The 57,427-nt window shown below is 63.3% G+C and carries 53 protein-coding genes (2 of these 53 only partly in view); 29 read left to right on the top strand and 24 right to left on the bottom strand.

From position 1 onward, the window contains the following. A protein-coding gene (gene gndA / locus E8M79_RS13080) for an NADP-dependent phosphogluconate dehydrogenase (RefSeq protein ID WP_137152323.1) crosses the window boundary here: on the top strand, window positions 1–1,334 show its 3' portion. 85 nt of this gene lie to the left of the window's left edge; only the last 1,334 of its 1,419 coding nucleotides appear in the window; the start codon falls outside the window, past its left edge; its stop codon occupies window positions 1,332–1,334. Between the two features lie 77 nt (window positions 1,335–1,411). Here gndA and E8M79_RS13075 read toward each other — a convergent pair whose 3' ends face one another. The 5 genes from E8M79_RS13075 to E8M79_RS13055 all read right to left on the bottom strand — a co-directional run bounded on the left by E8M79_RS13075 (window position 1,412) and on the right by E8M79_RS13055 (window position 5,464). Beyond that, window positions 1,412–1,909, bottom strand: coding sequence for a fasciclin domain-containing protein (locus E8M79_RS13075; protein ID WP_137152322.1), 498 nt, complete (start codon window positions 1,907–1,909; stop codon window positions 1,412–1,414). 135 nt (window positions 1,910–2,044) lie between these two features. Next, window positions 2,045–2,527: a GNAT family N-acetyltransferase gene (locus E8M79_RS13070; RefSeq protein ID WP_205747948.1), complete on the bottom strand. Its 483-nt coding sequence runs from the start codon at window positions 2,525–2,527 to the stop codon at window positions 2,045–2,047. Next, window positions 2,505–3,848, bottom strand: coding sequence for an MFS transporter (locus E8M79_RS13065; protein WP_137152320.1), 1,344 nt, complete (start codon window positions 3,846–3,848; stop codon window positions 2,505–2,507). The genes E8M79_RS13070 and E8M79_RS13065 overlap by 23 nt, the downstream gene beginning before the upstream one ends. Before the next feature lie 123 nt (window positions 3,849–3,971). Further along, window positions 3,972–5,210, bottom strand: coding sequence for an FAD-dependent oxidoreductase (locus tag E8M79_RS13060; protein ID WP_137152319.1), 1,239 nt, complete (start codon window positions 5,208–5,210; stop codon window positions 3,972–3,974). 8 nt (window positions 5,211–5,218) lie between these two features. Further along, on the bottom strand, window positions 5,219–5,464 hold the full coding sequence (locus tag E8M79_RS13055; protein ID WP_137152318.1) for a zinc-finger domain-containing protein: 246 nt from the start codon (window positions 5,462–5,464) through the stop codon (window positions 5,219–5,221). Window positions 5,465–5,613: 149 nt separating this feature from the next. On the opposite strand from E8M79_RS13055, the gene E8M79_RS13050 reads away from it, so the two are divergent. From E8M79_RS13050 to E8M79_RS13040, 3 genes are all read left to right on the top strand, one after another. Further along, window positions 5,614–6,384 (top strand): alpha/beta hydrolase, encoded by a 771-nt coding sequence (locus tag E8M79_RS13050; protein WP_137152317.1) that lies wholly within the window; start codon window positions 5,614–5,616, stop codon window positions 6,382–6,384. A 78-nt stretch (window positions 6,385–6,462) separates the two neighbouring features. Beyond that, window positions 6,463–7,290, top strand: a complete 828-nt coding sequence (cysE, locus tag E8M79_RS13045; protein WP_137152316.1) for a serine O-acetyltransferase — start codon at window positions 6,463–6,465, stop codon at window positions 7,288–7,290. 114 nt (window positions 7,291–7,404) lie between these two features. Continuing rightward, window positions 7,405–7,623 carry a DUF3126 family protein gene (locus E8M79_RS13040; protein ID WP_137152315.1) on the top strand — a complete coding sequence of 73 codons (219 nt, stop codon included), beginning with the start codon at window positions 7,405–7,407 and terminating at the stop codon, window positions 7,621–7,623. Window position 7,624: 1 nt separating this feature from the next. Here E8M79_RS13040 and E8M79_RS13035 read toward each other — a convergent pair whose 3' ends face one another. Beyond that, entirely contained in the window at window positions 7,625–8,302 is a 678-nt protein-coding gene (locus E8M79_RS13035; protein ID WP_137152314.1) for a hypothetical protein, read from the bottom strand. A gap of 118 nt (window positions 8,303–8,420) precedes the next feature. Between E8M79_RS13035 and E8M79_RS13030 the strand changes: the two genes are divergently transcribed. After that, window positions 8,421–8,741, top strand: a complete 321-nt coding sequence (locus tag E8M79_RS13030; RefSeq protein WP_137152313.1) for a hypothetical protein — start codon at window positions 8,421–8,423, stop codon at window positions 8,739–8,741. 119 nt (window positions 8,742–8,860) lie between these two features. On the opposite strand, the gene E8M79_RS13025 is transcribed toward E8M79_RS13030, so the two are convergent. The 4 genes from E8M79_RS13025 to E8M79_RS13010 all read right to left on the bottom strand — a co-directional run bounded on the left by E8M79_RS13025 (window position 8,861) and on the right by E8M79_RS13010 (window position 11,618). Then, complete coding sequence (locus E8M79_RS13025) at window positions 8,861–9,493, bottom strand: transglutaminase-like cysteine peptidase (protein ID WP_137152312.1); 633 nt, start codon at window positions 9,491–9,493, stop codon at window positions 8,861–8,863. A 141-nt stretch (window positions 9,494–9,634) separates the two neighbouring features. Beyond that, the gene (locus E8M79_RS13020; protein WP_137152311.1) at window positions 9,635–10,138 is read right to left on the bottom strand and encodes a hypothetical protein; all 504 of its coding nucleotides are present in this window, start codon (window positions 10,136–10,138) and stop codon (window positions 9,635–9,637) included. 64 nt (window positions 10,139–10,202) lie between these two features. Then, the gene (locus tag E8M79_RS13015; protein ID WP_137152310.1) at window positions 10,203–10,835 is read right to left on the bottom strand and encodes a PilZ domain-containing protein; all 633 of its coding nucleotides are present in this window, start codon (window positions 10,833–10,835) and stop codon (window positions 10,203–10,205) included. Between the two features lie 129 nt (window positions 10,836–10,964). Further along, on the bottom strand, window positions 10,965–11,618 hold the full coding sequence (locus E8M79_RS13010) for a PAS domain-containing protein (protein WP_137152309.1): 654 nt from the start codon (window positions 11,616–11,618) through the stop codon (window positions 10,965–10,967). Window positions 11,619–11,797: 179 nt separating this feature from the next. Between E8M79_RS13010 and E8M79_RS13005 the strand changes: the two genes are divergently transcribed. Then, window positions 11,798–12,547 (top strand): rhomboid family intramembrane serine protease, encoded by a 750-nt coding sequence (locus tag E8M79_RS13005; RefSeq protein WP_137152308.1) that lies wholly within the window; start codon window positions 11,798–11,800, stop codon window positions 12,545–12,547. On the opposite strand, the gene hisI is transcribed toward E8M79_RS13005, so the two are convergent. After that, on the bottom strand, window positions 12,535–12,987 hold the full coding sequence (gene hisI, locus E8M79_RS13000; RefSeq protein ID WP_137152307.1) for a phosphoribosyl-AMP cyclohydrolase: 453 nt from the start codon (window positions 12,985–12,987) through the stop codon (window positions 12,535–12,537). The genes E8M79_RS13005 and hisI overlap by 13 nt on opposite strands. A gap of 47 nt (window positions 12,988–13,034) precedes the next feature. After that, window positions 13,035–13,673, bottom strand: coding sequence for a GTP cyclohydrolase I FolE (gene folE, locus E8M79_RS12995; protein WP_137152306.1), 639 nt, complete (start codon window positions 13,671–13,673; stop codon window positions 13,035–13,037). Window positions 13,674–13,813: 140 nt separating this feature from the next. Here folE and E8M79_RS12990 point away from each other — a divergent pair, with 140 nt between their 5' ends. From E8M79_RS12990 to E8M79_RS12960, 7 genes are all read left to right on the top strand, one after another. Continuing rightward, entirely contained in the window at window positions 13,814–14,266 is a 453-nt protein-coding gene (locus E8M79_RS12990) for an iron-sulfur cluster assembly scaffold protein (RefSeq protein WP_137152305.1), read from the top strand. After that, complete coding sequence (gene yidD, locus E8M79_RS12985) at window positions 14,266–14,577, top strand: membrane protein insertion efficiency factor YidD (protein WP_137152304.1); 312 nt, start codon at window positions 14,266–14,268, stop codon at window positions 14,575–14,577. The genes E8M79_RS12990 and yidD overlap by 1 nt, the downstream gene beginning before the upstream one ends. 130 nt (window positions 14,578–14,707) lie before the next feature. Continuing rightward, window positions 14,708–16,687: a threonine--tRNA ligase gene (thrS, locus tag E8M79_RS12980; RefSeq protein WP_137152303.1), complete on the top strand. Its 1,980-nt coding sequence runs from the start codon at window positions 14,708–14,710 to the stop codon at window positions 16,685–16,687. Between the two features lie 4 nt (window positions 16,688–16,691). Beyond that, complete coding sequence (locus E8M79_RS12975) at window positions 16,692–16,922, top strand: hypothetical protein (protein WP_137152302.1); 231 nt, start codon at window positions 16,692–16,694, stop codon at window positions 16,920–16,922. 13 nt (window positions 16,923–16,935) lie between these two features. Continuing rightward, complete coding sequence (gene arfB, locus E8M79_RS12970; RefSeq protein ID WP_137152301.1) at window positions 16,936–17,367, top strand: alternative ribosome rescue aminoacyl-tRNA hydrolase ArfB; 432 nt, start codon at window positions 16,936–16,938, stop codon at window positions 17,365–17,367. A gap of 213 nt (window positions 17,368–17,580) precedes the next feature. Then, window positions 17,581–18,927: a UDP-glucose/GDP-mannose dehydrogenase family protein gene (locus E8M79_RS12965; RefSeq protein ID WP_137152300.1), complete on the top strand. Its 1,347-nt coding sequence runs from the start codon at window positions 17,581–17,583 to the stop codon at window positions 18,925–18,927. 126 nt (window positions 18,928–19,053) lie between these two features. After that, window positions 19,054–20,052 (top strand): NAD-dependent epimerase/dehydratase family protein, encoded by a 999-nt coding sequence (locus E8M79_RS12960; protein ID WP_137152299.1) that lies wholly within the window; start codon window positions 19,054–19,056, stop codon window positions 20,050–20,052. Between the two features lie 72 nt (window positions 20,053–20,124). Here E8M79_RS12960 and E8M79_RS12955 read toward each other — a convergent pair whose 3' ends face one another. Together E8M79_RS12955 and E8M79_RS12950 are read right to left on the bottom strand one after the other, a co-directional pair. Continuing rightward, a complete protein-coding gene (locus tag E8M79_RS12955) occupies window positions 20,125–21,921 on the bottom strand; it encodes a hypothetical protein (RefSeq protein ID WP_137152298.1) in 1,797 nt (598 codons plus the stop codon). A gap of 116 nt (window positions 21,922–22,037) precedes the next feature. Continuing rightward, on the bottom strand, window positions 22,038–23,030 hold the full coding sequence (locus tag E8M79_RS12950) for a hypothetical protein (protein WP_137152297.1): 993 nt from the start codon (window positions 23,028–23,030) through the stop codon (window positions 22,038–22,040). 195 nt (window positions 23,031–23,225) lie between these two features. On the opposite strand from E8M79_RS12950, the gene E8M79_RS12945 reads away from it, so the two are divergent. The 4 genes from E8M79_RS12945 to E8M79_RS12935 all read left to right on the top strand — a co-directional run bounded on the left by E8M79_RS12945 (window position 23,226) and on the right by E8M79_RS12935 (window position 26,329). Beyond that, window positions 23,226–23,816, top strand: a complete 591-nt coding sequence (locus E8M79_RS12945) for a nitroreductase family protein (RefSeq protein WP_137152296.1) — start codon at window positions 23,226–23,228, stop codon at window positions 23,814–23,816. Between the two features lie 80 nt (window positions 23,817–23,896). Then, window positions 23,897–24,706: a transglycosylase SLT domain-containing protein gene (locus E8M79_RS12940; RefSeq protein ID WP_137152295.1), complete on the top strand. Its 810-nt coding sequence runs from the start codon at window positions 23,897–23,899 to the stop codon at window positions 24,704–24,706. Between the two features lie 179 nt (window positions 24,707–24,885). Then, a complete protein-coding gene (locus tag E8M79_RS18395; protein WP_171015849.1) occupies window positions 24,886–25,038 on the top strand; it encodes a hypothetical protein in 153 nt (50 codons plus the stop codon). Window positions 25,039–25,123: 85 nt separating this feature from the next. Then, window positions 25,124–26,329 (top strand): DUF2336 domain-containing protein, encoded by a 1,206-nt coding sequence (locus E8M79_RS12935; RefSeq protein WP_137152294.1) that lies wholly within the window; start codon window positions 25,124–25,126, stop codon window positions 26,327–26,329. On the opposite strand, the gene E8M79_RS12930 is transcribed toward E8M79_RS12935, so the two are convergent. Next, window positions 26,326–27,102, bottom strand: coding sequence for an NAD kinase (locus tag E8M79_RS12930; RefSeq protein ID WP_137152293.1), 777 nt, complete (start codon window positions 27,100–27,102; stop codon window positions 26,326–26,328). The genes E8M79_RS12935 and E8M79_RS12930 overlap by 4 nt on opposite strands. Before the next feature lie 402 nt (window positions 27,103–27,504). On the opposite strand from E8M79_RS12930, the gene E8M79_RS12925 reads away from it, so the two are divergent. Further along, complete coding sequence (locus tag E8M79_RS12925) at window positions 27,505–28,026, top strand: transglutaminase-like cysteine peptidase (RefSeq protein WP_248304987.1); 522 nt, start codon at window positions 27,505–27,507, stop codon at window positions 28,024–28,026. Window positions 28,027–28,287: 261 nt separating this feature from the next. Beyond that, window positions 28,288–28,731: a hypothetical protein gene (locus tag E8M79_RS18390; protein WP_171015724.1), complete on the top strand. Its 444-nt coding sequence runs from the start codon at window positions 28,288–28,290 to the stop codon at window positions 28,729–28,731. A 465-nt stretch (window positions 28,732–29,196) separates the two neighbouring features. Here E8M79_RS18390 and E8M79_RS12915 read toward each other — a convergent pair whose 3' ends face one another. The 4 genes from E8M79_RS12915 to E8M79_RS12900 form a co-directional block, all read right to left on the bottom strand. Then, window positions 29,197–31,317 carry a Wzz/FepE/Etk N-terminal domain-containing protein gene (locus E8M79_RS12915; RefSeq protein WP_137152291.1) on the bottom strand — a complete coding sequence of 707 codons (2,121 nt, stop codon included), beginning with the start codon at window positions 31,315–31,317 and terminating at the stop codon, window positions 29,197–29,199. Window positions 31,318–31,394: 77 nt separating this feature from the next. Beyond that, window positions 31,395–32,195 (bottom strand): metallophosphoesterase family protein, encoded by an 801-nt coding sequence (locus E8M79_RS12910; protein WP_137152290.1) that lies wholly within the window; start codon window positions 32,193–32,195, stop codon window positions 31,395–31,397. Continuing rightward, window positions 32,195–33,592, bottom strand: coding sequence for an O-antigen ligase family protein (locus E8M79_RS12905; RefSeq protein WP_137152289.1), 1,398 nt, complete (start codon window positions 33,590–33,592; stop codon window positions 32,195–32,197). Before E8M79_RS12905 ends, E8M79_RS12910 begins: the two co-directional genes overlap by 1 nt. Before the next feature lie 3 nt (window positions 33,593–33,595). Continuing rightward, window positions 33,596–34,240 (bottom strand): hypothetical protein, encoded by a 645-nt coding sequence (locus E8M79_RS12900; protein WP_137152288.1) that lies wholly within the window; start codon window positions 34,238–34,240, stop codon window positions 33,596–33,598. A gap of 306 nt (window positions 34,241–34,546) precedes the next feature. Here E8M79_RS12900 and E8M79_RS12895 point away from each other — a divergent pair, with 306 nt between their 5' ends. From E8M79_RS12895 to E8M79_RS12870, 6 genes are all read left to right on the top strand, one after another. Beyond that, entirely contained in the window at window positions 34,547–36,298 is a 1,752-nt protein-coding gene (locus E8M79_RS12895) for a type I secretion system permease/ATPase (RefSeq protein WP_171015848.1), read from the top strand. Beyond that, entirely contained in the window at window positions 36,295–37,665 is a 1,371-nt protein-coding gene (locus E8M79_RS12890; protein WP_137152286.1) for an HlyD family type I secretion periplasmic adaptor subunit, read from the top strand. The genes E8M79_RS12895 and E8M79_RS12890 overlap by 4 nt, the downstream gene beginning before the upstream one ends. Before the next feature lie 638 nt (window positions 37,666–38,303). Beyond that, entirely contained in the window at window positions 38,304–47,372 is a 9,069-nt protein-coding gene (locus E8M79_RS12885) for an FG-GAP repeat protein (RefSeq protein ID WP_171015847.1), read from the top strand. A gap of 284 nt (window positions 47,373–47,656) precedes the next feature. After that, window positions 47,657–48,421, top strand: coding sequence for a sugar transferase (locus E8M79_RS12880; RefSeq protein WP_248304986.1), 765 nt, complete (start codon window positions 47,657–47,659; stop codon window positions 48,419–48,421). A 149-nt stretch (window positions 48,422–48,570) separates the two neighbouring features. Further along, window positions 48,571–49,518 carry a UDP-glucuronic acid decarboxylase family protein gene (locus tag E8M79_RS12875; RefSeq protein WP_137152284.1) on the top strand — a complete coding sequence of 316 codons (948 nt, stop codon included), beginning with the start codon at window positions 48,571–48,573 and terminating at the stop codon, window positions 49,516–49,518. A gap of 18 nt (window positions 49,519–49,536) precedes the next feature. Then, the gene (locus E8M79_RS12870; protein WP_137152283.1) at window positions 49,537–50,511 is read left to right on the top strand and encodes an NAD(P)-dependent oxidoreductase; all 975 of its coding nucleotides are present in this window, start codon (window positions 49,537–49,539) and stop codon (window positions 50,509–50,511) included. 15 nt (window positions 50,512–50,526) lie between these two features. On the opposite strand, the gene E8M79_RS12865 is transcribed toward E8M79_RS12870, so the two are convergent. Together E8M79_RS12865 and E8M79_RS12860 are read right to left on the bottom strand one after the other, a co-directional pair. Beyond that, window positions 50,527–51,978: an O-antigen ligase family protein gene (locus tag E8M79_RS12865; RefSeq protein ID WP_137152282.1), complete on the bottom strand. Its 1,452-nt coding sequence runs from the start codon at window positions 51,976–51,978 to the stop codon at window positions 50,527–50,529. Continuing rightward, window positions 51,975–52,790, bottom strand: a complete 816-nt coding sequence (locus E8M79_RS12860; RefSeq protein WP_171015846.1) for a glycosyltransferase — start codon at window positions 52,788–52,790, stop codon at window positions 51,975–51,977. Before E8M79_RS12860 ends, E8M79_RS12865 begins: the two co-directional genes overlap by 4 nt. 204 nt (window positions 52,791–52,994) lie before the next feature. On the opposite strand from E8M79_RS12860, the gene E8M79_RS12855 reads away from it, so the two are divergent. From E8M79_RS12855 to E8M79_RS12840, 4 genes are read left to right on the top strand one after another with little or no spacing between them, the layout of a single operon-like run. Further along, window positions 52,995–53,630: a phosphoribosyltransferase family protein gene (locus E8M79_RS12855; RefSeq protein WP_171015845.1), complete on the top strand. Its 636-nt coding sequence runs from the start codon at window positions 52,995–52,997 to the stop codon at window positions 53,628–53,630. Next, window positions 53,627–54,313 carry a haloacid dehalogenase-like hydrolase gene (locus tag E8M79_RS12850; RefSeq protein ID WP_137152279.1) on the top strand — a complete coding sequence of 229 codons (687 nt, stop codon included), beginning with the start codon at window positions 53,627–53,629 and terminating at the stop codon, window positions 54,311–54,313. Before E8M79_RS12855 ends, E8M79_RS12850 begins: the two co-directional genes overlap by 4 nt. Next, entirely contained in the window at window positions 54,310–54,831 is a 522-nt protein-coding gene (locus E8M79_RS12845; protein WP_137152278.1) for a hypothetical protein, read from the top strand. The genes E8M79_RS12850 and E8M79_RS12845 overlap by 4 nt, the downstream gene beginning before the upstream one ends. Before the next feature lie 21 nt (window positions 54,832–54,852). Continuing rightward, a complete protein-coding gene (locus tag E8M79_RS12840; protein WP_137152277.1) occupies window positions 54,853–56,088 on the top strand; it encodes an oligosaccharide flippase family protein in 1,236 nt (411 codons plus the stop codon). Here the strand turns inward: E8M79_RS12840 and E8M79_RS12835 are convergent. The 3 genes from E8M79_RS12835 to E8M79_RS12825 all read right to left on the bottom strand — a co-directional run. Then, window positions 56,078–57,058, bottom strand: coding sequence for a hypothetical protein (locus E8M79_RS12835; protein ID WP_137152276.1), 981 nt, complete (start codon window positions 57,056–57,058; stop codon window positions 56,078–56,080). The genes E8M79_RS12840 and E8M79_RS12835 overlap by 11 nt on opposite strands. Then, on the bottom strand, window positions 57,058–57,321 hold the full coding sequence (locus E8M79_RS12830) for a hypothetical protein (RefSeq protein WP_137152275.1): 264 nt from the start codon (window positions 57,319–57,321) through the stop codon (window positions 57,058–57,060). Before E8M79_RS12830 ends, E8M79_RS12835 begins: the two co-directional genes overlap by 1 nt. Window positions 57,322–57,403: 82 nt before the next feature. Beyond that, window positions 57,404–57,427 carry the 3' end of a VCBS repeat-containing protein gene (locus tag E8M79_RS12825; RefSeq protein WP_137152274.1) on the bottom strand. It continues 990 nt past the right edge of the window, so only the last 24 of its 1,014 coding nucleotides appear in the window; the start codon falls outside the window, past its right edge — the gene reads right to left on this strand; its stop codon occupies window positions 57,404–57,406.

Below are 57,427 nucleotides of genomic sequence, written 5' to 3'. Positions count from 1 at the left end.
TCGCCGTACACAACCGCACCGCGTCGCGTATTGATGACTTTGTCGTCACGGCCAAGGCACAGGGCCTGGACGGCAAGGTCATCCCCGAAGCCGACCTGGCCAAGTTCGTTCAGGCCATCAAGGCGCCGCGCTCGATCATCATCATGGTCAAGGCCGGCAAGCCGGTGGACGAAATGATCGAAGAGCTGTTGCCGCATCTGGACAAGGGCGATGCCATCATCGAATGCGGCAATTCGCTGTTCACCGATACGCAGCGCCGCTTTGACTATCTCAAGCCCAAGGGCATCGGTTATCTGGGCGTCGGCGTGTCCGGCGGCGAAGAGGGCGCTCGTCACGGTCCCTCCATCATGGTGGGCGGCTCCAAGGAGCAGTGGCACAATGCCGAGGCGGTGCTGACCGCCATTGCCGCCAAGTTCAATGGCGAGAGCTGCTGTGCCTATCTGGGCGAAGGCGGCGCTGGCCACTTCGTCAAGACCATCCACAATGGCATCGAATATGGCGACATGCAGATGATCGCCGAAGTCTATGGCGTGATGCGCGATGGCCTGGGCATGTCGCCCAAGGACTGCGCCGCCGTGTTCAAGGAATGGAACAAGGGTCCGCTCAATTCCTACCTCATCGAAATCACCGGCCATGTGCTGGACGCCGTGGATGGCGAAACCGGCAAGCCGCTGGTCGAGCTGATTCTCGACAAGGCCGGGCAGAAGGGCACGGGCGTCTGGTCCGCCATTGCCGCCCAGCAGATGGGGGTGCCGGCGACGGCCATCGAAGGCGCCGTGGCGGCCCGCTCGATCTCCTCGCGCAAGGATGAGCGCGTGGCGGCTGAAGCCATCTATGGCAAGCCCAACCGCGCCAAGACCGACGTGACCCTGGCTGAGCTCGAAAAGGCGCTGCTGGCTGGCAAGATCGTCAGCTATGCCCAGGGCTTTGCCGTGATCGCCAAGGCATCGGAAGAAAACGGCTGGGCCCTGCCGCTGGCCACCATCGCCAAGATCTGGCGCGCCGGCTGCATCATCCGCTCGCGCTTCCTCGATCAGATGAGCTCGGCCTATGCCAAGGGCGGCAATGTCAATCTGCTGGTGGTGCCCGATTTCGTCGCCATCATGAAGGACAGCCACCCCAGCCTGCGCAAGGTGGTGGCCGCTGCCGCAACCGGCGAATTCCCGATGATCTGCCTGTCGGCGGCGCTGAGCTATTTCGACAGCTATCGCCAGGCCCAGGGCACGGCCAATCTGATCCAGGGCCAGCGCGACTTCTTCGGCGCGCATGGCTTCGAGATCGTCGGCCGTGGCACCGATCTGCACGGCACCTGGCCCTCGACGCTGGGCAAGTAAGGCTGCCCCGCTTCAGCGGCGAGCGCGTTGCGACTTTGTGAAGGGGCCCGGTCAGCAAAGACCGGGCCCCTTTGGCATCACGGCAGCAGGACGGCGTCGATGACGTGGATTATGCCATTGTCGGCCTTGATGTCGGCGCTCACGACATTGGCGGCATTGGACGCTGCGACGGTCACGCCATGGTTGGCTGCACTCTTGGTCACCGCCAGCATCTTTGCGGAGTTCAGCGTCTTGACGTGGATGGCGCGGCCCGGAAGCTGGTTGGACGCCAGTTCGCGCGGCAGAACATGCAAGGTCAGGATGGCGATCAGCGCATCCTTGTTCTCAGGCTTGAGCAGGTTTTCGACTGTGCCGGCGGGCAGGGCGGCAAAGGCCTCGTCGGTGGGGGCGAACACAGTGATATTGTCCGTGCTGGCAAGGGCATCGGCCAGGCCAGCAGCCGTTGCCGCGGCCAGCAAGGTGCCAAAGGTCCCAGCGCCCTGTGCGGTTTCGACGATATTGGCGGCCTGGACGGGGGCAAGGCTGATCGGCGCAAACAGAACGGCGGCAAGGGCCACCGATTTCAAACGACGCATTTAGGTTTCCTCCGGGTTCTGGCTCGGCGCTGTGCCCAGCCTTATCCTGCTACGCCTGGCAATGGGGGCCGGTTTGGCCCTGCAGCGCTGCACACGGAAAAATGATCGACTGGGCGTGGCGCTCAGCGGGCTGCCTCACAGCGCCTGAAACATCACATAGCTGTCCACATAGCCGTGGCTGGGGTGGTTGAAGGCCTGGGGCAGGGTGCCGACGATCGTAAAGCCCATGGCCTGCCACAGGGCCACGGCCCGGGTGTTGGTCGACACCACATGGTTGAACTGCATGGCGCGGAAGCCGCGGGCGCGGGCGCGGTCCAGCGAATGGGCGCACATGGCGCGGGCGACGCCCTTGCCTTGGGCTGACGCGGCAGTCATGTAGCCGCAATTGGCGACATGGGCGCCGCCGCCGCGCTGGTTGGGCATGAGGTAATAGGTGCCCAGGATGGCGCCGTCGCTCTCGGCGACGAAGACCTCATGATTGGCGGCAAACCAATAGGCAGTGATGGCTGTGGGATCGAGATCGCGCTCGATGACATAGGTCTCGCCGGCGGCCAGCACCGGGGTGACAATGGCGAGGATGGCGGCGTGGTCGGCCTCAGTGGCGGCGCGGATCCGGATTTCGGTCATCGTCGTTCTCGTCGATGGGCGCCACGCGGACCTGGCCGGGTGGCGGGGTTTCGGGCACATGTGGGTGGTCGGCGAGGCTGGGGCGATGGCCGAGCTCAAAACGCCAGGCCGCCAAACCAAACACGATCAGCGATACCACCACGGCAATGGCGCAGGCGATGAAGGGCGCGCCGGGGAAGTAGTGCCCGGTCTCGGGCGCACTGGAATAATAGGAAAAGATCTGCGTGGCCGCGAGCGGGCCGATAATGGTGGCCAGCGAACTGGCCGCGTTGACCGCGCCCTGCAGCTCGCCCTGGCTATTGTCGGGCACCTGGCGCGACAGCACGCCGTTGATGGCGGGCGGGGCGAGGCCACTGACGGTGCCGACGGCGATGAAAAGATAGAGTTGATAGACGTCGGCCGAAAAGGCGATGCCGGCAAAGGCGGTCGCGGCAAACAGCAGGCCGATGATGCCAACCGCCGGCTCGCCGATGCCCTTGGACAGCGGTCCGGCCAGGACAGCCTGGCTGAAGGCGAAACCTATGCCAAAGGCGCCCAGCGTGCGGCCAATCGAGGACGAGGTGAAGTTGAACACTTCCACGGTGAAGTAGCTGAAGATGGTGGGCAGGGCCTGCGTCGCCAGCTGCAGGAAGAACAGCACGACCAGCAGCCACAAGACGGCAGGATATTTGCGCAGCGCCAGCACGGCGCCAAAGGGGTTGGCGCGGCGGATGTCGAACTTGCGGCGCGAGGTCTTGGGCAGGCTTTCGGGCAGGACCAGCAGACCAAACAGGAAATTGGCAAAAGCCAGGGCCGCCGCGGCGTAGAAGGGCACGCGCGGGCCGAACTCGCCCAGCTCGCCGCCGATGACGGGGCCGATGATGAAGCCCAGGCCGAAGGCCGCGCCGATCAGGCCGAAGCGGTGGGTGCGCTTATGGGGCGGGGTGATGTCGGCCATATAGGCGGTGGCGGTAGCCAGGGCCGCGCCAGCAATGCCGGCGATGACGCGACCGATGAACAGGTACCAGACCACCGGGGCGATCGACATCATCAGATAGTCAAAGGTCAGGCCAAGCAGCGACAGCAGCAGCACGGGGCGGCGCCCGAAGCGGTCAGACAGATTGCCCAGCACCGGCGAAAAGACGAACTGCATGAAGGCATAGACAAAGACCAGATAGCCACCGATCACCGCGGCATTGGCGACGCTGCCGCCCGTGAGGTCTTCGAGCAACTCGGGCAGCACCGGCACGATGATGCCCACGCCGATCATGTCGAGCAGAATGGTCACCAGGATGCAGGCGAGGGTCAGCCGTGAGCGGGTCGATGCTTGCATGCTTGGTGCTTGTGTTCTTGTCGTTGTGTGAGCCCGAGGATGTGTCGCGCAGTTGACACAGGCCTAGCCGGCAAAGCAAGGCCGAAGGGGAAATTGGCCGGATGCTGCGGCGCTTGGACGCCCTCAAACCCCTGCGGCGCCAGCGCTCTTGGGCTGTGTCGGGGGGCGGGAACTGGCGGTATCGGCGGCCTGCGCATCATGGCCATAGAGCCAGGACAGGCGATTGAGATGGCCAGTGGGGCCCTGGGCGACAATGACAGAATCGCGCGCCTTGCTCATGGGCCAGCCGAGATGGAAAATCCGGCCATTGTTGAGGCTGGTGCGGGCGACGCGGCTGACGCGGGGCTGGCGGATGGCGGCATAGCGGGCGAAGGCGGCTTCGGCATCGTCGGTGTCGAGCAGCAGGGGCGCCAGCACGGCAGCATCCTCAATGCCCATGGCCGCGCCCTGGGCCTGGAAGGGCACCATGGCATGGGCAGCGTCGCCGATCAGGCCGATATGGCCGCGATGCCAGACGGGTGTGGTGACGGTATAGAGCGGCCAGGGTGTCCAGCTGTTGCCGGCGGCGGCCAGGATGGCGGCCAGGCGCGGATTGCGGCGGGTGCCGGGCAGGGCAGGCACGCTGCCGGCCTTGTCGACGCTGGCCGGGCCGTGGACGAACAGGGCAATATTGACCTGGCCACGATGGGGCAGCGGATAGCAGACGACATGATAGTCGGGCGCGAAGAGCACAGTCACCCGGTCAAGCCCCAGTTGGGCCCGCACGGCGTCGAAGGGCAGCAGGGTGCGCCAGGCGACCCGCTCGCCAAAGCGGGCGTCGGGGCCTTCGAGCACCTGGCGGCGCGTCTGGGAATGCACGCCATCGGCGCCGATGAAGGCCTTGCCGCGGCTGGTGCGCGCTTCGCCATCGGCGGTGTCGATGGAGACCGAGACGCCGCGGGCATGGGAGACGACATCCCATTGGCGCACGCCGAACAGCACATTGATGGCGCGGTCGCGGCGGGCGGCTTGGTACAGCGTCTCGACCAGATCGGCGCGGTGCATCACCACATAGGGGGCGCCAAAGCGGCTGCGCATCGCCGGCCCCAGGGCCAGGGTGGTCAGCGGGGTGGTGGCGTCCTGGGGGAAGAGGTCGATGCCGGTGGGCTCGAGGCTGACGCCGGCCACGGCGCTGTCCAGCCCGAGTCGATCGAGCACGCGGCGGGCATTGGGGCTGATCTGCAGTCCGGCACCGAATTCGGAGATGCGCTCATTGCGCTCCAGCACGGTGACGCGGCCGCCGCGCTGCGCCAGCGCGAGCGCCAGCGTCAGACCGCTGATTCCCGCGCCGGCGATGAAGAAGGTTTGGCCGGTGTCCGGCATGGGAGGCCTTAGGCGGCAGTGGCGGTGTAAAGGGCGGACGCAGGGTTGCAGGTGCCGGCGGCCAGGCGCGAATTGAACACGTAATGCGTCGAGCAATAGGGGCAGATGATCTCGTCATCGGTGCCCATGTCGAGGAAGACGTGGGGATGATCGAAGGGCGGCAAGGCGCCGATGCACTGGAATTCCCTGGAGCCAACCTCGATGCGGCGAAGACCCTCGGTATTGTGGAAGTGTGGCGTGGTGCCGTGTGCCATCGAAAAGAACCCGGTGCGGTGTTGATTTGGCCGGACCTTAGTCCAAGGCATGGGGCAATGGAAGGCTTGCGCGGGCAATCGGCTATTGATTTGTCGCGGCATTCCCGCGCACACAGGCCCGACGACGCCGCCTGCCCATGGAGACAGCCATGCCCAATTTCCAGTCCGACGGATTGACCCTGGCCTATGAGACCGCCGGCAATGGCCCGCCGGTGCTCTGCATCCATGGCTTTGCCTCGAGCGGACAGGTGAACTGGATCGAGACCGGCTGGGTCGAGACGCTGGTGGCGGCGGGTTACACGGCCATTACGCTCGACAATCGCGGCCACGGCGCCTCGGAAAAGCCCTATGACCCGGAGCGCTACCATCCCCAGGCCATGGCCGAGGATGCCATCGGCCTGCTCGACCATCTGGGAATCGCCCGGGCGGCGCTGCTGGGCTATTCAATGGGTGCGCGCATCGCCGCCTTTGCTGCCTATGCGCATGAGGAGCGCGTTGCCTGCGCCATTTTCGGCGGCATGGGCCTCAACCTCATCAATGGGCTGAGCGATGGCAATGACATCATTGCCGGGCTGCGGGCGCCGTCGCTGGACGGGCTGACCCATCCCACGGCGCGGCAGTTCCGCATTTTTGCCGAGCATACCGGCGCCGACCGCGAAGCGCTGGCGGCCTGCATGGAAACCTCGCGTGACCCCATGGCGCGGGCCGATGTACGGCGCATCAGCGTGCCCGTGCTGGTGGCGGTGGGCGAGGCCGATGCGATGGCGGGCGCACCCGGGCCGCTGGCCGAGTTGTTGCCGCAGGGCGAGGCCTATGTGATCCCCAAGCGCGACCATATGCGGGCCACTGGCGACAGGGCGTTCAAGGCTGCGGCATTGGCGTTTCTGAGCAAGACCTTCCCCGCGCACAGCGTTTCGTGAACCAATCACGTCGTCCGACCTTTGAAATGGCGGCAATAGTGGTTATATCGTTAGCCTACGATACGTCAGAGGCCCGACATGACCACCCAGGCAAAGACCCCCGTCAAGCTGCAGTCGGTTGATCCCGTCTGGGAGGCCGTGCGTGCCGGGGCACAGCAGATCGTCAGCAATGAACCATCGCTGGCCAATCTGGCCGTCTCGGCGATCCTGAATCACGACAGTTTCGAGCAGGCGCTGGCCCATCGGCTGGGCGCGCGACTGCACCACGAGGATGTCTCGGCTGATCTGATCCGTCAGGCCTTTGCCGAGATCCTGGCGGACCATCCCGAGATTGGCGCCGTGGCGCGCGTTGACCTGGCGGCGACGCTGGAGCGCGATCCGGCTTGCCACCGCGCGGTGGAACCGTTGCTGTTCTTCAAGGGCTACCAGGCCATCCAGACGCATCGCTTTGCCCATGCCATGTTCAAGGCGGGGCGGCGCGATTTCGCGCTGTACCTTCAGAGCCGCTCCAGCCAGGTGTTTCAGGTCGACATCAATCCCGCCGTGCCGATGGGCAAGGGCATTATGCTCGATCACGGCACGGGCCTGGTGATTGGGGAGACGGCGGTGGTGGGCGATAATGTGTCCATGCTGCAGGGCGTAACCCTGGGCGGCACCGGCAAGTCCGAGCAGGACCGTCACCCCAAGATCGGCGATGGCGTGTTGATCGGGGCCGGGGCCAAGGTGCTGGGCAATATCATCGTGGGTTGCTGCTCGCGCATCGGCGCGGGGTCGGTGGTGCTCAAGGAAGTGCCGCCGCACACGACGGTGGCGGGCGTTCCGGCCAAGGTGATCGGTGAGGCGGGCTGCGCACAGCCGGCACTGGTGATGGACCAGATGGTGCTGGTGCACGACGCCAACGGCTGAGGCTGCAAGCCGGCACAGCGCGTTGTCACCGCTAAAATGGCTGATTTCAGGGGTTGTGTGGGCGCTGGCGGTGACTAGATTGCCGGCTCAACGCAAACCGCAGGACATGTGACAGTGAAACAACCCGAGATCCTCAAGCTGCAGAAGTTCCTGCAGGTGAAGTTCAACAACAAGAACATCGACGTGCGCCCGCGCGCCAAGCTCGACGACTCGGTGGAAGTGTTCATCGGTGATGAATCGATCGGGCTGATCCATGCCGACGACGAGGACGGCGACAAGTCCTACATCTTCAACATGTCGATCCTGGATATCGACCTGGACGATATCGCCTGAGCTACCAGGCGCCGATCGGCCTGAGCCAGCGCTCCATCTGGATATCGAACTGGCGCCACGATTGCAGAACCGTGGCGTCGAAAGCATAGACCGCGGCTATGCCGCTGGGCAGATAGACGGTCCGCACGCATTGGCGTGCCTGCTCGGGTTCGACCGCATCCATGCATTTGGCCACGAAGGGATTGGGCGAGATGGCATCATACCAGATGCTCTCGCCGCTATAGCCCTCGGACTGCTGCATGGGCTTGCCCACCAGGCCCGACACGCCTGACAAGGTGTCATCCCCAAACTGATGCAGATAGACGCGGTCGAGCAGGCTCGCGCTGGTGCTGGCGCGGCTGCGCGGCAGCAGGGTCACATCCACCGGCAGGGGCGTCACGCCATCGTCTGCGGTCAGCACCACCTTGAGATCGATCTGATTGGTGAAGCCATCGCGAATCTGTTCGCCATAGCGAAACCAGCGCGTGGGGATATGCAGCTCGCGTCCGGAAATGGTCTGCGCCACCGGTTCACCATCGGTCAGCGCCGGCTGGGGGAGCTTTGTGGCCTGGCCCAGCTCATCGACCAGATAGGCCGCTCCGACCGACAGCAAGCCCACCAGCACGGCAATGCCGGCCAGATTATAGGCCAGGCCTGAATGATCGTGTCGCCCCTTGGCGGGGGCCGATGGAATGCTCATGGCCAGCGTTAACCAGTATCGGAGACGGAGAGTGACACCGCAGTGGGGGGGCAATATGCTTAATGAACGGTTAATAAACACGGCGACCCACCACACAAGGGCGCCGGCAGGGGGCAGTGTGACCAAGGAATTGTTGCTGGCGGCTTTCCTCATTGGCGTGGGGCTGTGCATCGCGGGTGCGGCGACGCATCTCTATCAGTGGCGCGCAGGCCAGCAGGCCATGCTGCGCTATGATGGCAAGACCTTCCTGGGCTCGATGGGCAATCTGGCCATGAGCTTTGTGTGCGGGCCCTATATCATGCTGCAGATCGGCTGGCGGCACGAAGACAATGGCACGCTGTCGATGACCTCGGCGCTGGTGTCGGCCATCGTGGCCTTCGGCTGGGCCTTCATCACGGGCTTGTTGTTCATGGGCGCCTATGTCGCCATCCACCCGTAAGGGGCGAGCGGGCAGGCATTGAAACAAAACAGCAAGGCCGGTGTCGCGATGCGACACCGGCCTTACTCTTCAGATCCCTATCAGGGTTGGACTTGGGCGGGATCCGGAACTGGCAAGCGCTAGCGGATGGCGGCGGTGGCGACCACAGTCTGGCGGTCGTCGATCATATCCACCCACTGGCCGGCATTGGCCTGGGACTGGCGCTTGATGAATTTGTAGGGCGTGGCATTCCACAGATCGACGCTGCCGATCTGGTTGTCGAGCACCAGGTCGCCGCGATCGGTGCGGACGGTGAGCACGGCATGGCCTTCGCCATTGGGCTGCTTGACCACGGTGAGCAGCAGGGTGCTGGCGGGCCAGCCCTGGTTGATCAGCTCGCGGCGCTTTTCCAGCGCATAGTCTTCGCAATCGCCATAGCCATTGGGATAGGTCCAGAACTCGCTGACCTTGTAGAGCTGCTCATCGGTCACCGGGACCACGGCGGCATTGACCTGGGCGTTGGTGTTGAGCAACTGCTGCCAGAGGGCCTCGGTCAGCGGCACGGCGGAGATCACCTGGGCATTGGGACCGCATTCCTGCGGGCGCTGCTGGCAGAACTCGGCGTGACCGACCGGAATGCTGGCGGCGCCGTCGCGGGTCTGCACAAAGGCGACATTGGTGGTGTCGTAGGCCAGTGCTGGTGCGGTCAGCGCGCTTAGCACCATGATGGCGCCCAGCAGTGTCGCTCCCAGTCCCTTTTTGCTCGATGGCATTGTGTAATCTCCCTGATGGAGATCACGTTAGGGGCCGCGACTTGCGCCGGTCCGAAAACTGCCGCGTAGTTTTTATGCGTGTTTTATCGAGTGGATTCGGGGCTGGTTAACCATGCAGATCAGGGGCTTGGGGGAAGCAGCTCATCGGCTGATTCCAGCCTGCACCTTGGCCAGCACCGCATCGTCCTGGCCGGCGCCGCGGCGGCACTGCTTGGAGCCGATATGGATGGCATAGGCGTCGGGCAGGCGGCGGGACTGGTAGGAAAACTCCCGGGCCAGGGTCTGGCCGGGATCCATGTGCCAGTTCTGATGATGGGCGATGAGCGTGGCGCCGGCGGCATCCACCACCAGGGCGGTGACGCAGACGAAGTCATCGTCGCGCGTGTCCATATTGGTCAGTGCCTGGGTGAGGCGTAGCGTGGTGCCCACGATGGTGAGCGTGACATCCGCCCACTGGTTGCGCTTCCAGTCCCATCGCTGGTGATAGGGCGGGCAGGTGACGGTGCGGCCGCTGTCTTGGCACTGGGCAAGGGGAATGGTGCGCCAGGCATAGTCGCGCCAGTCGGCCTTGCCACCGGCCAGCGCGGGGGCAGTGGAGAGCAGGGACAAGACGGTGAAGAGCAGGGAAAGCCGGCGCAGTGTCATGACACTGTCATAGCTGCTTGCGGGCGCTTTTCTACTCACGAAGTGGAAAGGGCCGTAGGGCCCGTCAGTTCATGCGCAGGTTCTGCTGCACGACGGTGAGCATTTCCTGGGCCGAGGAAAACTCGACGGCCACGCCATCCTGGAAATGGCGCATGACGCGGGCGCGCATGCGGCCCAGCGTCACCGGGGTGCCGATCGCCGGGCGCACGTCCAGCTCGATGGCGGCGCCGGAGAGCGAAATGTCGATGATCTTGCAATTGTAGCGGCGGCCATCGTCGAGCACGACGGTGGAATGGCGGATATCGGGCACCACGCGCTCGTGGCGGCGATCCTCGGGAAGGTTGAGCACATCCTTGTTGGCCAGCCAGGTGAGCTGGGCCGCCATCTTGTCGCGCTTGCGCGGCGAGGCGGTGATGTCCATCAGGAAGCCGCCATCAATCTGGTTGATGACGGTGCCTTCAATGCGGCCGATCTGATCGAGATAGGCAATGACGCGCTCGCCGACCAGGCCGGCGGCCGGGGCAATGACAATGGCATCGCCGGGCGACATTTCGAGCACCTGGCAGGGGAATTCACGCCGATCGGCCAGCATGTAGCGGCCAAGCACCGACACGCGCACACGCTGAAACTTGCCCTCGGTGGCGCGGGTGCGCACAGGGGCTATGAACTGCGGTGAGGGGAGGTCGTCGCTCAGCATTCGCCTGACTACATGGCCCGAGGGGTAATGGGCATCACTCTAGGCAGGTCTGGTTAATGCATTGTTGTTCGCAGAAATATTTGCGCGGCAAAACCCGCGCAAATTGTCTGCTTTCAATGTCTTATGTGCTTACTGGCGTCCGCCGTCGAGCACAGCCAGATGCGCATAGCGGCGGGCGGTGCGGCCGAAGACAACGGCCGGCATGGCCATGGGCGTTGCCGAGGTGCCATAGGGCGTGTCGTTGACGATCTTGGTGGAGACTTCGCGCACCTTGTCCTCAAGGGCGATGTCGTCCGGCCAGATCAGACGCAGGCCCGAGATGCGCTGCTCCATGATGGGCTGCACGCCCAGCCAATAGGGCTCGTCGATGGCGGTCATGGCGCCGAGCAGGCGCGTATGGGTCGAGCCATTGTGACGCAATGGCATCAGAATCATCTCGAAGGTGACTTTGGTGTGGATGGCGGTGGTGCCCTGGAAGGTCACCAGCGCCACGGCGTGATCCTCGGTTACGGCGCGGATCAGCGTATCCATGGCGTCGCCATCGCGCTCATGCCAGAGGGCGGAGAAGGAGCGCCCCTTGAGCTCGCGGCAATAGCTCGAGCACAAATGCGAGCCGGCGAGGCGGAAGGAGAACTTGTCGCTCTCATCGAGTTCGAGGATGAAGGTATTGGCCAGGGCATCGCGAATCCGCGTGGGATCGATGTCCTTGCGCTCGGGCGCGCTGCGCGATCCACGAATGGAATTCCAGTAATCGTAGAGCGTCTTGGTGCTCGCCTTTTGCATGTCCTGATCCGCCAATCGAAAGTCGTGCGCCCAAGTCGCTGGACGCTCCCGCCGTGCGCCGACATTGGCAAAACCGGGCCGCAAAAGCGCCCTTAAACAAAAGTTAAGGTTAACGCGGCTGTCCCGATGTGGAAAAGAAAGCTGTAAGCCGCAGGCCACCAGCGAGTCGGAGTGAAGTGATGGTTGAACAAGGTCCCCCGCCGGCAACGGCCCAGTCCTCCGGGCGGGAGCCGGTGTTCCTGCTGCCGGGGGCGATTGCGGCGCTGGCCGGGGTGATGGTGGCGATTCACCTTGCGTCAACCTTGGTGCTTAACGCCGAGGGCATGACGCAGCTGATCTTCTGGTTCGCCTTTCTGCCGCAAAGAATCATCGAAGCGCCCAATGATCTGTCGCTGGCGATTCCGCTGATCTGGACGCCGTTCAGTCACGCCTTTCTGCATGGCAGCTGGGAGCACTTGATCTTCAACGTCGCCTGGCTGGTGATCTTCGGCACGCCGGTGGCCCGGCGCTATGGGGCAGGGCCGATGATGGCCATCTTCCTGGTGTCGGCTGCGGCTGGCGCGGCGCTGTTTGCTGCCACCACGCTCAGTTCGGGGGCCTTTCTCATCGGCGCCTCGGGCGGCATTTCCGGGCTGACGGGCGCAGCCATGCGCTTCATCTTCCAGCCAGTGATCGTGGTGCCACATCCGGAAACGGGGCAGCCGGTGGTGGCCGGGCGACGGTTGGCCAGCTTTGCCGAAGTGTGGCGCAACAGCCGGGCCCGGGGCTTCATCTTGATCTGGCTGGTGCTCAATGCGGCGGTGCCGCTGCTGCCGCTGGTGATCGGCGCGCAGGTGGATGTCGCCTGGCAGGCGCATCTGGGCGGCTTTATCGCTGGGCTGTTGATGGTGGGTCTGTTCGAGCGCCGCAGCGCCGATCAGGAGGCGTAGACGTCCTTGGGATCGAACAGGAGCGGCAGGCCGGTGTCTTGGAGACGTGCTGCCCCATCCTCGACAATCGCGCGGCGATAAAAGCAGCTCTTGCGACCAGTGTGGCAGGCAGCGCCGCGCCCGGTCTGGTTGACGGTGAGCACGATGGCGTCCTGGTCGCAGTCGACGCGCAGTTCGACCACCTCTTGCAGCTCGCCCGAGGTTTCGCCCTTTTTCCAGATCTTGCCGCGCGAACGCGACCAGTAATGGGCGATGCCGGTCTCGAGCGTCAGGGACAGGGCCTGGGCATTCATATGCGCCAGCATCAGCACATCCTTGCTGGACGCCTCGATGGTCACGACGGTCACCAACCCGGACGCGTCAAAGCGCGGCGCGAACTGGGTGCCTTCTTCAAGCTGCTCGTGACTGAGGGCGGTGGGGTCGGTGAAGGAAATGCTCATGGTGCTTTCTATCGCCGGCCCCACCGGCATGCCAGCGTGATTTGCGGTCAGCGTCGGCTGATCATGGCGAGGAACCGGTCCTGCTCCACGCGATCCTCGGCGAACACGCCGGTGAAGCGATGGGTGACGGTTGAGGCGCCATGGGCGCGGACACCGCGCATGGACATGCACATGTGTTCGGCTTCCAGCATCACCGCGACGCCGCGCGGGTTGAGATGCTCATTGATAGCATCAACGATCTGGGCGGTGAGATTTTCCTGGGTCTGCAGGCGGCGGGCAAAGACTTCGACCAGCCGGGCCAGCTTGGACAGACCCACCACGCCATCATGGGGCAGATAGGCGATATGCGCCTTGCCGACGAAGGGCACCATGTGGTGCTCGCAATGGGAGTTGAAGGGGATGTCGCGGACCAGAACGATGTCGTCATAGCCGCCGACGTCGCGGAAGGTCTTGGAGAGGACCGTGCCGGCATCCTGATCATAGCCGGCGAAGAATTCGCCATAGGCCTTGGCGACCCGGGCAGGGGTCTCGAGGAGCCCCTCGCGCGACGGATCATCGCCGGCCCAGGCGATCAGCGTGCGCACGGCCGCTTCGGCTTCGTCTTTGGACGGGCGCGCCAGTGTACTGGCAGGGGCAGGCACGGCGCCGAGGCTCGTCTGGCCAAGAGTCTTGGGGTGGGCATCCATGAGGTGGCTCCTTTGCACCAAGACAATACGCGGCCGGTGAGAAATCGGACCACACGCAGGTGGCGGCCCTGACAGATTGTCCGGGACGACCTATATAGGCAGGGTCCGTGACGGCGACAAGAAACTGAGTTGTTCGACAAATGGAACTGAGCGATCTCTATTCCCAGAAGATACTCGATCTGGCCGGCAATGCCAGTCAGCCGCCGCGCCTGGCGCATCCGGACGCTTCAGCGCGCAAGGTCAGCCGGGTCTGTGGCTCGGTGATCGAGGTGGATATCGTGCTGCGCGATGGCGTGATCGTGGACTATGGCCACGACCTGTCGGCCTGCGCTTTGGGGCAGACCTCGGCGGCGGTGGTGGCGCGGGAGATCGTGGGCACCCCCGTTGATGAGTTCCGAGCCCTGCGCGAGCGCATGCATGCCATGCTCAAGACCGAGGGCGCGCCGCCGCAGGGCAAGTGGAGCGATCTGGGCTATCTTGAGCCGGTGCGCGGCTTTCCGGCGCGGCATATGTCGACGCTGCTGGTGTTTGATGCGGTGGTGGAGGCGCTGGAAAAAGCGCAGCCGACAGAATCGCTTAGGGCGATGCGTTGATGGATCGAATCCTGGCCCTGTTCTGGCGCGTGGTTGATCTGCCGTTCAAGCTGGTCGCGGTGTTCCTGATCACGCTCTATCGCTATACGCTCTCGGCCTTCACCGGGCGCACCTGCAGGCACCTGCCGACCTGCTCAGAATACACCGGCAAGGCCATCTGGACTTTCGGCTTCTGGCCGGGCGGCTGGATGGGGCTGGCGCGCTTTGTGCGCTGTCGGCCCGGCGGCACGCATGGCTATGATCCGGTGCCCGAAAGCCTGCCTGCAGAGGGACGCTGGTATCGGCCCTGGCTCTACGGCCGCTGGTCCTGAGGGATCTCTGCTTTTGCATTGGCGGGACTGAGATTTTGGCACCCTTGGCTGGAAAAGGCCAAAATCCGTGCTAGACAGGCCGCCTTGTTGTGACAACCACAACAGCAAACCCAATTTCTGGAGACCTAAAATGTCGATCAAGGTGACGTTCCCCGATGGTGCAGCTCGCGACTATACGCGTGGCACCACCGGCACCACCGTGGTCGAAGGGATCTCCAAGAGCCTGGCCAAGAAGACGGTCGCCATGAAGTGGAACGGCGTGCTGTCGGACCTGAGTGACCCGCTCAATGAAGACGGCCGCATCGAGTTCGTGACGCGCGACTCTGGCTCCAAGGACGTGCTGGAGCTGATCCGCCATGACGCAGCACATGTGCTTGCCGAAGCGGTGCAGGAGCTGTGGCCGACCACGCAGGTGACGATCGGTCCGGTGATCGAGAACGGTTTCTACTACGACTTCAAGCGCGATGAGCCGTTCTCGGAAGAAGACTTCCCGGCCATCGAGAAGAAGATGGCCGAGATCATCGAGCGCGGCGCAGCCTTCACCAAGGAAGTCTGGTCGCGCGACCAGGCCAAGGACTTCTTTGCCGCCCGTGGCGAGAACTTCAAGGTCGAGCTGGTCGACGCCATTCCGGCCGACCAATCGCTCAAGATGTATAAGCAGGGGCAGTGGATCGATCTTTGCCGCGGCCCGCATATGCGCAGCGTCAAGGATGTCGGCCTGGCCTTCAAGCTGACCAAGGTGGCCGGCGCCTACTGGCGCGGCGACAGCAACAATCCTGTGTTGAGCCGCATCTATGGCACGGCGTTTGCGACCAGGGATGAGCTGGATGCCTATCTGCACATGGTGGAAGAGGCCGAAAAGCGCGACCATCGCAAGATCGGCCAGGAAATGGACCTCTATCATTTCCAGTCCGAGGCGCAGGGCAGCGTGTTCTGGCATCCCAAGGGCTATGTGCTGTTCAACCAGATGGAGGCCTATATCCGCCGCCGTCTGAACGGCTCGGGCTATGTCGAGGTCAAGACGCCGCAGCTGATGAGCTCGAAGTTCTGGGAACAGTCCGGCCATTGGGGCAAGTATCGCGAGAACATGTTCGTGGTGCCCGACGAGGTGCCCGGCACCGAGGATGAAGGTCCGGTGCTGAGCGGCAAGGGCGAGCTGATGGCGCTCAAGCCGATGAACTGCCCGGCGCATGTGCAGATCTTCAACCAGGGCATCAAGAGCTATCGCGACCTGCCGCTGCGTATGGCCGAGTTCGGCTGCTGCCACCGCAATGAGGCCCACGGTGCGCTGCACGGGCTGATGCGCGTGCGCCAGATGACGCAGGACGATGCGCATATCTTCTGCCGCGAAGACCAGATCCAGTCCGAGACCGAGCATTTCGTGCATCTGCTCTATTCGGTCTATGGCCATATGGGCTTTGACAATGTGGTCATCAAACTGGCCACCCGTCCGGAAAAGTTCGGCGGTACCATCGAGCGCTGGGATGCGGCCGAGAAAGCGCTGGGCGATGCCCTGCGCGCGACCGGCTATGACTTCGAGATCGCCGAGGGCGAGGGCGCCTTCTACGCGCCCAAGCTGGAGTTCCACCTCAAGGACGCCATTGGCCGGAGCTGGCAGGTGGGCACGCTGCAGCTCGACTATGTGCTGCCCGAGCGGCTCGATGCGACCTATATCGCCGAGGATGGCTCGCGCCAGTATGCGGTGATGCTGCACCGGGCGATCCTGGGATCGCTTGAGCGCTTCATCGGCATGCTGATCGAGAACTATGCCGGCAAGATGCCGATGTGGCTTGCGCCGACCCAGGTGGTGGTGGCGACCATCGTGTCGGAAGCCGATAGCTACGCTGAAAAGCTGGTGCGCCAGCTCAAGGCCGCAGGCATCCGCGCGGAGCTCGATGTGCGCAACGAGAAGATCAACTACAAGGTGCGCGAGCATTCCGTCGGCAAGGTGCCGCTGATGTTCGTGGTCGGCAAGCGCGAGGCCGAGGAGGGCACGGTATCCGTGCGTCGCCTGGGCACCGAGGGCCAGAAGGTCGAGCCGTTCATGGATGCCCTGGTGTCCCTGATGGCCGAAGCGACCCCGCCGGACCTCAAGGACAAGGCGGCCTGACGCGATGCCACAAAGACCGTCCAATCGCGAGATCAAGGCCCTGACCCATCTGGGTGAGGACAATGCGCTCGGGCCGGGCGATTTCAAGGATATCGGCGAAAAGGTGTTTGCCGGCATGCTCAAGAAGGGCTGGGTCATTCCGGCCGAGGGCATGCCCGGCAAATACCGGGCGACCATCAAGGGCCTGACGATCCACGAAGGTGAGATCATCTTCGCGGGTCGCCTGCGCAGCTGACGGGAGGGCGAGTGTGGCCGATCCCATTGTCATAACCCGCTCGATTTCCATTGATCCCTCAGAGATCGACGAGAGTTTTGTCCGCGCGGCCGGTCCGGGCGGGCAGAATGTCAACAAGGTGTCGAGCGCGGTGCAGCTGCGCTTCGACCTGGTCAATTCGCCCTCATTGCCCGAGCCGGTAAAGCGGCGGGTCGCGGCGCTGGCCGGACGGCGCCTTACCAAGGCGGGGGTGATTGTGATCACCGCCAATTCCCACCGCGACCAGCCAATGAACCGCGCCGATGCCCTGGCGCGGCTGGTGGAGCTCTTGGTGGCGGGCACCCATGTGCCCAAGTTCCGCGTGGCGACGCGGCCGACACTGGCGTCCAAGAAGCGGCGGCTGGAGGGCAAGGCCATCCGTTCGGGCGTCAAGCGCCTCCGGTCCAGTCCGGGCGATGCACAGTGATGGCCAGTCATGCGGCTTCTGCTGGGCGGTCAAAAAGTCTGTGGCTGAATGGCGTGACGGTATTGACTTGCAAAGCAGCCATGCGAGAAGCCGGGCTCATCGGGGGCAGCATTAATGATGAAGCTGCGCCATACTTGCTTGAATTGAGTTCAGGCGCGACATCGTCTTTCTGGATTGATATTCTTTGTCGCACAGCGTGAGGATGGACGAGCTATGAAGATTGCTATCGTAGGGTCCGGCTATGTCGGTCTGGTCACCGGCGTTTGTCTCGCAGACTTTGGTCACGACGTGGTGTGCATCGACAAGGATGAGCGCAAGATTGCCGCGCTCGAACAGGGCCAGATCCCGATCTATGAGCCTGGCCTTAGCGATCTGGTAGCCAGCAATGTTGCGGCGGGACGCCTGACGTTCACCACAAACCTGGCCAGCGCCGTGCCGAGTGCCGATGTGGTGTTCATCGCGGTTGGGACGCCTTCGCGCCGCGGCGATGGCCATGCCGACCTGAGCTTTGTGTATGCGGTGGCCCGCGAAGTGGCGGCCAGCGTGTCCGGCTTTACGGTGGTTGCCACCAAGTCCACTGTGCCGGTGGGGACGGGCGATGAGGTGGCTCATATCATCGCCAGCACCAATCCCAATGCCGACGTGGCCGTGGTGTCCAACCCGGAATTCCTGCGCGAAGGCGCCGCGATTGATGACTTCAAGCGGCCCGACCGCATTGTGGTGGGCATCGAGGACGAGCGCGCCCGCGCGGTGATGACCGAGGTCTATCGCCCGCTCTATCTCAACCAGGCCCCGCTGATGTTCACCAACCGCCGCACGGCGGAGCTGATCAAATATGCGGCCAATGCGTTCCTCGCCATGAAGATCACCTTCATCAACGAGATCGCCGATCTGTGCGAGGCGGCGGGCGGCAATGTGCAGGAGGTGGCGCGCGGCATTGGTCTGGACAATCGCATCGGCAGCAAGTTCCTGCATGCCGGGCCCGGTTACGGCGGCTCATGCTTCCCCAAGGACACGCTGGCCCTGGTCAAGATTGCGCAGGATTTCGGCAGCCCCATGCGGCTGGTCGAGACGACAGTCTCGATCAATGACCAGCGCAAGCGCGCGATGTCGCGCAAGGTCATTGCGGCCTGTGGCGGCGATGTGCGCGGCAAGACCATCGGCGTGCTGGGCCTGACTTTCAAGCCCAATACCGACGACATGCGCGAGGCGCCGTCGATCGACATTATCCAGGGTCTGCTCGACAAGGGCGCCAATGTCGTGGCCTATGATCCGCAGGGCATGGAGCCGGCGCGGGACATGATGGACAAGGTGAGTTTTGCCAAGGGCGCCTATGAGGTGGCCAAGGGGGCCGATGCGCTGGTGCTGATCACCGAATGGAACGAGTTCCGCTCGCTGGACCTTGATCGCCTGCGCGAGACGATGAAGACGCCAATTCTGGTCGACCTGCGCAATGTCTACAGCCATGCCGAAGCCAACAAGCATGGTTTCGCCTATTCCAGCATTGGTCGCCCGCTGGTTGAGAACGAGACGTTGAGCCTGACGGACGCCGCCGAATAGTAGGTCCGAAGCGGCGGAGGAGGGGATCGGCGTCACACGGGCCGTTGTTCATCGCGTCTAGCCAAGGGCAGGGGTGACGATCTGCCGGCCAGTGGCCAAGCAGGACGCGCAAGGGGAGGAGACGCTGTGAAGTTCTTCATCACCGGCACGGCCGGCTTCATCGGATATACACTAGCCCGGCGCCTGCTCGAGGCCGGGCATAGCGTGACCGGCTATGACGCGGTGACCGACTACTATGATGTCGCCCTCAAGCGCGCGCGGCTGACTGAACTGGCGGGCCTGGAGAACTTCAACTTCGTTGAGGCGCGCCTTGAAGATGCTGCGCTGCTGACGACTTCGCTGGGGCGCTCCGAGGCCGAGATCGTGCTGCACATGGCGGCGCAGGCCGGCGTACGCTACAGCATCGAACAGCCGCAGAGCTATATCAGCTCCAACCTGGTGGGCAGCGCCAATCTGCTTGAGGCGGTGCGGGCGCACCCGCCGCGCCACCTGCTGTTTGCCTCGACCAGCTCGGTCTATGGCGGCAATACCAAGCTGCCGTTTTCCGAGCGCGACGCGGCCGATGCGCCCATTTCGCTCTATGCGGCCACCAAGAAGGGTGGCGAGGCCATGGCGCATTCCTATGCGCATCTGTTTGGCATCCCCACCACGATGCTGCGCTTTTTTACGGTCTATGGCCCCTGGGGCCGGCCGGACATGGCGCTGTTCAAATTCGTCGCGGCCATCCTGGATGGACGCACCATCGACATCTTCGGCCAGGGCGAGATGCGCCGCGATTTCACCTTCATCGACGATCTGGTCGAGGCGGTCATCCGGCTGGTCGAGCATCCGCCAGTGGTTGGCGCGCCGGTCGAAGCGGATTCGCTGTCGCCGGTGGCGCCGTTCCGCACGGTCAATCTGGCGGGCGGGCATCCCGAACTGCTGATGGATTTCGTCCAGGCCATCGAACGTGCGCTGGGCCAGTCGGCCAATTGCAATTTCTTGCCCATGCAGGCGGGCGACCCGCGCGAGACGGCGGCCGATACCACGCTGTTGCGGGCGCTGGTGGGTGAACTGCCGCGCACGCCGATCCAGGCTGGTGTCGCCAGCTTTGTTGCCTGGTATCGCCAGTATTACCGCCGCTGACCAGTCCAGGCGCTGCTGCGCCGAGGCAAGGTGTGAATGAAGATGGGGCCGCCCGAAGGCGGCCCCTTTGTTTTACTTGGCGGTGGCGGAGATGTTCACCTTGCCGATGAGCAGGGTGGGATCCTCCTCGGCGGCCATGAAGTCCATCATGCCCAGGCCCGGGGGCTCCTTGGCCGTGAGGTCAATGGAAAGCTGCTTGGCCTTGCCGGCGACAAAGGCGCTCACTGCTGCGCCAACCTTCTGGGCCTCGGCAGCGCCCGCCAGCATGCTCACAATGGTGCCTTCGGCCAGGCCCGAATAGACAGTGCGCAGGGTTGCCGCGTCGCCCCCCTGTTCGGCGCTGGCAATGGCCAGCACCAGGTCGGACAGGCCCATGTCGTTGACGTCAAGCGTGAGGTGACTGATGGCCACGCCCATGGCAGCGGCCATGGCCTCGTTTTCATCGCTGCTGAACAGGGCTTGGGTGGCGTTGGCAATGGTGCCGGCCAGCTTGACGGTGGCCAGGTCCGCGCCGGTCACCGAGATGTCGTTGATGGCGATGGTGTTGCTGGCTTCATCCCAGCCGGCGTCGATGGTGAAACCGGCATCGATCGAGGTGATGCCCAGGGCCATCAGCATCTGCAGCTGCTCATCGGAGGTGTCGGTGGGCAGATCGAGCATGATGTGGCTGGCATTGGTGCTGACGGTTGCCGGAATGCCATTGCGATAGTCGGCCAGCGACAGGTCGAAGCTGCCGACGCTGGCAACAATGCGGGACGCTTCGGCTTCCGGATCGGGCACATCGATGGCCACATCGCTGAAGGAGAAGCCAGCAAAGGCCGGGATCAGCGCGCGGGCATTGGCGGTGAACCAGGCTTCATCCAGCGCTGCGGGCGCTGCCTCAATGGCGGCGATGGGGCCGCTGAGGTCCATGGGCTTGAAGGTGAAGTTGCCGATGCTCACTGCGCCATCTTCATTGGCGAGAATATCGATTCCGGACACCGTGATGCCGGGGTAGGTACCCGGCGACATGCCGTCCATATCCATGCTGGCAATGGTGACCTGCACCGGCTGGCCACTGTCGTCGGTGGCATCGCAGCTGAACCCATCATAGTGGACAGGCGAGGACTCAAAGGCGGTGAAGATATCGGCATACATGCGCACGATCTTGCCCATCAGCTCGGGCGAGGGCTGCTCGTCCTGGCCTTCGAGCGCGCTGGCCAAGGCCATCATCTCGACCATGGAGGTCTTGAGAGGGCGCGCCTTGAACTCGTCGGCGGTCACCGCGCCGAAGTCACAGGTGACCTCGGGGGCGGTGAAGTTGCCGCCGGCAAAATTGAGATCCTTGTAGATGGTTGCAAAGCCATTGGCATCGGCCGAGGGGACCAGGCCGTAGATGCTGAGCATGGCGGCCAGATTGACGCTGCTGGCCGAGAACTCGCCGAAGGCGCCGCTGCCCTGATCGCCTGCGTCCATGGTCATGCCGGCTACGGTGACGGCGCTGGCGATGCCGGCCGAGACGTCCGTCAGGGCAATGTCGGTGATGGTGATGCTGGCGTCGGTGGCCTTGCCCTCAAGGATAGAGTGCACATGGATGGTGATGGCCGGGATGCTGATGCTGGTGGCCGTCAGACCGGCCAGTGCAGACGCATTGTCGGCAATCTTGCCGCTGAAAATGTCGCGCAGCGTGCCTTCATCGACATTGGCACCGTCGCTGGTGATGGTGGGGATCTCTACCGTCACTTCGGGGGGCACGGTGGCTTCGGCGGTGACGGCGGGCTTGGTCTTGGTCTTCTCCGCCCAGGCCGGTGCGAGCGGCAGGGCAACGCTCACCAGGCAGGCGGTGGCGAAGACGGCGAGGCGACGTTTGGACGACGGTCGGTGCATCATGCTGGGGGCTCCCTGGGATTTTGGCGCAATCTGAGCCATCGGCCGCTGCGCTTCAATAGGCAATAGACATGGTGTCGGACAGGCGTCGGCGCCAGTGCGGCCAAGTGTCTGACCCGTCAGTAAACCGCGGTAAGCACTTCCACTTCGCGGGCAGCGCCGGATTGCACCTGGAACTCGCGGTTGAAGACCTTGTCCCCCTGCTTGGCCAGCACGAGATAGTCGCCCTCGGCCAGAACGGTGGCCGGAAATGCTCCCAGATCGGTGAAGACCGTAGTGCCATCGGCAGTCTTGACGGTCCATTCGACGTCAGCGATGGCCTCGCCACCCTCTTCGGACACCAGCTTGAAGGAGACCTGGCTGGCATGCTGGTAGAGCGTGGCATCGGTGAGCTGGCCGGGCTCGACGCGCAAGTCGGCCTTCACCACGGCGTTGACCGTGCCGAAATAGGCGATGACGTGATAGGTGCCGGAATTGAGCGTAATGATGTCATTGGGCAGCAGACCCTCGGCGACAACCTGGCGCGCAGTTTCGTCCGGTCCGCTCAGGATATCGAACTTGAGCAGGCTGGGCGGAATGGGAATGTCGCCGGTGACAGCCGAGTTGAGCCGCAGCGCGCCGGCGTCAAGCACCATGGCGAGACTGTTGGTGCCGGGAACAACCGAAAGGGCCTCGCTGGCCTGGGCGCGGCCATAGGCGACATGCACCATGTATTCGCCGGGCGGCAGCTCGACCTGGGCCGTGCCCTGGTCGGATTTGGCCACCAGCGCCAGCTCGCCGCTGGTATCGGGCGTTGTGTCAAAGATGCGCCACACCAGGCCATCGGGCACCGCTGGCCCATCGGGCACGATGCTGGCCGTCAGCGTGACGCTCTGCGGTGTCGAGACCAGCTCGGAAATGGCTTGGGTGGCTTCGCCGGTCGGGGCGGCTGGGGTATCGGCGGGTGTCGGGGCGGCTGTACGATCCGCGGGACGCGGGCGAGGCATGGGCGGCATCTCGCCGGTGGTGGCCGCAGCCTCTTGGGCGCGCGCCGGCAGGCTGACCAGCGAAAGGGCGCTTCCCAGGATCATCAGCAAGGTGAGCAGCAGGGCTAGTGTCCGTTGCAAACGCATCTGGGCTCCTGAAATCTCGCGCGGCTGAATCAGTGGATCGCCTAGCAGGCCATTTGGGAAAAGCTGTGTCACAGAGCAGGGGCGATGAAAACAGCACAGTGCCGAGATGAGGCAAATTTGTCCCTTGGACCTGCTGCCAGTGGCAAGCGCGGCGCAAATTGACTATGTGTGCCTGCGACCACGAGGATTTGTTGCATGCCCCCCATCCCAGCCCTCAGCCAGTATCTGCTCACGCGCCGTTCCGTCGGTGTCGGTTTCCTGGCCGAGCCCGGCCCCAATGCTACGCAGCTCGAGCAGATGCTGACCATGGCAACCCGCGTGCCGGATCATGGCAAGCTGGCACCCTGGCGGCTGGTGCTGATCGCCGGTGACGATCGGGCCAAGGCCGGCGCCGCCCTGGCTGCGATCGCCGCCCGCAAGACGCCTGGCCTCGACGACGTGAGCCTGGAGGTCGAGCGGCAGCGCTTCCTGCCCGCGCCGCTGGTGGTTGGTGTGCTCTCGGCGCCGCAGCCCCATCCCAAGGTGCCCGAGTTCGAGCAATTGCTGTCGGCGGGCAATGTCGCTTTCAACCTGCTCAATGCGGCGGCGGCCTTTGGCTTCGGCGCCAACTGGGTAACCCGCTGGTATGCCTTTGACGAGGCGGCGGCCAGCATGCTGGGCGCGCGGGCAGGGGAGCGCTTCGTCGGCTTCGTGCATATCGGCACCGCAACCATGGTGATGGAGGATCGGCCCCGGCCGGTGCTGGCCGATGTGGTGCGCCGCTGGCAGGCGCCAGAGGATCGCTGAGGCGCGCATGGTTAACGCGCAGTTAACTTCTGCGGGTGTTAACATGTCCCTAACCGATTCCCGAGGACCGTCATCCCGTCATGGGCGTGCAGCCGATCTCCGTCCCCCAAAGTCTGGCCTATGTGCTGACGGCCGCCGGCGACCGGAACGGCGTGGATTTCGACTATCTGCTGCAGACAGCCATGCGCGAAAGCAGTCTCAATCCAGAGGCCAAGGCCCAGACGTCATCGGCGGTTGGGCTGTTCCAGTTCCTCGAAGGCACCTGGATGCAGGTGATGAAGGAGCAGGGGCCGCGGCTGGGCTATGGCCAATATGCCGACAGCATCCGCCGCACCAGCGGCGGCGACTATGTGATTGATGATCCGGCCACCAAGGCCAAGATCCTCAAGCTGCGGGAAGACCCACAGATCGCCGCCGATCTGGCAGCAGCCTTTACCAAATCCAATGGCGACTATCTGCGCAGCCGGTTCGGGCGCATGCCCAGCGCGGGCGAGCTCTATATCGCCCATTTCCTGGGCGCGCAGGGCGCTGAGCGCATGTTCACCGCGGGCCTGCAGGATCCGGACCAGATCGCGGCAGATCTGTTTCCCCGGCAGGCCTCATCGAACCGGGCGATCTTTTACTCAAACGGGCAGCCGCGCACCATTCGCGACGTCTATCGCGTGCTGGTCTCCAAGCATGAGGCGGGCGACGCCAATGCCAATTTCGCAGCACAGCAGATCGCCGGAGGTGCACCAACGGTCGCGGCCGCGCCGCCGTTGCCGTCGCGCTTCTCGCCGGAGAACATGTCGTTCACCGGCCTGTTCAAGAATGAGCCGGAGGGCCTGCCGGCGACCACATCGGAAGGTGGCGATGGCGGCGCCTTCTTCACGCAGCTTTACGCGCGTTAGGGCGAGTTTGCGGCGCCTGGCCGCGTTCATTGTTTTGTGTGTCAGTGCATCCGGTTCGCGTCAAAGCTGCAGGCCGGGTTTAGGGTTCAGTTAATATCTGGCGCGCAGACAATGGGTGCGCCGGGCCAAACCGGCCGCAGGATAGACCAAGAAGCACTCGGCCAGAGGAGGAGACACTTATGCGACAGTCGGCATTTCATGCTCCCAACCAGATTGCCGGCTTGCCGCGCGGTTGGGTCGTTGTTGGCCTCGCCATTGTGGCCTGGGGGCTGGTGGCGCTGGCCTGGACGGGCCTGTCGCAGCTGTTTGGCCTGGTGATGGCCAGTCTCTAGTGGGCTGTCGCGGCAGGGTTTTATGGTGAACGCTTCCTTAAACCTTCCCCACTAGGGTGAACTCCGCCGATGTGCGGAGTATCCTATGGTTGCGTATCAGGAATTTGTGTCCCTTTCCCGGTCGCCCGACAGCGAGGACCGTGGCAGCGCGGCGCATCTCTCCGCTCTGGCCTATCTCAATCATGACGGTCCCGCCGACGAGCATGCAGCGCTTTATGCGGCGCTGATCGGCTTTCTCGAAGATCCTTCCGTCAAGGTGCGCGCGGCGCTGGCCTATGGCCTGCTGCATTCCCCCATGGCGCCGCGGCCGATCATGCTGGCGCTGCTGCATGACAGCGCGGTTATTGCGCGTGCGGTGCTGCAGTATTCACCCGTTCTCATCGATGCCGACCTGATCGGACTGGTGCGCACGCTTGATGTGCCGCGGCTGGTGTCGATCAGCCAGCGCAGCAAGGTCAGCGCGCGGCTGGCCGCTGCGCTGATTGCGCGCGAGAACATGGGTCTGACCCAACGCCTGCTGCGTCGGGCCGATATCGCCTTTGCCGAGGGCCAGCTGCTGGCTTTGGCCGAAATGCATGGCGAGGACGCCGTGACGCGCGGCATCCTGCTGGCGCGTAAGGACCTGCCGGCCGCCGCCCGGCTGCTCTTGGTGCAGAAGGCCACCGCCGCGCTGCGCCAGGCGCGGATCGTCAAGGGCGCGCTGGCGCCGGATCGGCTCGGGCGGCTGCTGCGCGATAGCGAGGATACCGCGCTCACCGCTATTGGCGAGCGCGAGGCGAGCAAGCCAAGCCCCAGCTATGTGTCCGACCTGGTGGCCAGCGAGCGGCTCAATACCCGCGTGCTGCTGCATGCGGTGGTGACAGGGCATGTGATGTTCTTTGCCGACTGCCTGGCCGAGTTGGCACAGACGCCGCGGCTCAAGGTCTTCACCCTGCTCGAAAGCGGCAGTCGCGCGGCGCTCAATGCGCTGCTGGCGCGCTGTGGCCTGCCCGAGGGCGTGCGCAATCTGATCGCCCGGCTGGTGATGCATGCCCGGGCGACCGATCTGGCCGATGACGCCGGCGCCCGGCACTATGTGGTGACGGCGCTGACCGAGGAACTGATTGCCGAACATGACGGGGTGATCCCCGATGCGCTGGAAGAGGCCTTCGCCTATCTCAGCGAGCAGAATATCCTTCTGGCCCGCAAGGCGGCGCGCGGCGTGATGGCGGCCTTTGCCATCGAGGCGGTCAAGCCCATGGCCCTGCCTGCCGATGCGAGCGAAGCTTTGCTGGCGTTGCCGGCCGCCTAGAAACGGAACTGTTCGCTCAACACGCGTTCTTCCAGGCTCGTGCCCGGATCGAACAGCAATGTGACGCCGTGCGAGCGATCCTCGAACACGGTCACTTCCAGCACGTTCTGGAACTCCACATTGTCGGCCACAGCGCTGACGGGGCGCTTCACCGCCTCGCGGGTGATGAATTTAACCTCCGCCCGATTGGAAAGGATCGCCCCGCGCCAGCGGCGCGGCCGGAACGGCGAAATGGGCGTCAGCGCGAGGAGCGGCGCCTCGATGGGCAGGATAGGCCCATGGGCGGACAGGTTATAGGCCGTTGAGCCCGCCGGAGTGGAGAGCAGGGCGCCGTCGCAGATGAGTTCGTCCAGCCGGACCTCGCCATCTACAACGATCTGCAGCTTGGCCGCCTGATAGGTGGAGCGGAACAGCGACACTTCATTGAGTGCCAGGGCCTGACGCGTCTGGCCGGAGCTGTCGAGCACCTGCATGGAGAGCGGGTAGATGCGCGTGCGCTGCACGGCCTCGAGGCGCTCGTCCAGGCCATCCTCGGAAAAGACGTTCATCATGAAGCCGACCGAGCCGAAGTTCATGCCATAGACCGGCACGCCCAGGCGCATGACGCGGTGCAGCGTCTGCAGCATCAGTCCGTCCCCGCCCAGGGCCACCACCACATCGGCAGTGTCGATGGGGTAATCGCCATAGCGCTGCTTGAGACGGGTTGCCGCGGCATCGGCCTCGGGCGTCCCATTGGTGACAAAGCAGATTCTGTCGGCAGTTGGGCTGGACACGGAGAACTCCCGGTGAGAACGCGCCTGCCTAGCATGCGATGCTGCACGGGGCCAGACGCCTTGTCCGATACCGTGCCCACGGCGCGGTGCAGGGCTTAACGCTGCCGGACAAGATGGGGTCGATCAGGCGCCGCCGAAGCGACCGCAGGCCTGTGCGGGGTGTAGAAAACCTGTTCGGGCAGAATTACTTAGCGAGAAAAGCGAAGAATTTGAATCGTTTTTGAGTTTGGTTTTCTGCCAAACGATTCAATCCTTTCAATGCCTTAGCCATAGTTGCGGGCTATCTCAGGCTGAGCCAGGGCGCATTTGTCGCCATTTGAATAAAATTGTATCGAATTCTCCAATTCGGCAGCAATCGGCTGCGCGCATCCTGCTGACATCACTCATCAGGGGATGGCTCAAATGTTCACCAAATTTATCGCTACTGTTGCCAGTGCGGCACTGCTGGTTGCCGCTGTTTCCACGGCGCCGGCCATGGCTGCCCGTCCGCCGCTGGGCATGCAGATCTTCTGCGTCAACCACGCCAGCAGCTGCAAGGCCGACAGCCGCAGCTCGGTCGAAATGTCGGATCGCCTGATGGGCATGCTCAGCCAGGTCAATTCCAGCGTCAACCGCAGCATGCGCTATCGTGCCGAGAGCGGTCCGATCGACAATTGGAAGATCGGCGGCTCGAGCGGGGACTGCGAAGACTATGCGCTGACCAAGCGGGCACGGCTGATCGGCAAGGGCGTGCCGGCCGGTGCGCTGCGTATCGCCACCACCTATACCCGCCGCGGCGAACCGCACGCGATCCTGGTGGTCAAGACCACTGCCGGCGACTTCGTGCTCGACAATCTGGCAGCCGAGGTCAAGACGCGCTCGAGTGCTGGCTACCGCCTGCGGTCGATTTCGACAGCAGATCCGCGTGTCTGGTCGGCTGGCTGACACTCACCGGCGTGTCATTTCAGGACAGGCTTTGCAAGGGGAGGTTTGACCTCCCCTTTTTGCATATAAGCCATGCATAACCGTGAAGTAGTTGGATTAAAAGCACTTTCCTCGTCTGTTGAGGATGTGGTGATTTACCATGTGATGTTGTTTGGTCTTGCTTGTAGAGTATAGCAGTATTAATAGTATGTTAACTTTATGCCGTCGTGTGACGGATAGTTCACACGCAGGATGGAACCAGATCAATCTTGGAGTGATCACATGAAGAAGTACATTGTCGCCGGTGCACTCGTTGCATCGCTCGTGTCTGGTTCCGCTTTGCCGGCAACCGCAGCTGTTGTTGATCTTCCTGCCTGCACGGCAGCGGCAGCTGATCCGTCGGACGCCAATGTCGTGGCTTGCCTGGCCGCCCTGGTTCTGCTGTCGCCCGGTGACCAACTCGATACCTATGGGTCGCTGCCGACGACGCTTCAGACCGCTATCGCCGATCAGCCGGGCTCGACCTTCCAGACAGGTGCAGGTCCCGCTGCCCAGCAGCCACCGGCGCCGCCCGCCGGTCCGACCGTTGTTGATACGCCCAGCTCTGGTGGTGGTGGTCCGACCCTGACGACCGATCCGACACAGACCCCCGCGCCGACCCCGACGCCCACGCCGACCCCCACGCCCACGCCTCCGGGCGGCGGTACCCCGGGCAGCCGGACCTGATCGGCTCACCATTGCAATTTGACGCCATGCGGCGGGCCCTGGCCCGCCGCTTTTTTCTTTGCGGGGGCATCGACGTATCGGGGCTGCCTGGTCTCGCGTGGCTGTCGCTGGCTTCCGGTCGCCCAGGTAGTTCCTGTGGCGGTCGTGCGCGCAGGGGCCTGGCTTGCGGTGGCCGTCGCTTTCTGGGCTGGACCTGAGCGAGCCTGCAGCATGGTCTGCGCAGACGCCGCATAGCGGCTCCCTTGGGCTGCTGTGGCCGCAACGCCGCCGATGAGCGGTTCCCGTCATTCTCCCATGCCAGGATATGGCGCTGGAGGCGCGCAGCGCCCGCGCCACTCTGGGCGCCAGGCCTGTTCGGCACCGCTTGGCGCAAGCCGAGGCGCCCGCCAAAGAAGACGGCCGGCCTGTGCGGCCGGCCGTGCGCTTCGTGGACAGATATCGGCGGCCGGGGCCGCCAATCGCGCGTCAGGTGTTGTAGGAGTAGTAGCTGCCGTACTTGCGGCCATAGCCGGAACGGGTGAGGTCCTGCTGATTGAGCACGGTGGTGATCGAGGCGTGAGCCGGCTTGGACACCGTCAGGCTCTCGACGGCGCGACGCGCCTCGCGCTGCGATGTCGAGGCCCAGCGCGTGACAAAGACGATCGCATCGACGAACTGCGCCAGATAGAGGCCGTCCACCACTGGACCGACTGGCGGCGTATCGAGCACCACCACGTCGAAGGAGGCGCGTGCGGCATCCAGCAGGCGCTGGAAGGCCTGTCCGGCCAGCAATTGGTCGGTCGGGATATCGCTGCGCCGCGAACCAACGATCATCGATGTGGCGGTCAGCGCATCGGTCAGCACAACCTGGCTGAAGTCCTTCTCGGTGGTGGTCTCGCTCAGCAGGTCGAGCAGGCTATGATCCGGCTCGAGGTTGAGATGGCGGTGAATACTGGGCTTGCGCAGGTCGCAGTCGATCAGCAGCGTGGATTGGCCGAACAGCGAATAGGAGCGGGCCAAGGCAAGGGCCAGAGTGGTCTTGCCTTCATTGGGCATGGTGGAGGTCACCATCACCACCTTGCCGCCCGAACGGGGGGAGGGGCTGACCTTCATAGAGTTCTCGACGGCGGCGCGGGTGCGGCGCACTGATTCCGCAAAGACCGATAGCGGCGATGTCACCATGAGATTGGCGATACTGTCGCGTTCGGACTTGGCGCGCTCGCGGGGGATGGTCGCGGCAACCGAGGTGCGCAGTACCGAAGCGACCTGTTCTTCGCTGGTGAAGCCGCCGATGAGGTTCTCGTAGAGCAGGGCCAACACCACGCCCAGGCCGATGGCGAAGACGGCGGCCACGGCAATGATGAGCGCCTTGTTGGGGAACGATGGCGATTGCGGCTCCAGCGCCGGCGACACGATGCGGCTGTCGGCCAGCTGCAAATCCGCCTGTGCGCCCAGTTCCTGGGCACGCGCCAGCAGGGTCTGATACTGCGTCCGCGCCAGTTCGGCGCCTTGCTGCAGTTCATAGAGCTGGGCCAGCACGTCACCCGACAGCGGGCTCTTGAGCACCTCGTCGCGCAGGTTCTGCCGCAGGCTGTTCTCCTTGTCCTGGGCCTCGCGGACGGACACCTTGAGATTGTTGACCTCGCTGGTGGCTGTTGTGCGCAGGCGCTGCTCGATATCGGTCAACTGGGCGCGCAGGCTGGCCGCGGAGGCCTCTGAGGCCGTGCTGAGCGAGCCGGCGAGCTGGCTGCGCTGGCGCTCCAGCTCGGCCAGGGCGTCCGATTGCAGGTCTGACACCAGGCTCGACCAATTGCCGTTCTGCAGGGAGCTCTGCACATCGGCGATGGTGGTGGCATCGCTGGTGCGGGCAGCGGCCAGCGCCTGCAGCTCGGCCTGCATATTGGCCAGATCGGTGCGACCGGTATCCTCGGTGATCAGGTTCATATTGGCCTGGATGAAGTCGTCAAACGAGCTCTCCGAGCGGCCGATGGCGTCGCGGGCTTGGGAAATGCGGGCCTGCAGGATGTCGCGCGAGCTCATCACGCTGTTCACCTTGGAGGCGAGCTGATCCTGGATGTAGATTTCCGTGATGGCATTGGCGAGATCGGCCGCCTTGGCGGGGTCCTCGGAGCGCACCTGCACGGAGATGAGATAGGTGAGGCCTCGGCGCTGTACGGCGGTGGCATTGCGCAGGGCGGTCAGGGTCTCGTTGAGGGCCTGCTGGCCGGTGGGCAGGGTGGGCTCGGCGACGCGCAAGAAGCTCAGCACGCGGGCGGTGAGCCCCAGCGACACGCCGAACTCCTTGTCGGTCGTCAGGTCGCGGTCGCCGATGACGCGTAGCAGCACATTGTCCGAGCGGGCCAGCTCGACCTCGCTGTCGATGCGGGCACTGTCGGCGCCGGCGGTGGTCATCTGGGTTTCGGGATTGAGCAGGTTCTTGTTGCTCGGATCGACCAGCACCAAGGCTGAAGCGGTGTAGGTGGGCGTCAGCGAGAACGCGACCAATGTCGCCAGACCAACCACAGCAATCACCGTCACCAGGATCAGGCGCAGTTGCCGGCGGAGGAGGCTGAATATTCCGCGAATGTCGAATTCAGTCTCTTCCATCTAGTCAATATCCTCAAGAATGGATCGGTATCTGCATTCAGCCCATACAATCGATCGTGGGCAACTCAATTATGCAATTAGGGTTTCGAGGCCGCGGGGCTGTCCGATGCTGTCGTCAGCAGGTGTGGCGCCTTGCCCGGTTGCAGCCGGGCAGCGGTCAAAGCCCCGGTGGCAAAGGCTCCCGTGTCCAGGCAAAGCCGGTTTGGCAGCACAACCGGCTCCGCGGCAGGCGTGTGGCCATGCACCACCATCACACCATCTATGTCCGGGGCATTGAAGAACTCGTCGCGAATCCAGAGCAAATCGCGCTCACTCTGTTCGGCCATGGGGCGGCCGCGGCGAATGCCGGCGTGGACGAAGACGATGCCGGGCAGGGCGATCCACAGCGGCAGCCGGTCCAGGAAGGTCAGATGGTCGGCGGGGATATGGCTGTCGATGATGGCCTGCAGCTGGCGCTGACCGCTCTTGTCGAAGACGCTGCCGCTCATGCCATAGGAGTAGAGCGTCTCCATGCCGCCGAAGGTCAGCCAGTCACTGCGCGGGCTGGGCGCCTGCATGAACTGCAGCATCATGGCTTCGTGATTGCCCATCAGACAATAGCGAACAAAGCCGGGCGGCGGATTGGCCATGGCGCGATCGAGCACCGCTGAAGATGAGGGGCCGCGATCGACCATGTCGCCCAGCCAGATGATCCACTTCTCGCCGGCAATGTCGGCCGCATCTGCGGCGATCATCTGTTCAAGCTGGCGCAGTTCGGTGAGGCAGCCATGGATATCGCCGATTGCGTAGATAGCGGCGGGCCAATGGTCAAAACTGAGCCCATGCGGCGCTGGGGCTGGCGTCGCGGTACCAAACAGGCTGCGGATAAAGTTGAGCATCAATAGGTTCTGCCGGCAGAACGGCTCGCAAGGGGCGCCAGGCCCGCTGCGATGATCGTGAGGAAGACAAAGGTATTGGCTTCAATCTCGAGGCTGAAATCGGCCAGTGAATGCACAGCACCTACGGTGATCACGCCGAGCGCGGCGCAGGTGGCGGTGAACGAGCCGCGGCGCGTCATCAAGCCCAGGACCAGTTGGACGGTGATCACAGCAATGGCCAGGATCAGCAGGCTGCCAAACACCAGGCCCAGCTCTGTCCAGAGCGTGAGATAGGTATTGTGGGCGCGGTCCCAGATATAGTTGATGTCGACGGCGTCGCTGTGGATGATCGGATAGGCCATTTCGAAGCTGCCGCCGCCAAAGCCGGTCCAGGGGCGCATGCCGATTAGGCGCAGGGTTTCGGCGTAGAGCGAAAAGCGGACGTCGCTGCTGGCATCGAGCCCTTCGACGCGGTCGAACAGCGACTGGCCGAACAGCACGGCGCCTATGGCCATGGCGACCAGAACCAGCGGTATGCCGACCAGCATGATGCGGCGGCGGCCCATGGCCAGCGCCGTGATGCCGATGATGACCAGCGTGGCGACGCCAGTGGCGGCTAGGCCCATGCGAGACTTGGTGGCGATGATGATGGCGACCAGGAAAATATAGCCGATGGCATAGAGCATGACCCGACTGCCAGTGCCCTGGATGCGGCCATCGTCGCGGTGCCGTTCATGCTGGCGCATCAACAGGCCGCTGATGCGGGCCATGCACAGCACGGCACCAAAGGCCAGGAAGGTGGCGAAGGAGTTGCGGTTGACGAAGGGACCGGTCGCCGAGCCGAGATAGGCCCATTTGGGCACGCCCAAAATGGTGTCCCCAGTCTGCAGCGAGATTTCGGCATAGGCAGCATAGGCCAGGATCGACAGCAGGACGACATGCAGCAGTTGCGAGCGGCGCTCGTCATTGACCGAGATCTGCAGCACCAGGAAGAACAGCAGGCCAAAGCCAACCTGACGGGTCAGCATCATCACCGTCATCTCCGGCGTCAGGCTGATCTGCGCCAGATGCAGCTGGAAACCATTGACCAAGGGCACGGTCATGGGAATGGGCAGGATCTGGACGACCAGGAACAGGCAGGTCAGCAGCGACAGCGTGCCGGCAATGGCGATATTGCCCAACGGTACGCGCAGCTTCTCGCCCTGCATGGCCAGGGCCGCCAGATAGGCGAGGGCCAGAAGCCCCAGCAGGGTGGTCCAGATGCCCCAGGGCAAGGGGCGGGCGCTGCCCAGCGGCAGGGGCGCCAATACAACGATCAGCGCGATGGCCACGAACAGGGCTGCGTTGATGCGGGACTGGCCCGTCTTGCCGCGGCTGGCCGACCGCGTGCGGCTCGACTTGATGGTGAGGTCTGTCATGGCCTATCCGATCTGCCGCCGCACATAGGACAGGAAGCGGGACTGATCGGCCGGAGGAAGGCTGTCGAGCAGGGTGGTCACCCGATCCCGAAAGTCCTCGCGGCTGACAAAATAGGCGGCGATAGTGCTGATGCCGCGGAAGCTCCTGATCATCAGGCGGATGTCATCGTCGTGGTAGGTAGCCAGGTCGGCATTCGTGCGGTCACCCTGGCGCTCCACCAGCAGCAGCCGCCATTCGGCAATCCATTCCTCATTGCGCCCGGTGAGATAGGACAGCTGCAGGCTCTGGTTGTACGCCACTTTGTCGTCCAGTGCGGCCGCAGCGGCAGCCTGCACGAAATAGGCGAACGAATTGGTGGGGCTGGCAGCCACGGCGCGCTGGGCGATGGTGCGGCAACTTGGGGCCAACTGGCTGCGGTGTTCAGGTGTCAACGCCAGCACGTCGGCCGACAGCAGGGTGGTCATGGTCTGTGCGCAGTCGAGCAGAAAGGACTTCTGTGACTGCGTGGCCAGGCCGATATCGGCGCGCCCTTCGGCGACGTCGATGATGCGACCGGGGGCGGTATTGGCCGTGGCCAGATAGAAGCGGGATTCGCCGATCACAGTGCGGGCGCCAAGAGCAATGGCGAAAACCGCCACCACTGCCATCGCCCACCCTCCCAATATCAGGCGTTGATCCTGCACCTGGCCCTACTGTGCTGTTCACTGTCACAAGTTGTAGAGTTCGGCCTGAGCGAATGCAACAAGGACTGTGCATCATTGGTTTACGGTGCCATCGACGGGGCCCGGCCCAGTCAATTCGCGCGCGATGCCGAATTTACTCTGCTGTCGAATTGACTTGAATTGTTACGGGCGACGCGCAAATCATGCGGCAATTGCAACAAAGGTATGAGACAAGTATTTACCTCGCAGGATTTGCGGTAAGTGCCTGTAAAACCTTAGAGTATGTCTTTCATGGCCAGACCCTTGCGTTCTGTGTGGGATGATCTAGCAGTCTCGTACAATCTGAAGATGTCGATCGGCCTGGTGCTGGTGTTCAGCATCTTCGTCAATCTGCTGATCCTGACATCACCCATTTATATGATGCAGGTGTATGACCGGGTTCTGGGCACCGGGCAGATCGAGACGCTGATCTATCTCAGCATCATCGCGGGGTTGGCGCTGGCGTCGCTGGGGCTGCTGGAGGGTGTGCGATCCTTCCTGCTCACCCGGCTGGGCCATATGCTGGACCTGCTGCTGCGCGATCCGGTGTTGACGCAATCGATCGTGCAGTCGCGCACGCCGCGTTTCGAGCGCCGCCGGCTGGTGGAGGATTTCGGCACGGCGCGCAACTACCTGGGCAGCCCGGCCGTGCTGCCCTTCATCGATGCGCCTTGGGTGCCCTTCTTCGTGCTCATCATTGCCACCATCCATCCCTGGCTGGGCGTTCTGGCGCTGGTGTCGGCGATCGTGCTGTTCGGGTTGGCACTGGCCAATGACTACGCGACGCGGCAGGCGATCCAGCAGTCGGGCGCCAAGGCGCAGCAGGCCAATGATTTTGCCCAGGCAGCGATCCTGAATGCCGAGGTGGTCAATGCCATGGGCATGCAGAAGGCGGTGTCGCGCCGCTACAGGCACCATGTCGAACAATCTGGCGTGCTGTCGCAGAACGCTGCCGACATCGGCGCGGTGATCAGCTCGATGTCCAAGGCCATCCGCATTGCGGTGCAGAGCGCCGCCCTGGGCCTGGGAGCACTGCTGGTCATTCGCGGCGAATTGACCTCGGGCGGCATGATCGCCTCGTCCATCGTGCTGGGTCGGGCACTGGCGCCGATCGAGCAGGTCATCGGATCCTGGAAGCAGTTTGCGGCGGCCCGGGAGGCGTACGGCAATCTGCAGCGCTTCTTCAAGGCCCTGCCGGCGCAGACCGATACCATTGCTCTGCCAGGTCTGGTTGGACGGCTGAGCGTTGAGGATGTGGCTTATCAGCTGCCCGATGCGCCGACGCCGGCCGTGCGTCGCGCCGCCTTCACCATGGAGCCAGGTACGGCGCTGGCACTGGTGGGGCCGTCGGCGTCGGGCAAGACGACGCTCTGCCGCATGCTGGTGGGGGCTATTGCGCCGTCGCGCGGCAATGTCCGGCTCGATGGCGCCGATGTGGTGACGCTCAACCCTGACGACGTCTCGCGCGTGATCGGCTACATGCCGCAAAATGTCGAGCTGTTCTCCGGTACGGTGCGCGACAATATCGCCCGGCTGGGTCAGGGCAACGACGAGGCCACTGTTGCCGCCGCCAAGGCGGCCGGTTGCCATGAGATGATCCTGCGTCTGCCCAGTGGCTATGACACCGAACTGGGGCCGCGCGGGGCCTTTCTCAGTGGCGGCCAGCGACAGCGCATCGGTCTGGCGCGAGCGCTCTATGGCTCGCCCCGGCTGGTGGTGCTGGACGAGCCCAATTCCAATCTCGATCAGGACGGGGAAACAGCATTGGTCGAAGCCATTGCCCGGGCCAAGCAGGCTGGGACCACGGTTGTGGTGGTCAGCCATCGCTCAACGCTGCTGCAGCCCATCGACAAGCTGGGCATCATGCGCGACGGCGTGCTGGAGCGCTTTGGCGACCGCGACGAGGTGCTGCGCGAAATGGCGGCCAATGCGCCGCCGCGCAAGCCCACGCTGGTCCCGGTGGGCGAGGCGCAGGCCGCGGGCACGACCGGCGGTGCATCATGACCGACGTGACCCTGCAGAAGCCCGGCATGCCGGGCCGTCCCACGCTGCCGCAGCGCCCGGCCGAGGACGTGCCCAAGGTGCGGCTGTTCGCGCTGATGCGCGGGCCAATCCTGCTGGGCGTTGTGGTGATCGGCCTGTTCTTTGGCGTGTTCGGCTTCTGGGCGGCCACGGCGCCGCTGGTCAGTGGCGCCATTGCCTCAGGTGCGGTGAGCCCGGATTCCAATCGCAAGGCCATCCAGCATCTGGAAGGCGGCATCACCCAGGAGATCTTCGTCAAGGAGAACCAGGTGGTCAAAGCCGGGCAGTTGTTGCTCACGCTCAATCCGGTGCGGGCCGAGGCCAGTTTCTCCGGGCAGCAGGTGCAGTGGTTGCGCCTGCTTGTCACGCGGGCGCGTTTGGAGGCGGAGGCCGCTGAAGCGGGTGACTGGGTGGTTCCGACCGAAGTGGTCAATGTGCAAGATGCCGGCATGCAGGGCTTCATCGCCTCGGAGCGGCGGAGCTTTGAGACGCGGCAGGCCTCGCGCGATCAACAGCAGCAGATCCTGGGCCGCCGCGTGGAGCAGTTGCAGAGCGAGATCTCCTCGGTGGAGGCCGAAAATGTCGGCTTGTCCACCCAGCAGGCCCTGATCGAGGATGAGTTGGGTGACAAGCAGAACCTGCTCGACCAGCAGCTGGTGTCGCGCTCGGAGGTCAATGCGCTGCGGCGGGAGCTGGCTCGGCTGCAGAGCGCCATTGCGGCCAATGGGGCGCGCATTGCCAAGGCCGGGCAGAGCATTGAGGAAACGCGGCTGCAAATGCTGCAGAGTCGCGAGAGCTATTTCGAGGAGGTGGCGCAGCAGGCCTCCAAGGTCAATGACTCCATCGCCCAATTGGGTGAAAGCATGGCCTCGAGCGGGGATGCGCTGCAACGCACCGAAATCCACAGCCCAGTCGACGGCACGGTGATCAATCTGCGCACGCAGACGGAGGGGGAGGTCGTCCGGCCGGGGGAGACCATCATGGAGGTTGTGCCCCGCAATGATGATCTCATCGTCGTTGCCAAGCTGGCGCCGAAATATATCGACCTGGTCGTTGTCGACCAGGCGGCACATGTCACGATCATCCCCTTTGCCGGACGCAACAGCCTGCCGCTCAATGGCAAGGTCGTGGCCGTGGCCGCCGATCTCAAGACCGACGAAGCCAGCAAGCAGAGCTATTACGAGATCCGCGTGCGCATTCCGCCCGAGGAACTGGCGCGCCACCAGGGCGTCTACCTGTCGCCCGGCATGCCGGCCGATGTGACCGTGGTGGCCGGCGAACGGACCATGCTTGACTATCTGTTTGAGCCATTCCTGCAGTCGCTCCAATCGGCCTTCGTCTACGACTGACGAGCCGGCGAGCAAGCCAGCGCGATGGGCGGTGCACGGCTGATGTGCGCCGCCCTTCTGCTTTGCGGGCCCGGCCAGGCACCGGTGTCCTGCGGCGCGAGGACGCACCCCAAGGAAGGCGTGGGCTCACGTCTTGCCAAGCGGTAGCGCGAGCCGGCCGAGGCAATGGCTCGGTGTCAGGGATGTCGCGGAGGCAGTATGATCCGACACAGTCCCGCCAAATGGCCAAATGACGGCGAAAAAATCGCCTGTAGAAATGCCTAATACTTGGGCAGATAACAGTAGCACATATAACCAATGTGATGATTTAATTGAGATTCGTCGCGCCTGATTTTGCAGCAGAGTCTAGCGGACTCCGTGGGGATGGCGTCGGATTGGTATGACTGCTCACATAAATCTCGTGACGGAACATATTTGGTATTCGTCACTAAAGTGAAATAATGCATCTGGTCCAAGTCTTTAAAAGAAAGTCGCGTTAACTCATAAATTAACGATCCGTAAACAACTCTTCTTGCGCTGTTCCATTTTGGGCCATATACCTCATGGCGGTACAAATCCGTAGTCAGGGGGAGACGAACGGTATCGGAACCTGCGCGTACCCCCCGCGACTGACCATTTCAGCTGGGGTGTTTATCGCGATGAGTAACGAAATCAGTCGTTTCGAGCAGGATTTTGAGGTTGATGCCAGCGGCTGGTCGGGCCCGGTTACCCTGATCAGCAGCGATCCTTTGGGTGGCGCATCGGGTAGTAATTATGCGACCGTCGAGCAGGGTGCCTTCACCCGCTTCGGCAGCTATTCGAGCGAGTTCGCCGGCGGCTACACCACCCGCATCGCTGTCTATATCGACGTGAACTGGATGGCTGGTGAAGGTTTTGACTATTCGGTGGCGTCCAGCACGCAGAACGCCGAGCTGCCGTCTGCCGCAGGCGGCCACCGCCGCGATTTCATCTTCCATGTCACCAAGGACGCATCGGGCGTCGTCTATGTGAATGCCTCCAACAATGCCGGTCCCGCGCCGCGCGCCGACTTGGGCGGGCTGGCCGGAACGGGCATCATCACCGTAAGTGGCTGGTACACCTTCGAGCAGACGTTCCGTGACAATGGTGACGGCACTCTGGCAGTAGACTTCAAAGTCATCGGCAGCGATCCCGCACCGGTCTTTGAAAAGACGCTGAACGAGTCCAGTGATATTCTGGATACTGTTGTCGGTGGCAATCGTTATGGTTGGTTCGTCAATAATACTGTCGATGGCGGGCTCAAGATCGACAGCGTGAGCCTGTTCGAAGCCGAAGGCTATGGCACGCCCGCCAATGATACGATCGTCGGCTCGGCTGCCGATGAAACCTTCTACACCTCGGCCGGCAATGATGTGATCGACGGCCAGGGTGGCCGCGATACCTATGATGCCTCCGGCGCCGGCGAAGGCGTGACGGTCGATCTGGACAGCAACCCGTTCGACGCTGTTGTTGCCGGTGACGGCGTGGCGATTGGCGGTGCCAGCGTGGGCCTTGATGGCCTGACCAGCATCGAGAACGTGCGCGGCTCGAGCTTTAACGACGTGATCAACGGCAGCGCCGGCGACAATGTGTTCTATGCCTCGGGCGGCACTGACATCATCAATGGCGACGGCAACGCGCCGGGCAATGGCCCGCGTGGCGACACTTTTGATGCCAGTGCGGCCACCACCAACGTGACCATCAATCTGGCCGGCCAGACGGCAACCGGCTTTGGCGGCACCAGCACAATCAAGAACATCGAGAACGCCGTCGGCGGTTCGGGCAACGACACCATCACGGGCTCATCGGCCAACAATATGCTGGTCGGCAATGCCGGTGCGGATACCTTCATGGCCACCGCCGGCAGTGACCGCATCGATGGCGGTGCCGACGCCGACACTGTGGTGTTCACGGGCGGTTCGTCCGACTACACCATCACCTGGGATGGTGCGACGGCCATCGTGACCGACAAGGCCAATCCGTCCAATGTGACGACCATTACCAATGCTGGCACGCTGACCTTTGCCGGCGGCCAGAAGGTGCTGCTGGTTGGTGAGCATGGCGAATTCGCGACGATCCAGTCCGGCGTCAATGCAGCTGCCAATGGCGATATCGTCCTGGTGGCGAGCGGCCTCTACACGGAATCGGTGACGGTTACCGACCGCGCGATCACGATCGAAGGGCAGGGCGTGGTCGACGTCCATGGCCAGTTCTCGGTCAGCGACGTCATGAACGATGGTGACGTGCTCAAGTTCGTCAATCTCAATATCGATGCCACCGGCAACTCCTACGGCATCACCGTGCGGTCGAGCGCGACCGATGTTTCCGGCGTCAATGCCGGTACTGTGGTGCTCGATGGCGTGGACATTGCCAATGCGAACAGCCAGGGCCTGTTCTATGCCCATCCGTCCAATGGCTCGACGCCGGTCAACACCAATACCATCGGCGCCTTCGTCATCGAAGACTCCAGCTTCACCGACAATGGCCAGCTCCATAGCGGTGCCCGTGGCAAGGGCCACATCAACCTTTTCGGCTTCAACGGCGATCTGACGATCACCGATTCCAGCTTCAGCAGCCCGACCGATGGGTTGATGATGCCGGTATTTGGCAGTGGCGGCACAGCGTCTGGCACTGAAGTGTATCCGCACAAGGCCATTTCGGTCAGCGGCGTTCGCACCGGCACCCCCGGCGTTGACGGCTACCAGGACTCTGGCAGCTTCACCTTCACCAATGTGACCGTGTCGGGCACCTATGGTTCGGATGCCGTGTCGGTCTATGACATGGAGAGCTTTGCCACCGACCCTGTGCTCGACATTGACTTCGTTGACGCCAGCGCGCCGTGGGGCCTGGTGAACTTTGATGGCACCGGTGGCACGGTCGACTTCTCCACCATCACGGGCGAGAATGCAGCCGGTCCGATCGTCACGCCGCAGGGTCTGGCCAGCGACGATGTTTTCACCGGTACGTCCGGCGTGGATGTCTTCTCCGGTCGCGGCGGGAATGATACGCTGATCGGCAATGGTGGCACCGACCATTTCGTTGGTGGTGCTGGCGCCGATACCATGACGGGCGGCGCTGACGCCGACACGTTCTACTATGCTGCCGGGTCGGAAATGACCGGCGACGTCATCGACGGCGGGGATGGTGCTGACCAGATCATCTTCAGCTCCACTGCCGCAGACGACACTCTGACCATCGGCAGTGGTGTCCAGAATGTCGAAGCGGTGTTCATTGCCGGCAATGCCGGCGGCAATGTCGATGCCAGCGGTGCATCTGCCCTGACCAATGGTCTTTCGATCACTGGCGACAACACTGACAACACCATCACCGGCACTGCCTTCAATGACTCCATTTTCGGCGTCGGGGGCGATGATACGCTGATCGGCGGCGACGGCGACGACGACTTTGTCACCGGTAGCGGCAGCAACAGCGTCGATGGCGGAATGGGCGTCGACAGCGTGTTCTATTCGACCGCGGCCAACCTGGTCTGGACGGCTTCGGGCTGGAGCAATGGCACCGATCTGCTGACGGGTGTTGAAATTGTCGACGACGGTGCGACGGTCTATCGCATCGTCGGCCACAACGGCTACGCCAGCATCCAGGCGGCGATTGATGCGGCCGACGCAGGTGACGTGGTGATCATCGGCGAAGGCACCTATGCCGAGAACCTGGTGATCGACAAGGCCATTACCCTGCTGGGCTCCGGTGATGTCCACCTGTCTGCGGCGTCGGGTGCCGCGATCAGCTTTGACGGCGTGGGTGGCGATGTCACCATCTCCAACATCGATATCTCGGGCAGCGGTGATACCGCGATCCTGGTCGACGATGGCGATAGCATTGGCACCCTGACCATCACGCGCGGCTCGATCACGGGCTTCTCCCAGTTTGGTCTGGCCGTGTTCGGCGACAATGTCGGCGCGATTGCCATGTCGGGCACGGAGCTGTCCGGCGCTGGTTATCTGGTCAAGCTCTACGACTACACCGGCGACGCCAGCTTCACCGACGTGTCGGCAACCGGCACGGGTGCCGCAGGCGCGTTCGAGCTGATCGGCACGCCCAACAATGATCTGGGCAGCAGCGCCCCGATCGGCACGGTCAGCTTTGACAATGTCACGGTGGACGGCACGTTCACCAAGGCACCGGTGGCAATCTACAACTTCACCGATGCCGATGGCCTGAGCGTGAATGATCTTGATGTCTCCGGCGCGACCGCCGGGGCTGGCTGGCCCACCGTCAATATCGACGGCATTGCCGGCAATCTGGATGCCTCCGGCTTTACCATCGTGTCCAGCCCCATGCAGGTGATTGCCCTGCAGGGCGACAAGGCGGGCCAGCCGACCCACGAGAACACCATTTCGGGCACCGCCGGCGATGATCTGCTCATCGGCCATGGCGGCAATGACGTGATGGAAGGCAATGGCGGCAATGACACCTTCTGGGGTAGCAATGCCGGCGCCGCCTCGATCGGCGAAGGCAACGACACCATGATCGGTGGCACCGGCCTCGATACCGCTGTCTATGCCGACACGCTCAGTGTCGGCGACTTCTCGGTGGATGGCAGCGGCAATTGGGTGCTGACGGCGTCCGGCTCGGGCGCTGACAGCCTGCAGCTCGAAATTGTCGAGCATGCCGGCGGCCGCTATCTGCTGGTGGGCGGGGCAGGTGGCTATGCCGATCTGCAGACCGCGATCAATGCGTCGCAGTCTGGCGATGTGATCCTGGTCACCGGCACCCACAGCGGCAACGTCAACGTCAATGTGGCCGGCATTTCTATCGTCGGCGTGGGCAATGCGGTCATCCAGGGTTCGTTCAATACGGACAACGGGATCACCGGCTCCACCGCAGACTTCTTCCAGGCCGCCACGGGCTACAGCACGGCCGCCGGGACCGGCTTGGTGCTGAGTGCTGACAATGTCAGCATCTCCAACATGGCCATCGCTGGCTTCAACTATGCCATCAACCTGGGCAATGGCATTGACGATGTGAGCATCAAGGATGTCGCCATCAGCGACTCGGTGGTGGGCATCAACAAGGGCACGGCGGCTGTCGTGACTGGGCTGGATATCACCGGCGGCAGCATCACCGACAGCTACATGGGTATCAACTTTGCCAAGGCCACCGGGTCGGGCGGCATGGCGACCGATGTCGTCATCGACGGGACCCATTTCGAGCATCTCACCGAAAAGGGCATCTACGTCGAAACCTTCGACCAGAGCACGATCAAGAACGTGGTCATGGACGACGTCGGCACCTTCGGCCGCGGTTACGCCTTCGCGGCCAAGACGCCCTACGACCAGACCGGCGAGTTCGGCAATGGCATCGACATCAACCTCAAGTACGGCGCCTATTCGGGCATCGTGATCGAGGGCTTCACGATGACCAATGTCGGCGCCAGCAATGGTCCCGACACGGTTCCCGCCGATTTCGGCGCAGCCATCGGCATCAAGGTGCGCGATGATGGGAGCTATGGTGGCGTCAACGCTGCGAGCTACACCGGCTCGGTGATTGTGCGGGACGGCACGATCGATGATACCTCGACCGGTATCCGCGCTGGCGAACCCGGCAAGGCCATCGCAGGCCCGGTCGTCGAGGTCAGCGGCGTCACCATCACGGGTGCAACTGTTGCCGACATCGACAATGTGACGCAGTCCACCATGACGGTCACCGCCGGCGCCGAGAACGACTTCGTCGCCGCACCGACCACCACGGGCAGCATTACCTTTATCGGCGACGCCGACGCCAATATCTTTGTCGGCGGCAGCGGCCGCGACAGCTTTACCGGCGGCGGTGGCGTTGATGACATCACCGGCGGCGCGGGTGTTGATACAGCGATCTATGCCGACACGGTGACCATTGTCGCCACGCCTGCGGGAGGCTGGACGGTTTCGTCGGCCTCTGAAGGCACCGATACCGTTTCGGGCGTCGAGATCATCCAGGATCTGGCCAGCGGCACGCGTACGCTGCTGGTCGGTGGTGGCGGCTTCGCCACCCTGGCCGATGCCCTGGCGGCTGCGGTTGATGGCGATACCATCATGCTCTCGGTGGGCACTCATGTGGGTGATGCCACCATCAGCAAGTCGGTCACCATTATCGGCGCCAATGCCGGTGTCGGTGGTGCCGGCAGCCGCGGAGCGGAATCGGTCATCGACGGCAAGGTCACCATCTCGGCGGCCGGTGCGGTGGTTGTGGATGGCGTCAAGCTCCTGCACGACCAGACGGGGAGCTATTCCCTGGGCATGACCACCTCGGGCCACACCGTGACCAACTCGGTGTTCGAGAGCACGGTTTACGGTGGTGCCACCAACGTGGACCGCGCAATCTTCGTTGGTCCGATGGCCAGCGGCACGATCACGATCACCGACAATCTGATCACTGCCGGTGATAACCAGCCCTATGGTCTTTATAGCACTGCGGCATGGCGTTCGGGCATCTGGTCGGACGGCGGTGGGGTTGAAACCATCATCACCGGCAATACCTTCGAGAATACCCGTACGGCGGCCAACCTCGACTCGTTCACCAACACCGACAGCGACGTCTCGGGCAATACCATCGTCAATTCTGGCACCGGCTTTGCCTTTGGCCTGGCGGCAACGGCGATCGACAGCGTCGGCCCGAACACCTTTGAGGGCGTGGCCACCGAGTTCAATACCCGCAACTTGACGGCTCCGGTGACGCTGGACGTCTCGGACGATGTGGTCACCAACACGCCCACCGATGAGTACTTGCTCGTCGACGGCAGCATCACGGCCGCCGACACCATCACCGGCACCTCGGGCAAGGACTATATCTCGACCAATGGTGGTGACGACCTCATCACCGGCGGGGCAGGCGACGATATCATACTTGGTGGCGCGGGCGTGGATACGGCGATCTACAACACTGCCATCACCACGGCTGACATCACCAGCGGCGCCGGCAGCTTCACGGTCGATGGCGGCGCAGACGGCACCGACATGCTCGCAGGTGTCGAAATCATCCAGGGCACTGCGGGCAGCATCCTGCTGGTCGGCAATGGCGGCTTCGCCTCGCTGGCGGCCGCGGTGGCCTATGCCCATGCCGGGGACACCATCGTACTGGGCGATGGCGCCATCGGCAGCGGTGACGTCATCATCGGTGCAAGCCTGGCTGGCCTCAAGATCATCGGCGCGGGCCATGGCGTGGATGCCAGCGGCCTTGATCCGGCGACAGTAGCTGGCAGCACCTACACCGGGCGCATCATTGTGCAGGCGGACAATGTGGTCATCGACGGCCTGCGCATTGCGCAGGGCGGCAATGGTGGCCCCCATGACGCGGCAGGCATTGTGGTCTCGGGCAGCAATGTCAGCATTTCCAACAGCGTGTTCTACCGCAGTGGCGGGCTGACCGATGGCTACCGTGCCATCGTCACCGACATTGGCACGGGCACCGGGCTTTCGGTGACCAACAGTGCCTTCACCGGCTGGTCGACCGGCGTCTATGTCAATGGCTCCAACGGGGTTACCTTCACCGGCAACAGCTTTGTGGGCAACAATGTCGGCGTTTCGCTCGACACCTATGCCTCGCTGGTATCGGCGACCGTTTCAGGCAACAGCTTCGACAACGCGGTTGAGAACATCGGCATTGGCGCTTCGGCCGCCAGCTTCGATGCAACCACGCTGGTTGGGGTGAACACCTTCGGCGGCACCGCCACGGCAGTGGGCATCTATGCCCTGGGTGGCGGGGCTCAGGCCATCATTGGCACGGCCAACGCCGACCTGGTCGATGGCGGCGCCAATGCCTTCGCACAGACCGTCACGGCCGGCCTGGGTGATGACAACATCACGCTGGGGTCTGGCACTGATACCGTCATCTACAATCTGGGCGACGGCAATGACACGATTGACGGCGGGGCGGATACCGACCTGCTCGACATCCGGGCGAGCGGAGCGACCGGGCCGACCACTGCGACGATCAGCAATGGCTCAGTTGCCATCAACATGGCCACCTTGACCATGAGCGGCATCGAGAATGTCAAGCTGACCCTGGGCTCGGGCGCCTTTGCCGATGTGGTCGACGCCTCCGGCTTCACCGCTGGCACACTGGACCTGACCCTGGGCGGTGGTGACGACAGCTACCGGGCTGCCAATGGCACCGGCCATGTCGTCAATGCCGGGGCAGGGAGCAAGGATCTGATCGATCTCAGCACCATGTCGAGCGGCGTGACGCTGAACCTGGGTTCGGGTTCGCTGACCGGCGTCGGCTTCTCTCAGACCATGACAGGCTTCGAGAATGTCCGTGGTTCCGCCTTTGCTGATGCCCTCTATGGCAACAGCTCGGCCAATACCTTCTTTGCCACGCTCGGCAATGACCTGATCAATGGCGGCGCCGGGGTGGATACCTATGATGCCTCTGCCATCACGGCGGGCATGAATATCGACCTCAACGGCATCGCCTCATCGATCCTGTTCAGCCAGTCGCTGACCAGCATCGAAAACGCCATCGGCACGGCCCAGGATGACTATATCTACGGCAATAGCCTGGCCAACGTGCTCAATGGCGGCAATGGCAATGACGAACTGTTCGGCGGCGCCGGCAATGATACGCTGACCGGTGGTGACGGTATCGACACGGCTGTCTTCCAGGGCAACCGCTCGCAATACCTGATCAACTATGCCGCCGGTACGATCACCGGTGTGGATGGTACTGACAGCTTCTCGGGGATCGAACGCTTCCAGTTCGATGACATGCTGGTCACGGCTGTCACCAAGGGCGACTACAATGGCAATCTGCGGGCCGATATCCTGCTCGTGGACAGTGCCCATGTAGATCCGGTCAAGGGGGCGCCCATCGTGCTGCGCGACGGCGGGGCACCCGGGACTTCGGTTGATATGGGCCATGTGTTCGGCAATACGCTGCTCGGCGTGGGCGATTTCGACGGTGACGGCAAGACCGACATCCTGCAGAAGACAGCCAGCGGCTGGCACTCGTTCCGCAGCGGTGGCGAGACCAATGTGAACATCGGCAGTGTCGGCAACCGCAGCGTCTTGGCTGTGGGTGACTTCAATGGCGACGGCAAGGATGACGTGCTGCTCAAGTCCCCGACAGACTATCTGTCGATGCTCGACGGCGCCCATGCCAATGTCAACATCGGCTCGATCGCGGGCAAGGAAGTGGTCGGTATCGGTGACCTGAACGGAGATGGCCGTGACGACATCCTGTTCAAGTCCACGTCCAGCTCCTTCATGTCCTATCTGTCGGTCACCGACAGCGGGCTGGCGAGCACCGATCTCGGTGTTCAGAACGGGCGCTCCCTGATCGGCCTGGCCGACATCAACGGCGATGGCAGCGACGAGCTGGTGTTCCAAAATGCCAATGGCTGGGTCAGCTACCTCAACGGCAGCAGCATTGGTTACCAGACCAATCGTGCTCTGGTCGGCGTGGGTGACTTCAATGGCGACGGCAAGGACGATCTTTTGTTCCAGAGCAACAGCAATGGCTTCCTGAACTACTTCTCGGCTGGCCAGACCAACGTCAACGTCGGTCTGTTCACCGGGCAGCAGGTGGTGGGCATCGGCGACTATGACGGTGATGGTCGCGACGATATCCTGCTCAAGGATAGTGCCACCAATGTCGTAAGCTACCTCTCACATGGTAGTGCATCGGCGCCGGTGGTAGTCGGGGACATCACAGGCCTGGATATTGTCTTCAAGGACAATGGTCTTGGGATCAGCGACGATATGCTGCTCGCCTAGAAATATTGTTCTGCGCCGGGGTCCGCATTCCATGCGGACCCCATTTTGTTTCAGAGGCAATCTACGCATGCACGAACTGCAGACTACCTGTGCGCAGGGTGCTTGCGTGACTGGCATGATATTACGGGAATTCCTGAGATATCGGGCATTTGCAGGGGAGTGCCGATCGCTCCATTTACCTTTCCGCCTAACCATCGGACCACTTGGTCAATATTGGGCGGATGACACCCGCAATGCATTATGGCAGTGTTAATGAATAGTTAAGTTGGATCTGTGAGGACGGCATGGACCTGCAGCTGGCTGAGAGTAACGCTTCCTACAAGATCACCTCGGAACAATCCGGTCTGGTGAATACTGAAGCGAGTCCCTACTATACGGCGCCGGTCGCGCGATCTGTTGCCGGCGGTCTGACCTTCTCGGTGGATGGCAATGCGCCGGTCAGGCCCTTGTCGCTGGCGGTCAAGCGGGTCCTCGATGTCGTGCTGTCCGCCTTGGCCCTGGTTGCGCTGCTGCCGCTGCTGGTTCTGGTGGCGATTGCGATCAAGGTCACCAGCCCAGGACCGGTGCTTTTCGTGCAGCAGCGGCCAGGCCTGCATGGGGCGCTGTTCCCGATGCTCAAGTTCCGCACAATGTACAATCACATGGGTGACCGTTCGGGTCTGCAGCAGACTGTCAAGAACGACCAGCGCATCACGCGCATCGGCGCCTTTCTGCGCCGGACCTCCATCGACGAGCTGCCACAGCTGATCAATATCCTGCTCGGACATATGTCGATCATCGGCCCGCGCCCACATCCGGTGCGCATGCTGGCCGGCGGCATGGACTACCAGCAACTGGTGCCCTACTACGCCAAGCGCTGGGAGATGCGTCCGGGCCTGTCGGGCTGGGCCCAGGTCAATGGTCTGCGCGGTCCCACTGATCGCGCCGAGGTGGCTGTGGCCCGTATCAATCACGACTTGGCCTATATTCAGAACTTCTCCATCCAGCTTGATATCAAGATCATCGTGGCGACGCTGTGGCGCGAGTTCGTCGGCGGCTCTGGCTTCTAGTCCGTCATATGGAAATCAGCGCGCCTTTCGGATATGGCTGAGCGGCGGCGGTTTGACTAACTTGCCGCGCATTTGTGCGGTATGCGCACCCTTGTCTTGGCAGGTGCAGCCTGCGGAGCCTGTAGGTCTGCGCTTGGAAGGTAAGTTTAATGGGTAAGCGCGTTCTGATTACTGGCGGAGCAGGGTTCATTGGATCCCACCTCAGCCGGCGCCTGCTGGCAGAGGGCCATGAGGTGCTCTGCGTCGACAATTTCTTCACCGGCTCACGCGACAACATCATCGACTTGCTGGATGATCGTCGCTTCGAACTGCTGCGTCACGACGTGACTTTTCCGCTCTATGTCGAAGTCGACCAGATCTACAATCTGGCCTGTCCGGCGTCGCCGGTGCACTACCAGTTCGATCCGGTGCAGACGACCAAGACCAGCGTGATGGGCGCCATCAACATGCTGGGCCTGGCCAAGCGGCTGCGCGTGCCGATCCTGCAGGCTTCGACCTCGGAGGTCTATGGCGATCCCGAAGTGCATCCGCAGGAGGAATCCTATTGGGGCCATGTCAACACGATCGGGCCGCGCTCCTGCTATGACGAAGGCAAGCGCTGCGCCGAGACGCTGTTCTTTGACTATCACCGCCAGCACAAGCTGCAGATCAAGGTGATCCGCATCTTCAACACCTATGGACCCAATATGCATCCGGCTGACGGGCGCGTGGTGTCCAATTTTGTAGTTCAGGCGCTGCGCGGCGAAGACATCACCATTTATGGCGACGGCAGCCAGACCCGTTCGTTCTGCTATGTATCCGACCTGGTCGATGCCATGACCCGCATGATGGGAACCGATCCCTCGGTCACTGGCCCGATCAATACCGGCAATCCCAATGAGTTCACTATCAAGCAACTGGCCGATTTGGTGGTAGAGATTGTCAACTCCGGCTCCAAGGTGGTCTATCGCGACCTGCCGGTTGATGACCCCAAACAGCGCCGCCCGGACATCACGCGCGCCCGCAAGGTGCTCGACTGGGAGCCCACCGTGCAATTGCGCGAGGGTCTGCGCCTGACCATCGATTACTTCGACCAGTTGCTGGCCAAGTCGGCCTGATCAGAGCGAGCGGGGCCAATGAGCAATACGGCGGTTGTACTAGGTGGGAGCGGCTTTATCGGCTCGCACCTGCTCCGGCTGCTTGCTGGCAACGGCCGGCATGGCCGCATCGTTTCGCTCGATATTGCTGAGCCGCGCGAGCGGCTCGACGGGGTGGAATATCACCTGGCTGACCTGCGCGATCCGATCCCGGATGGCTTCGGCAATGCCGGCGCCACCCTCTACAATCTGGTGGCGCTGCGCAATTTTCCCGGCCATCCGTTCCAGGACTATTACGAGACCAATGTGGTCTCGGTGCAGCGGGCCATCGACTTCGCGGAGCGCATCGGCGCTCTCGAAATGGTCTTTACCAGCACCATGTCGGTCTATGGCCCGGGGGAGGACCCCAAGGTGGAGTCCAGCCCGCTGCGGCCCGTCAATCCCTATGGTCATTCCAAACGGATCGGCGAAGCGCTCAACGCTGGCTGGCTAGCCCGCGACCCGCGCCGGCGGCTGGTCACCTGCCGCCCGGCGGTGATTTTCGGCTATCGGGACGACGGCAATTTCACCCGCCTGGCGCGCCTCTTGGAGCGCGGGATGTTCGTCTTCGTGGGGCGCCGCGACACGATCAAGAGCTCGGGCTATGTCGGCGATCTCGTGCGCAGCTTCCTGTTCGCGCTCGACAGCGGGCAGCGCGAGGTCGTCTATAATTTCGCCTATCCCAAGTCCTATACGATTGCCGACGTCGTGGATGCGTTTCGCGCTGTTGCCAACTTCGCACCGGCCCGCGCGACCGTGCCACTGCCGTTGCTGAACATGGCCGCCATTCCCTTTGAGGTGGCCAATGCAGTGGGGCTGCGCAATCCCGTCCACCGTGACCGTATCCGCAAGCTCTATGAGAGCACGAACATCGTGCCGCGCTGGCTGGTGGACCATGGCTTTGAGTTCGAGACCGATCTCCGCTCGGCCTTGGCCGAATGGCAGGCGCAGTCGCCCGGTGGCCGCTTCGTCTGACGCGTCCGCCTAGTTCTAGACCTGGCTGTCTGCTGCGGCCTGCGCCTCGGCGGTGCGGCGGCGTACTTCGCGGCGGATGATGGTGGGCACGGCGGCGGCCATGCCGGCATAGATCCAGATAAAGGGCGTGCGATAGCTGTCAAAGGATACGCCGATCAGCAGCGCACCGGCCAGGCCGATTGCGGTGGCCAGGATCAGATTGCTCTCGTTGCGTGTCAGCCGGCGGATGCCTGCGGCCCGGGCGAGGCCGGCGAAGAAGGCCCACATCACGCCATAGAAGGCGGTGAAACCGATGATGCCGGTCTCGGCCAGCACGCGCCAGTAGAGGCTGTAGCTTGGCGGGAACTCGTCGGCTCTGGCTTCGCCAAGGAAGGCGTTGACCTCCCAGCTCAGCGTGCTGACGTAGTTCACCGCCGAGCGATAATAGAAGCCATATTGGCCAAAGCCGACGCCGCCATAGGGATGGCGCGTCCACATGTCGATGGCAGCGTTGACCGCGGTCAGCCGGGTAATGTCGGAGATGCGGTTGGCCGAGCCGGCGAGGCCCGAGAGGTCGCCCCCCAGGACATAGAGAAACAGCGGCGGCGCGATGATGATGGTCACTGGCAGGATCACGATCAGACTGATCATGCGGGCCAGGCGGGAGCCAAACAGATACAGGCCGATCAGCAGCACCAGCTGCGCCAGCATGATCAGATAGGCGGTGCGTGAATCCGACATGGTGCCGAAGATGATGAACAGCAGGCCGAACAGGGCATAGCGCTGCCGCTCGCCGATGCTATTGCCGCGATAGAGCGCGCCGAACCACAGCGCCGGCAGCAGGCCGACCATGACGATCGAATTGAACGAGGGCTCAAAGGAGACGCCTGACAGCCGGCCCTTGGCGAAATAGGGACCGGTGGACACGAAGCGCTTGATGGGGGTGATGAGCTCGCGCAGCGGATCGACGTACCAGGACACCACCTCGACGATCCAGATGATCACCAGGAACACCACCAGCGGATGCACCACGCGGCGCACGAACTGGGCGATCTGCTGCAAGGTGACCGTGCGCAGGAAGGCGAAGACGGCGAAGGCGAAATAGACGTAGAGCAGGAAGACCAGGATGGAATTGACGAACTTGGCCGGGCCGCTGATGTCGCCGAGCATGGCAACGGAAATATCGTCATAGGCCAGGATATAGTTGACCAGCAGCAGCATCGGCACGGCGAGCAGCAACAACAGCACGCGCATGTCGCTGAGCAGGCGCGAAACCACTAGGCCCAGGGTCGCCAGCAGAAAGCCGAACATCGGATAGATCGAGGCTTCGACACTCAGCTCGCGCAGCAGCGGTGGGCCGTTGATGCCGTTGAAGGGCAGGCAGAAGAAGATCAGCGCCAGCAGCAGCGCCTGCACCTGTTGGGCGGTCCAGCCGCTGCGCAGGGCAGGGTGCGTCGTGCTGGTGCTGTCCAGGGCGCCCAGGGTCACCGCACGATCCGCAACAGGCTTTTCAGCTTCATGGTGTGTCGCCTCTCCAGCACGAGATTTGGCAGCCGGCGCAGCACGCCGAAATAGCTGCCCCAGTAGAGGGGACGGAAGTTCATCAGGCAAGCCCGTACAATATTCTTGGCCTGCTTGCGGGCCTGACGGGTGGAAATGGCGTCCTCTGCCAGTTCGTAGTCGACATAGGCCACAGGCAGGTTGCGCGTCTCGAAGCGCTTCACGATGCGCATGAACAGCTCATAGTCCTGCGCCTGGCGAAAGCTCTCGTCATAGACGCCGACACTGTCGAACACTGCGGTGCGGAACATGACCGTGGGGTGAAAAAAGGCCGTGCGATAGTGGATGGCGTCGCGGATCTCGGCGCTTTCCAGCGGCACTTTGGCGATGCCGACCTCGGTGCCGTCCGGATTGACGTAGCGTACAAAGCAGCCGCACAGCTGCAGGCCCGGATTGTCCCGGAAGGCCTCGAATTGGGCGAGAAGTCGGCCCGGATGCAGCGTGTCACCGGCATCGAGCCGGGCGGTGAAGGCGTAGCCCTGGGCGCGGATATGGGCGAGGCCGAAGTTGAGCGCCTTGGTAATCCCGCCATTGGCCGGCATAGGCAGCAGCACGATGGACTGACCGTGGGCTGCGGCCGGCGCGGTGATGGGCGTGGGGCTGCCGTCGTCGACGATAACGATGTCAAAGGCAATGCCTTGACCGCCAAGACTATGCAATGTTCTGTCCAATCCAGCCTGATCCTTGAATACCGGGATCAACAGGGCAATATCGGCGGTCCGCGCAGGCAGGTCGGTCATGGGATTGCTCATATTGGGCAGCAAATTCTGGTGACAGGCGGAGTGAACACTAGGCGTGCGGCCAATTTGTCCGCAAGTGATGAAACTGTGGTTTAAGCAGGACAGCTTGACGATAGTTCAGGGCGCGCGGCTGCTATGCGTTGACTGGCATTGCGCCCCAAACCCCGGACCGTGGTAGGGTCGGGTCAAGAGTGGAGGCTTCGTGTGAAACCGGCGTATCTCGGCAAGGCGCTCCTGGGCATTATCGGCGGCGTCCCCAGGGTCACCACCCTGGATGAGGCGGGCGTTGTCGCCAGCAGCCGGACGCTGGCCCAGCAGGTGGCCGACAGTGGCTTTTCGCCCACTCATATCGTGGCCATTGCCAATGGCGGCATTCCGATTGCCCGGCCGTTCAGCACGGTGTTTCCCGGCGCCGAATTCGTCGTCGTCACCAAGCAGCGAGCGGCAACCCAGCTCAAGGAACAGAGCTCCGGCTTCAAACAGCTGGTGCAGCGGTCGCCCGATGTGGTGACCACATTTTTCCGCCGGGTCGAGCATTGGTCGCGCTACCAGGAGCGCGACTTTGCCCGCGATCCCATTGTGCTGCCAGCGGACGATGGCCTGATCTGGCCGGTGCTCGAAGCCGCGCCGCAGCGTATCATCGTGGTCGACGACGCGGTCGATACTGGCACCTCCATTGAGTTTGTCGCCGCCAGCGCTCGTCGCCGCTTCGGGCCCATGTGCGATGTGCGCACCGCCGCGCTGACCATCAGCGGGGTCAATCCGCAGGCGCGGGCTGATTATGCGCTGATGGAAGGGGTCAATATCCGCTTTTTCTGGTCCAAGGACTTCAAGGGATGACCCGGCTGGTCTTTGTTGATCTCGATGGCACCTATGTCCGCGCCAATTCCTTTCATCGCTGGCTGAAATATCTGGCGTTTTCGCCCGAGACGCCGCTGTCGCCACCAGGCCGCGCCGCGGTGCTGCTGCTTGGTGGACTGCGTGCCGCACGGGTGATTTCCCATGCCCGGCTCAAGGCTGGCGTGCTGGCCCAGGTGGCGCGGCGGCCGGAGGCGCGCCAGGCCGCCGCAGCCACTGCCTATGCCCAGGCGCTGGCGAGCGACATCGCCGCCCCGGTCCGCAATCTGGTCACCCAGCTGCGCGCCAGGGGCGCACGCACCGTGCTGGCTACCGCCGCGCCGGGCAATTATGCCCATGCCTTTGCCAAGGCGCAGGGCTTTGACGATTGCCTGGCCACCGCCGCAACCGTCGGACCGGGCTGGCACGAGCTGCTTGGGCCGCACAAGGCCGAGGCCTGCCTGGCCTATAGCGCGCACCTGGGCATTGCAGCTGCCGAGACCATGGCTTTCACCGACCATCGCGACGATCTGCCCTTGATCGCCCAATCTGGCCTGACCATCTGGTGCGGCCCGACCGACCAGCTCCCCGCCATCCAGTCCGCCAGCCCCTCCCGCGTCATCGGCCTGGCGGCAGCGGAACGGGTGGGGGTAAATGGGCTTCTCACTCCGGGGGCGGTGGCATGAGCAAGAGGGGCATATGGCTTGATCTCCATCGCAATTCAGGAAAGTCCGGGGTGTTGGGCTTCCTAATTGCCCTGATCACCAGCCCTGGGTTTTGTGCCGTTCTGCTCTACCGCATGTCCTGTGCCACGCGGCGCTGGGGACCGGTGGGCAAGGTGCTTTCAATTCTGATATGGCGCGCCAATATCTCCGCATTCGGTTGCCATTTGAGCCCCACATCCCGCTGTGGAGAAGGGCTTCTGTTGCCCCACCCGGTAGGGATTGTGATCGGGCAGGGTGTCTTGATCGGCGACAATGCCGAGATCTATCAGAACGTAACGTTTGGTACGGCAGATTTTTCCAAGGGCGAGTACCCGAAGATTGAGTCCGATGTGAAGGTGTTTCCGGGCGCTGTCATTGTCGGCAAGGTCACAGTGGGACGAAGGGCCGTCATCGGCGCCAATTCTTACGTGGCGAAAGATGTGCCTGCAGGCATGGTGGTGGCTGGTAGTCCTGCCAAGGTAATCCGTCCCGTTGGCTGAGCACTTGCATCGAGGTCCGAAGTGATTGGGTCGGTTGTTCGGACTTATGGGTTCTTTCTGCTTCGCACGCTGATTCCGCTGGCCCTGCTGCCGGCCCTATCGCATGCGCTCGGGGCGGAAGGCTTCGGTATCGCGCTGACCATGCAGTCGCTGGGCCTGATTGGTTCGCTGGTCGTGCAGTATGGATTTCACGTCTCGGCTTCTCGCGAGATCGGGTTGGCCACCGAACCGGGCCAGATCAAGCGAATTTCGAGCAAGGTCCTTGGCGCGCAGGGCATCACCAGCATCATTGCGGCGCTGCTTGTGACACTGGGCGGCGTTTTTACCGGCATCTTTGCAGGTTCGATCTGGCCAATAGCCAGTGCGGTGTTGTTCACGATTGGCACCGGGCTTAGCCCTGCCTGGTATTTCCGTGGTACCGGGCGGGCGGCAACAGGAATTGCGCTGGAGGTAATTGGGCAGGCGGTATCCCTGATGGCCATTGTATCGCTCGTCCGGGGCCCGGAGCATTTGGAGCTTTCCTTGCTCGCCGTTGCGCTCGGGCCAGTTCTGTCCACGATCATAGGCTTGGGCTGGATGGGGCGAGAACTCGGCGGTCTTGATCGCCCGTCACGCGCCGCCGTTATAGAGGCCGTCAGTGCCGGGTTTCCATTGTTTCTGGTGCGGGCCTCCAGCTCCGGTTTCACCTTCGGGTCGGTCTGGATTGTCGGGTTGTTGGCCACAGCGCAGGATGCGGCCTATTTTGGTGTCGCCAGCAAGCTGATCGGCGCCATAACTGTGATGTCGCAGCCGATCACGTTCACGCTTCTGCCCAGTATTGCGCGAGCGGCAAAGGAATCGCCTCAGGCTGCCGCGCGTGTGGCCGCCAAATGGGGCGGTGCTTTGCTGGTGGTTGCGGTCTGCGGCGTAGTGGGCGTCTATGTTTTGGGTGACTTCGTCATCAGTCTACTTTTTGCGGACGACATGGCACCCGCGGCTGAGCTCACAAAGCTGCTGTCCTGGGTCTGCATTCTGGTCGCCATCAAGGAGACGATGGGCGATCTGCTGTTGATCCCGTTGCACCGGGACCGGATAGTGGCAGGTGCCGTGATGTTTGGCGGCGCCAGCGGTTTGGCGCTAGCGCTCCTGCTGGTTCCGATGTGGGGCAGTGTGGGCATGGTCCTTGCCCGCATGGTCGCTGAAGGGTTCGTTATACTTGTTCTGTTTGTTGGCATAGGGATGCTGTTTAGAGCTGCGCGGCCATCCGTCAGCCCGTAAGCAGGCGGATGCACGCTCCATTGAGCCAGCCTACCGGCAGAGGAGTGGCCTGCATGTGGCCGAGTAGAGAGACCACGCTGCCAGTGTCGAGCACAGCTGCGGCATCGAAGCTGGCCGCTGGATGTGCCAGAACAAGACTGTCATCGGCGCGCGTCGCGATCGTCCCCGTCGTCACAATAGGGGAGGTGAAGGTGCTTCCGAGTTCCATCTGGCCGCCTGCCACCCGCAGCGTCAGCGTGATCGCGGCGGCACTGCCATAGGCGATTTCGATGACGGGGCGGACATAGGCGGTGCTGGGCTGGATCAGGGTCTGGGTTTCGCTGAAGCGCTGCGGGGTGGCCGAAAGGCTATCGCGGATATTGGTGCCATAGAGCGTGCCCAGGGCGCTGCCGCCGGCGGCGATCTCGATCAGGTTGATGCGGACGAAGTTGATATTGGTCATCGTGCCGGCGGGCAGGCTGAGAAAGACCGATTGCGTCCAGGTCTGGCCGCCCAGGGCGGGGATGCCGGTGGGGCTGTCGAACGAGATCTGCGTGCCGTTGGCCGAGCTGCTGGTGCCGGCCAGGGTGAGATCGACATAGGGCAGGCCGCGTTCGCTGCCGGTGCTGCCGACGCCGGCGGTGAGCCCTCCGCCGACAAAGCGCGTCCAATTGGTCGGCAGAGTGCCCGGCGTGCCGGCCAGTGCACCCATGCCCGCGCTGTTGCGGATGGAATTGGTGCGTGCGGGCTCGAGCAGCAGGCCGCGATCGGTGATGGCGGGCATGTCGGGGGCAAAGATCAGGAAGTTGCCGGCCAGGTCCGGGGCCAGCTTGCTGCTGGCGCGGGAGAAGCTGATGGCCTCGGCGGCCGGCACGCCCGTGCCGGCGCGCATATAGCGGCCGAGCGGGAAGTCGGCAGCATAGAGCGCGCCGGGCGGCCACCAGGGAGCCGGGCGATTGCCCGTGACGGGGGAGAGGGCCAGGCGCAGCATCAGATCAGCCCGATCAGGCCGGTGGCCGTGGTGGCGCTGGCCCGCACCTGGCGGACGCGCAGCGGCAGGATGGAGCCCGATGCGGCGCCGGCCAGGGTCAGGGGCGCGCCCGAGGCCAGCACCAGGGTGATGGCGCCAGCGCCACCGACATAGAGCGCGCGGGTGATTTCGGGCAGGTCGATGGTGTCGCTGGGGGTGATGGCAAAGCCGTGGCCGGCGGGTGATTCAAGGCCGGGGGCATGGTCGGCAAAGCGGTCTGGCATAATGGGCTCCTGGTCGATGGCTGTCGGCCAGGAGCATAAGGCCGCTGTCGGCGCCGGGGACAAACGGCACCGGCTGGATCGGTCAGGCGGGGGTGAGGGTCCCGGG

It is taken from the genome of Devosia sp. FKR38 (genome assembly GCF_005222805.1).
In the GTDB taxonomy this organism is placed as follows: Bacteria; Pseudomonadota; Alphaproteobacteria; order Rhizobiales; family Devosiaceae; genus Devosia.
The sequence above is the reverse complement of the archived record's forward strand: the minus strand, read 5'-3'. Positions and strand labels throughout refer to the sequence as shown.

Coding starts and splice junctions, on each gene's coding strand:
- E8M79_RS13075 (WP_137152322.1), bottom strand. CDS start 1,909: ATGCGTCGTTTGAAATCGGTGGCCCTTGCCGCCGTTCTGTTTGCGCCG.
- E8M79_RS13065 (WP_137152320.1), bottom strand. CDS start 3,848: ATGCAAGCATCGACCCGCTCACGGCTGACCCTCGCCTGCATCCTGGTG.
- E8M79_RS13060 (WP_137152319.1), bottom strand. CDS start 5,210: ATGCCGGACACCGGCCAAACCTTCTTCATCGCCGGCGCGGGAATCAGC.
- E8M79_RS13055 (WP_137152318.1), bottom strand. CDS start 5,464: ATGGCACACGGCACCACGCCACACTTCCACAATACCGAGGGTCTTCGC.
- E8M79_RS13050 (WP_137152317.1), top strand. CDS start 5,614: ATGCCCAATTTCCAGTCCGACGGATTGACCCTGGCCTATGAGACCGCC.
- cysE (WP_137152316.1), top strand. CDS start 6,463: ATGACCACCCAGGCAAAGACCCCCGTCAAGCTGCAGTCGGTTGATCCC.
- E8M79_RS13035 (WP_137152314.1), bottom strand. CDS start 8,302: ATGAGCATTCCATCGGCCCCCGCCAAGGGGCGACACGATCATTCAGGC.
- E8M79_RS13025 (WP_137152312.1), bottom strand. CDS start 9,493: ATGCCATCGAGCAAAAAGGGACTGGGAGCGACACTGCTGGGCGCCATC.
- E8M79_RS13020 (WP_137152311.1), bottom strand. CDS start 10,138: ATGACACTGCGCCGGCTTTCCCTGCTCTTCACCGTCTTGTCCCTGCTC.
- E8M79_RS13015 (WP_137152310.1), bottom strand. CDS start 10,835: ATGCTGAGCGACGACCTCCCCTCACCGCAGTTCATAGCCCCTGTGCGC.
- E8M79_RS13010 (WP_137152309.1), bottom strand. CDS start 11,618: ATGCAAAAGGCGAGCACCAAGACGCTCTACGATTACTGGAATTCCATT.
- E8M79_RS13005 (WP_137152308.1), top strand. CDS start 11,798: ATGGTTGAACAAGGTCCCCCGCCGGCAACGGCCCAGTCCTCCGGGCGG.
- hisI (WP_137152307.1), bottom strand. CDS start 12,987: ATGAGCATTTCCTTCACCGACCCCACCGCCCTCAGTCACGAGCAGCTT.
- folE (WP_137152306.1), bottom strand. CDS start 13,673: ATGGATGCCCACCCCAAGACTCTTGGCCAGACGAGCCTCGGCGCCGTG.
- E8M79_RS12990 (WP_137152305.1), top strand. CDS start 13,814: ATGGAACTGAGCGATCTCTATTCCCAGAAGATACTCGATCTGGCCGGC.
- yidD (WP_137152304.1), top strand. CDS start 14,266: ATGGATCGAATCCTGGCCCTGTTCTGGCGCGTGGTTGATCTGCCGTTC.
- thrS (WP_137152303.1), top strand. CDS start 14,708: ATGTCGATCAAGGTGACGTTCCCCGATGGTGCAGCTCGCGACTATACG.
- E8M79_RS12975 (WP_137152302.1), top strand. CDS start 16,692: ATGCCACAAAGACCGTCCAATCGCGAGATCAAGGCCCTGACCCATCTG.
- E8M79_RS12965 (WP_137152300.1), top strand. CDS start 17,581: ATGAAGATTGCTATCGTAGGGTCCGGCTATGTCGGTCTGGTCACCGGC.
- E8M79_RS12955 (WP_137152298.1), bottom strand. CDS start 21,921: ATGATGCACCGACCGTCGTCCAAACGTCGCCTCGCCGTCTTCGCCACC.
- E8M79_RS12950 (WP_137152297.1), bottom strand. CDS start 23,030: ATGCGTTTGCAACGGACACTAGCCCTGCTGCTCACCTTGCTGATGATC.
- E8M79_RS12945 (WP_137152296.1), top strand. CDS start 23,226: ATGCCCCCCATCCCAGCCCTCAGCCAGTATCTGCTCACGCGCCGTTCC.
- E8M79_RS12940 (WP_137152295.1), top strand. CDS start 23,897: ATGGGCGTGCAGCCGATCTCCGTCCCCCAAAGTCTGGCCTATGTGCTG.
- E8M79_RS18395 (WP_171015849.1), top strand. CDS start 24,886: ATGCGACAGTCGGCATTTCATGCTCCCAACCAGATTGCCGGCTTGCCG.
- E8M79_RS12935 (WP_137152294.1), top strand. CDS start 25,124: ATGGTTGCGTATCAGGAATTTGTGTCCCTTTCCCGGTCGCCCGACAGC.
- E8M79_RS12925 (WP_248304987.1), top strand. CDS start 27,505: ATGTTCACCAAATTTATCGCTACTGTTGCCAGTGCGGCACTGCTGGTT.
- E8M79_RS18390 (WP_171015724.1), top strand. CDS start 28,288: ATGAAGAAGTACATTGTCGCCGGTGCACTCGTTGCATCGCTCGTGTCT.
- E8M79_RS12915 (WP_137152291.1), bottom strand. CDS start 31,317: ATGGAAGAGACTGAATTCGACATTCGCGGAATATTCAGCCTCCTCCGC.
- E8M79_RS12910 (WP_137152290.1), bottom strand. CDS start 32,195: ATGCTCAACTTTATCCGCAGCCTGTTTGGTACCGCGACGCCAGCCCCA.
- E8M79_RS12905 (WP_137152289.1), bottom strand. CDS start 33,592: ATGACAGACCTCACCATCAAGTCGAGCCGCACGCGGTCGGCCAGCCGC.
- E8M79_RS12900 (WP_137152288.1), bottom strand. CDS start 34,240: ATGGCAGTGGTGGCGGTTTTCGCCATTGCTCTTGGCGCCCGCACTGTG.
- E8M79_RS12895 (WP_171015848.1), top strand. CDS start 34,547: ATGGCCAGACCCTTGCGTTCTGTGTGGGATGATCTAGCAGTCTCGTAC.
- E8M79_RS12890 (WP_137152286.1), top strand. CDS start 36,295: ATGACCGACGTGACCCTGCAGAAGCCCGGCATGCCGGGCCGTCCCACG.
- E8M79_RS12885 (WP_171015847.1), top strand. CDS start 38,304: ATGAGTAACGAAATCAGTCGTTTCGAGCAGGATTTTGAGGTTGATGCC.
- E8M79_RS12880 (WP_248304986.1), top strand. CDS start 47,657: ATGGACCTGCAGCTGGCTGAGAGTAACGCTTCCTACAAGATCACCTCG.
- E8M79_RS12875 (WP_137152284.1), top strand. CDS start 48,571: ATGGGTAAGCGCGTTCTGATTACTGGCGGAGCAGGGTTCATTGGATCC.
- E8M79_RS12870 (WP_137152283.1), top strand. CDS start 49,537: ATGAGCAATACGGCGGTTGTACTAGGTGGGAGCGGCTTTATCGGCTCG.
- E8M79_RS12860 (WP_171015846.1), bottom strand. CDS start 52,790: ATGACCGACCTGCCTGCGCGGACCGCCGATATTGCCCTGTTGATCCCG.
- E8M79_RS12850 (WP_137152279.1), top strand. CDS start 53,627: ATGACCCGGCTGGTCTTTGTTGATCTCGATGGCACCTATGTCCGCGCC.
- E8M79_RS12845 (WP_137152278.1), top strand. CDS start 54,310: ATGAGCAAGAGGGGCATATGGCTTGATCTCCATCGCAATTCAGGAAAG.
- E8M79_RS12835 (WP_137152276.1), bottom strand. CDS start 57,058: ATGCTGCGCCTGGCCCTCTCCCCCGTCACGGGCAATCGCCCGGCTCCC.
- E8M79_RS12830 (WP_137152275.1), bottom strand. CDS start 57,321: ATGCCAGACCGCTTTGCCGACCATGCCCCCGGCCTTGAATCACCCGCC.